The organism is Ideonella azotifigens (assembly GCF_021043325.1).
Classification (GTDB): domain Bacteria; phylum Pseudomonadota; class Gammaproteobacteria; order Burkholderiales; family Burkholderiaceae_C; genus Ideonella; species Ideonella azotifigens.
Window position 1 is genome coordinate 169192 of sequence record NZ_JAJNKD010000010.1, and the last position, 55712, is coordinate 224903.

Here is a 55712-nt window from a genome sequence, read left to right on the forward strand (position 1 = left end):
TTCGGCCTGCGGATGCAACTCCACGGCGCGCGCAATGGGTGCGCACAGCAGCACGATGCCGAGGTTGGTGTTGCAGCCTGCTGCATCCCAGCTGGCGGCCACCGCGGCCTCGATGCGATCACCCACGCGAGCGCCCGGCCGGAACATCGGCCCGACCGACGCCCGCGCGCTGGCGCTGAACAGCGCCGCCTGCATGCCATGGCCTGCAGACAGTCGGCTCACGTTGCCGGGTTTGCGGACCGCAACATCCAACTCACAGGCGCAGAGGTAACTGGCCTGGGTCCGCTCGGTCGCCCGAGCTGCAGTGGGCGTGGGCGGAGGATTCACGCACGCCGCCCCGCGCCCGCCACGCCGCCCGCGCGCGCCGCCGCCAGCTTGCGGTCCAGCAGGTCGTCAACGATGGCTCGAGCGATGTTGAAGCTGGTCACACGCTGCAGCCCCTGCCATGCAGCCACGCCATTGACCTCCAGCACCTGGATGCCGCCGCCGGCGCAAGGGATCATGTCCACCCCGGCGTAGTCCATCTCCAGCGCTGCCGCGGCGCCTTCCGCCAGCGCGGCCAGCGCCGGTGTCAATTCGGCGGGTTCGCAACGCGCGCCTTGCGCGACGTTGTGGATCCATCCCTCGCTGACCCGACGCATCGCAGTCACCGCGCGCGCGCCGACCACGAGGACTCGCCAGTCGAACCCGGGGTCGATCGTGGCCGGCACAAAGCGCTGCAGGTAGGCCAGCGAACCGTAGGCCTCGTCGAGTTCGGGAACCGGATGGTGAACGCCCTCGACATCGCCGACGAGCTGCAAGCCCTTGCCTTGCGAGCCGAACAGCGGCTTGAGCACCAGCGCGTGGCCGGCAGCGCCCTCGCGCATCGCGATGCGCCGGGCCTGGGCCAGCGACTCGGTTGCCCAGGTCGGTGGGGTCGGGATGTCCGCCGCATGCAGCAGCAGGCTGGTCATGGACTTGTCGACGCTGCGCTCGATCGCCCGCGCGTCGTTGTAGACCGGCACGCCGAGTTCGCGCAGCGCATGCAGCACGCCGAGCCGCTTGGTGACCTGCTCGAAGCTGCCGCCGGCGATGCCACGCACCAGCGCCGCATCGGGCAGGTCGCGGCCAAAGCCGGGGATCACCAGACCGTGCCAGGCCTGCGCCGTGTCAATGTGGCAATCGGCCAGGTCGACGCAGCGCCCACTCGCGCCGCGCGCACGCAACGCTGCCTGCAACTGCCGCGTGTGCCAGCCCGTCTCGTCAGTCATGATCGCGATGCGAGCCATGCTTTTTCCTTCATCGGTCCGTCAGCTCAGCCTCGAGAAAACGAAGAGGCGCTCTCAGGCCTCCTGCAGCCAAAGGCCTTGCAGCAGCGCCATGTTCAACGCGCCGGCATGCCAGGTGTTGCCGCTGTCGAGGTTGCTGACCCACACCTCGGCCGGTGCGAACAGCGCGCCGTCGATCTTGTAGAAGTCGTACTCGACCTCCTTGAAAATGTCGGCGAACGAACGCCCGTAGTCGCGCGAGTTGCGTGACGGCAGTTGCAGCGCGAGCTGGCGCGCCGCAGCGTCGTCGCCGCGCACGCTGAGGTGGACGCGGCCCCCGTACAGGATCGCATCGTTGGTGCGTCCCATCGCGACAACGCCGTCGGGGCTGGGCGCCGGCAGCGGCGCGGTGGCGACACCTTCGACGATGTTGCCAAGCGCGTAGCCGAGTTCGTGGGCCTTGTGCAGCGCAACCTCGAGCACGCGCGCAACCACCTGCGTGGTGCCTGCCAGGCTGGTCGTCGGGGTCAGGATCAGGGTCAGCGCGTCGGCCTGCAGCTTGCAGTCGCGCAGCAGCTTGTCGATCACGACCTGGGGAGGCGGCCGATCGACCTCCAGCACGAGCACGCCGGTGTCTGCCTGGTCGCGGTACCCGAGTTCGGCAAACAAGGCCTCCTTGGCGGCGAGTGCGCGTGCAGGGCCGGAGCCGAGCGAGAAGAATTTCTTGCCGCCCGTTTGCTCCTTGCTCGCCGCCAGGCTCCAGCCGGCGTACTGGCTGGCCAGGCAGGCGAGCACCGGCTGCGAACTGCGCACCTCGACCCAGGTCGGCCACCCGTCAGCCGCGCCGCTGCGCAGGCCAACCTGACCGAGCCCGCCCATGCAGATCTCGCCGATCAGCAGCCCGGCCGTGACACTGCCGCGGGTCTTGATCCCTGCATCGACGATGCAGGTGCCACCATCGAGGCGCGCCACGCTCAGCTCGAGCGCGTCAGCACTGGCCAGCAGTCGTTCGACCAGCGGACGTGTCAGGTCGTTGACACTCAGCGACAAGGTCGCCAGCGGTGGACGGGCATCGGTCATGACGATTTCTCCAGGGTGTGCATCACGGCATCGCGCGCTGCAAAAAGCAAGGCTCGGACGTGCTCGGCAGTGTCACCTGCCGCACTCAAGCTGCAGATCGGGTCGCCGGCATCGAAGCATGCGCCTGCGAGCGGCAGGTCGTGCACATCGGGCCGGCCGGCAAGATACTGCGCGCCAGGTTCATCGATCGTCAACGGATGTCGGGCATAGACGATCTCGCTGCCGCCGATGTGCCGAGGTGCAAACGCCGCCGGCGGCGGCAACTCGGCCTGCAGGCAGGCGCGCAGTTGCGCGTCGATCAGGCCAGGCTGCGCGTACAGCGACAGGCTGGCTGGCGGTCGAGGGTTCACCTCCAGCACGCCGATGCTGTCGTCGCCGCCGCGGATGAAATCAAGGCTGCACCAGCCGCGCAGGCCGAACGCCGCCGTGAGCAACTGCACCACCTCATCGATGCGTTGCGCCAGGCCTGCAGGCACGGCCACCGGCCCGACGCAGCCGCAATACACATGCGGGTGCGCGCCGAAGGGTCGCACGATCAGTTCGTTGAGGCCCAGCAAGCTCGCCCGGTCGCCGTTGGCGATGAAGGTCGCCGACATCGGGACACCCGGCATTGCGCGCTGGAAGTAGTGCCAGGCGCTCACCGATGCGCCGTCGCGGGCCGTGTGCGCATGGCGGATGTGCCAGCCGCCACAGGCGCGCGCGTCCTTCAGCAGCCATCCATCGGCATCGGCCGGGGCATCGGCCCGCACCGGCGGGTGCGCAATGCCGTGCGCCTCGAGCACATCGAAGAACAAGGCGGGATCGCGCACGCGGCGCACCGCCTCGGCCGGCGTGCCGATCAGCGGCAGCAACTGCGCCCCGGCATCGAGCAGCTCGGGCTGCCCTTCGAAGCCGCTGCCGGGGACCCAGCCGATGACCTCGTCTCCACCCTTACGCGCCAGCGCCTGCAGCGCATCGAGCACGCGTGTCGCGTCGATCTGCAGCGAACCCGCTGCGCCAATCGGCTGCCAGCGCTGCGAGGCGCGCCGCGTGTCGGCGTCGCCGAACAAGTCGAGTGCGATGACCTGATGACCATCGAGCACAGCCGCCTCGGCCAGCATGCGGGCAGAAAGGGCCGCGACGGCCAGCAGCGCAGCCACAGGTGGCGGTCGCCTCAGGCGGTGGGCTCGGACGCGGCTTGCGCGGCCTGCTCGGCGAGGAACTCGCGCGCGGCAGCAAACGCTTCCGGAAAGCTCAGCACCACCGCCTTCTTGCCCTGGTGCATGCTCATCAGCAGGCGATGCTGGGTCTGGTATTTGACGTTGCCGACCGCCAGCGCGCCAATGCCCACCGCGCCCTCGACACCCGCCAGAGGCTTGGCATCGTCCATCACGCCGACGCCGGCAATGCCCTCCGGCGCCACCGCGTTCACGTCGGCCGCGACCTTCAGGCGTTTCGCGAACACAAGATCCTCGGTCGACACGACCTGCACGCCGGCCGCCGCACAGGCGAGCACCACGTCCGCCTCGGCCAGTTCTGCACGCACGGCCTGGGCACCGGCCCCCGACACGCCGCGCAGCGCCACGCCGAAGCGCTTGCCGGTCTCTTGCGCTGCCGCTTGCGCGACCTCCAGGCCGCTGTGGCTGGCCACGCGCACGCTGGCGCCGGCCTGCGCCGCGAGCACCGCGGCGATGCGACCGACCGGCCCCGTGCCGCCAAGCACCAGGATGTTTTGACCGCTCAGGCCTAACGCGTGGTGACGCTGCATGGCCGCCTCGACGCACGCCAACATCGCAGCAGCAGTGGTGTAGGCACCGCTCGGGTCGGCCATCAGCGACACGACAAAGGGATTGAACATCGCGCTTTTCGCACGTTCGAGCATGTCGGCTGCGAGCAGTGCATCGCGCCCGCCGATGAAGATGCCGGTGCGCGACACCCCTTTCGGGCCGCGCGAGAAGATGGCGTCCTGCGTCAGCGCGGTGACCCCGTCGATGCCAACGTCGGTGTAAGGCGTGATGATCTGGTAGCCGGCATCGGCCGCCATGTTGACGTCGAACGGGCTGGCCTGGTGCCCGGGCGTGAACAGGTGGAGGATGCGGGGACGTTCCATGGCTTGAATCGGTGGGCGTTGATGAGGCGGGTGAAGGGATGGCGTTCGCTCAGCGCGCGCGCCGCGCCACGCGAAGGTCGGTGATCTCGGCGCCACGGTTGCGCGGCGCGACGATGCGCAGCACCAGCCCGGGCTCTATCAGATCGGCCGAGCGCGCGGCACGTTCGAGCGACTCGGCGTGCGCCTGCGATTCGACGATGGCAAACCCGGTCGGGCCCCAGGAACTCTGGCCGATCGCGGCCCGATGCGCACTTGCGCCAACCCAATCCATCAGGCGCCCAACCGCGGCGCTGGTGTAGGCACTACCGTTCTGGGCCGGCGCGAAATGTTCACCGAGCAGTTGCTGCACGCGCGAAACGCCGCGCGCGAAAATGTCGAATTCGGCACTGGCGGCACCGGGCAGCACGCGCATCAGCACCTCGTGGCAGATCTCGGCAGCACGCGCGGCCGGCATGGCGGCGAGCCCGGCCATCGCGCCCTTCTCATCGCCGCCCGACAGGCCGCGCTCGCGCTCATCCTGCACGACGAGGACGCGCCAGGCCCCGGGCAGCGCGATGCGCGAGAGCAAGGGCGCAGGCCGGGCATCCGCGGTCGGCCCGCCATCGACCAGCAGGCCTCCTTGATCGAAGCCGTGGATGCCGATACCGGAACGCTGGCCGCGACCGAGCCAGTGCGCCAGCGTCGGCGTGCTCACGTCAAGCCGATGCCACTGGGCGAACGCACGTGCAATCGCCAACGCGAGTTGGGTGCCGGACCCGAAGCCGCCGTGCGCCGGCAGCACCCGCAGCAGCCTCAGGTGCAGCGGTTCGAGGCGGCCGCTGCGCTCGCGCAGCGTGTGAAGGTAGGCGCTCGCGCGCGCCATCTGCGTGTCGCCTTCGGGCGTGTCGGCGGTGACGCGATCGGCAAGCGCGGCGCCAAGTTCGACCTCGGTCTCGAAGCCGTCGATGACCATCCCGATGCTGCCGAAGCGCCGTCCCAGTGAGCCAGATGGATCCAGAAAACCCAGGTGCAGTCGACCCGGCGCCCGCAGCGTGACTGTGTTGGAGAGATCGAAGTGCATCCGAGGCGGAACGGCGAGAACGGCATGGCCCATGGTCGTGACGCGCCGCCCTGTGAAACGGCATCTGCGCGACAACCCAAGAGCAATCTCCGTTCCTGGCCCCTCCGGGACCACCCACCCGGGCAAGGCAGGCGCCGATCCGCCCCGCTGTATCGCCAGAGGGACAGTGTGTCATGCGGCGCCACGAGCGGTAGCATCGGCGTCCCCTTGCTTCTTTCCACGGGAGACTGACATGACCAGCTGGCGCAAACAGACTGCAGACGAGGTCTACACCTCGGAAGAGATCACGGCACGCTTGTCAGAAGAGTTGCCGAAGTGGTCCTTTGAGGACGGCTGGATTCGCCGCAAGTTCAAGACCAGCGGCTGGAAAGGCACCTTGATGGTGGTGAACACGGTGGGCCACCTCGCGGAAGCAGCCTGGCATCACCCGGACCTCACCGTGTCGTATGCCTTCGTCACGGTCAAGCTGATGAACCACGCCGCCAAGGGCATCACCGACAAGGACTTCGAGCTCGCGAAGAAGATCGAGGAGGTCGTCCTGTGGCAGCCGGGCGCCGTGGAGGGTTCGGCGCTGCAAGGCACGCCCGACGATCCTCGTTTCAAGTACCTGAAGTACGACTGACCGCCCTGAGGCGCGGCGCTGCGGCGATTGGCCGCAGCGCGTCGTGGCTCAGATCTCCTTGAGCAAGGTCTCGGCAATGCGCAGGCTCAGCGCGGCGCCGGTCAGCGTCGGATTCATGCAGGAGGCCGAAGGCATCACGCCGGTGCCGGCGATGAACAGGTTCGGATGGTCGTGCGTGCGGCAGTCGCGGTCCACCACCGAGTCCTTGGGGTCGTCGCCCATCAGCGTGGTGCCCATGATGTGCTGGCGGTCCTGGTGGCTGGTGTCCATCTTCAGCACGTCGGCGTTCAGCAGCTTGGTCATGCGCGTCAGGTCCTTGACCGCGAAGTCTCGCCCGGCATTCCAGTAGTCGTTGACGCTGTAGTAGATCTCCGGCACCGGCAGGCCGATGCCGTCGAAGCGCTTCTTGCTGGGCACGATGCGGTTCTGCGGTTGGGCCTCGGTTTCCAGGTCCACCGCGATGTTGATCGAGCGCGCAGACTGGCGGCGGATCTCGGCGTCCAGCTTGCTGCCGAGCACGCCCTTGGCCAGCAGCGCGGAGGCGATCTGCGAGGTCGGCACGGTGTTGCGGAACTTGGTCTTGTAGCTGGGAATGTCCTTGCGGAATTCGCCGTCGCGGTAGTTCAGGTAGACCAGCAGCTCGGTCGGCCCCTGGCCCGGCCAGACGTCCTCGTTCATCATCGCGTTGACGCTGATGCCGGTGTGGCCCATCAGGTTGCGGCCAACCTGGTCGGACGAGTTGGCAATGCCGTTCGGGAACTTCTCCGAGGTCGACATCAGCAGCAGCTTCGGGCCTTCGATGGCGTAGGCGGCCAGCACGAAGTGGCGGGCCGTGAGGCGATGCGAAGTACCGTCGGGCTGCTTGTAGTTGACGGCGGTGATCTTGTTGTCCGCGCCGTGCTCGATCTTGTAGACCACGGCGTTGTCCAGCAGCTTGGCGCCGTGGCGTTCGGCCACGTCGATGTGCATCGAGCCGTCGTACTTGGCACCGATGGGGCAGACCGGGTTGCAGTTGTTGTTGCCGGCGCAGACCGGGCGGTTGCCGTAAGGCCGCGTGGCCCGGCCGTGCGGCTCGATCACCGGGTTGTAGCCGCCAGGCGCCAGCATCTCGGCCATGCGCGTCATGAAATACGGCTCGTTCAGGCCCTTCATTGGAAAGGGCTTGGAGCGTGGCGGCCAGGCCTGCCCGCCATGGCCGCTTTCGTCCTGCCCGTCGATGCCCGACACACCGAGTTCGGCCTCGGCCTCGCAGTAATACGGCTCCAGCTCGTCGTAGCCGATGGGCCAGTCCCGGCCACGGCCATAGAGCGTCTTCAGCTTGAAGTCGTTGGGGATCATGCGCCACAGCGCCGAGCCGAAATGCCAGGTCGTGCCGCCGACCACGCGCAGGTACTTGGTCGGGTACGACACTGGGCCGGTCTGCTGCAGGTAGTCGCCATAGGTGGACGGGATGTGCGGCGGGTTCGGGAACGGCGAGCCGGCGCCCTGGGCCTTGGTGTTGGCCAGCGAGAGCTTGACCGGCGAATTGCGGAAGGTCTCGACGATCTCGGCCCGGCGCACGCGCGGCCCGGCTTCCAGGATGATCACCGACTTGCCGGCCTTGGCCAGCCGGCTGGCGATCAGCCCGCCCATCACGCCCGACCCGATGACGATCAGGTCTGCATCAAATTCTTGGTTGCTGCTCATGCTGCTTTCTCGGTACTTGGTACCACCACCCCGACCGGCTTCTGGCCCCAGGAGTCGGGGCCGCCGCCGTAGCTGGGAATGACCAGCACGTCTTGCGTGGGCCGGTACATCAAGGCCTGCGCGTAGCTGATCAGCTCGGCGTCCGCGTCATTGCCGACGATGCCCAGGTACCAGGCCGAAACGATTTGCGTGATGGTCTTGCGCAGCGGCTCGCCCAGGTCCGGCCTGGCCAGCAGGCTGTCGACACTGGTTTCCTTGGCTTCGGCGACATAGCGCTGCAAAGCAGCCGAGGAGTCATTGAACTTGGCGTCATGGCGCGCCAGCGCAGCCTGGTAGCGCGTGGCGAGACCCGGCTCCAGCGGCTTGCCGCCGGTCAGGAATTCGGACAGGCGCAGGAAGTCCGCGCCAGCCGCGGCCGCGGCAAAGGCATTGGTCGTGCCCAGCAAGGCGGCGCCGCCCAGCGCGAAGGCAGCGCCTGCGACGGCGGCGCCGCCGATCAGTGCGCGGCGGGAAATGGGGAACGGGACGGGCTCGAAGCCGTCCTGGTTTGAGTGGCTCATGGCTTGTCTCCTAGCGGGCACGACGGCTGCGGCGAACCACCAGCACGATCAACAACAACAGCACGACCACGCCGCCCGGCAGGATCGCCGGCCGGATCATCGCGAGCAGTGGCGGCTTGCCGCCGGCGCGCAAGGTCTGCACGTCACTGGCGCTGACCTTCACCGCGGCGTTGCCGTGGTAGCTCAGCAGGTAGTTGCTCAGGTCGGCAATCTGCTGGTCGCTCAGACGGTCGGCGTAGGAGGCCGTGTCGCCGAATGCCGGCATGAAGTGGGCTTTGCCGTCGACCGTGCGGTCCACGCCCTGCAGGATGGTGGCGATCAGGTTGTCGGGCCGGTCGGCACCGAGGGCGGTGTTGTGGAACAGCGAGGGGTAGACGCCGTTGCCGCCGCCGCCCACCTGGTGGCACTGCGCGCAGCTGCCGCTGAAGACTCGCCAGCCGGCGTCGGCATCATTTGTCAGGCCGCGCATGTCGATCTCGGCCTTGGACGCTTCGCCATGGGCAAAACGCGGCCTGGCCTCGCCGTCGTTCACCGCCGGCGTCTGCTTCAGGTAGACCGCGATGGCCTTGAGGTCCTCGTCGGGCAGGTGCTGCAGGCTGTGCTCGATGGCCTCGGCCATCGGTCCGGCGGCCTGGGCCTTGCCGTCCACGCGGCCACTCTTCAGGTACTGCACCAGCTCGGCCTCGGTCCAGCCGCCAATGCCGCTGGTCGCGTCCGACGTGATGTTGGGTGCGAACCAGGGGCCGACCGAGCCGCCGGCCAGGAAGGACTTGCCCAGTTGCTCGGCCATCAAGGCATTGCGTGGCGTGTGGCAGGCGCTGCAGTGCGCCAGCGCGCCAGCCAGGTAGGCGCCGCGGTTCACCTCGGCGCTTTTGGAGGCGTCGGGCACGAAGCGCTCGTCCTTCAGGAACATGCTGTTCCATGCGGCCATCGAGAGGCGCAGGTTGAACGGGAACGGCAGCTCGGTCTCGGGTGCCTTCTGGTCGACCGCGGTCACGCCGTGCATGAAGTACGCATACAGCGCCTGCGTGTCCGCGTCGCTGAGCTGCGTGTACGAGGTGTACGGCATCGCGGGATAGAGCTGCGCGCCGTCCTTGCGCACGCCCTGGCGCAGCGCGCGCTGGAAGTCGGCCAGCGTGTAGTCGCCAATGCCGCCCGCCCTGGACGGCGTGATGTTCGACGCATAGATCGTCCCCAGCGGCGACGCAATCGGGTAGCCACCCGCGAAGGCCGCGCCACCCTTGGGCGTGGTGTGGCAGGCCGCGCAATCGGCAGCGACTGCCAGCTTGCGGCCCTGCTCGACCAGCGCCTGGTCTGGCGGTGCGGCCTGCGCATGGGCCGCGCCCATGCAGGCCCACATCACCCACCCCGCAGCCCCGGAAAAAAGAGGGGCCGTGAAACCTGACCGGATGAACCGCATCGTGTTGAACCTTGTTGTTGTTTCGCCCGACCCGCCCCTCGGCAGGCCTTCAATGCCACTCAAACCCGGGCCGGCGTGCCCACGTTGAAGACCGCCACCACATCGGCCAGGCGCTGCGCCTGCTCCTGCAGCGAGGAAGACGCGGCCGTGGACTCTTCGACCAGCGCAGCGTTCTGCTGCGTCATCTGGTCCAGGTTGGCCACTGCCTGGTTGACCTGGCCAATGCCGTCGCGCTGCTCGGAAGCGGCCGCGGCGATCTCGGCCATCAGGTCGGTGACGCGGCGCACGCCGGTCACGATCTCGTCCATGACCTGGCCGGCCTGGGCCACGTCGGCCGTGCCGGCCTCCACGGTCTCGGTCGACTTCACGATCAAGCCCTTGATCTGCTTGGCCGCCTCGGCCGAGCGTTGCGCAAGCGAGCGCACCTCGGATGCCACCACCGCGAAGCCGCGGCCTTGTTCACCGGCGCGGGCCGCTTCCACTGCCGCATTCAGCGCCAGGATGTTGGTCTGGAACGCGATGCCGTCGATCACGCCGATGATCTCGGCGATCTTGCGGGACGAGTCGCTGATCTGCTGCATGCGCTGCACCACGCCGCCCACCACTTCGCCACCGCGTGCGGCCGCCTCGGCCGCCGAGCTGGCCAGCTGGTTGGCCTGGCGCGCGGTATCGGCGCTCTGCCCCACGGTGCCGGTCAGCTGCTCCATGCTGGAGGCGGTTTCCTCCAGGTTGGCGGCCGTCTGCTCGGTGCGGGCCGACAGGTCATGGTTGCCGGTGGCGATCTGCGACGAAGCGCTGGAGACGGAATCCACGCCGTTGCGCACCTGGGTCACGACGGACTTCAGCCGCTCGACCATGCGCAGCAGCGCGCCCTGCAGCTGGGCCAGTTCGTCGTGGCCGACCACGCGCAGGCTGCGCGTCAGGTCGCCCTGGGCAACCGCCTCGGCCAGACGCACCGCGTCGGCCAGCGGGCGGGTGATGCGGCGGGTGATGACAAAGGCCAGGCCCGCGCCCAGCAGCACCGCGATGACCGTCATGCCGATGACCATCCAGCGGCTGTTGGCGTAGATCCGGTCGCTCAGGTCGTTGGCTGCCTCGGCGCCATCGGCGTTCTGCTTGGTCAGCTTGTTCAGGCTGGCCAGCAGCGCGTCATAACTGGGCACGCCTCGCTTGAGCAGCTGTTCGCTGGCCAGAGCCTTGTCGCCCTTGGCCATCGCGTCCTGCATGGCACGGTCGCTGTTCAGATAGGCGGCCCAGTCTTCCTGCGTGCGCGTCAGCTGGCTGCGTTCGTCTTCGGACTGCACCAGCCTGGCGTAGTTGGCCAGCTGCAGTTCGACGGCCTCGGCGGAGGACTTCAGCTGCTCGATGACGGCCGGGCGCTGCGCCTCCTCGGCCAGCAGGAAGCGGTACTCGCGGGTGCGCAGCCGGGCCACTTCCAGGCTGGCGGTCTGCGCGGCGCGCATCGAGGGCATCCAGTCGTCGGCCATGTCGCTGGCGGTGTCGTTGACACGGCCGAGCTGGACGATGGCCAGCACGCCCAGCGCGGTGGTGATCAGCAGCACGGCGGCAAAGGCGAGGCCCAGCTTGGCTCCGACGGAAAGGCGATGAAGAACTTGCATGAAGTGGGTCTCAATACAAATGGACAGATCCGGCATGCAAGGTGGCAAGCATGCCTGCTAATCGATATTGTTGTACGTGTACGTTAGTGACAACCCCACAAAAGCACAGGGGTTCTCGCCCATTTGGCCTAGAACCGACCTGCACTACCGTATCGGGCTACCCAAGATGGCTGGAACCGGAACCCGATGAACACCAAGGCACCGCGCAACAAACCAGCGACCGTCCGCCTGCGCCGCAGCCCGAACGAGATGGCGACGCTCAAGCGCGAGCTGCTGGAGCGAGCGCGCCTGATCTACCGCGACGAAGGCCTGGCCGCGCTGTCGATGCGCCGCATGGCGCTGGAGTTCAAGCTCTCGACCATGGCGCTGTACAGCTACTTCCCCAGCAAGCAGGCCTTGCTGGAAGGCCTGTGGCTGGAGATCTTCGAGGCGCTGCTGGCCGAGTTGCAGTCGGTGCAGAAGGGACGGCGCACGCCGCTGAAGCTGCTGGAAGCCCATGTGCGCAGCTTCCTGGCCTTCTGGGAGCTGCGCCCGGACCAGTTCCGCATGATCTACATGTCCCTGGTGCAGACCTCCGGCGCGGACGCGGTGGACATGGAACACCAGCCGGTCTACGCAGGCATGGTGCTGCTGACGCGCGAACGCGTGGCCGCCTGCGCGGCAACACCGCCCGGCGACGCAGCACTGGGCCTCAGCACCGACGCGCTGGTGGCGCAAATGCTGGGTTACCTGCTGCTCACCTTGGGGGTGGCGCGTTATCCGCTGTACGACCGGGATGCCTTGCGCGACCGCACGGTGCTGGACATCCTGTGCACGGTGCAGCAGGGCCTGGCCTCGCCAGCCCCGCGCCCGCGCCGCTGAGCCCAGGTTCATCGGCATCGCTGCCGGCACAAGTCCACAGGCCTGCAAGCCCGCATGACCGCAGGCGCCATGACACGATGCGCCATCTGTCGGCATACTGGTGCCCCGGCCCTTTCCTCGCGAAACGGCTGAAGCCAGCGTTTCGGGTCGCCAGACCCGGGACACCTCTCATAGGCCAACTTTCCAGGGTCGCATCGTGAGCCGCAAAACCCCCATCGAGCGTTACCGCAACATCGGCATCTCCGCGCACATCGATGCCGGCAAGACCACCATCACCGAGCGCATCCTGTTCTACACCGGCATCAACCACAAGCTGGGCGAGGTGCACGACGGCGCGGCCACGATGGACTGGATGGAGCAGGAGCAGGAACGCGGCATCACCATCACGTCGGCCGCGACGACCTGCTTCTGGAAGGGCATGGACCTGGCCCGGCCCGAGCACCGCATCAACATCATCGACACCCCCGGCCACGTGGACTTCACGATCGAGGTGGAGCGCTCGATGCGCGTGCTGGACGGCGCGGTGATGATTTACGACGCGGTGGGTGGCGTGCAGCCGCAGAGCGAAACCGTCTGGCGCCAGGCCAACAAGTACCGGGTGCCGCGCCTGGCCTTCGTCAACAAGATGGACCGCGTGGGCGCCGACTTCTTCCGCGTGCGCCAGATGATGATCGACCGGCTGAAGGCCAACCCGGTGCCGATCGTCATCCCCATTGGCGCCGAAGAGGGTTTCAAGGGCGTGGTGGACCTGATCAAGATGAAGGCCATCCTCTGGGACGACGTGTCCCAGGGCATGAAGTTCAGCTACGAAGCGATTCCGGCCGAGCTGGCCGAGCTGGCCCAGGAATGGCGCGAGAAGATGCTGGAGGTCGCGGCCGAAAGCAGCGAGGCGCTGATGGACAAGTACCTGGGAAGCGGCGACCTGAGCGAAGAAGAGATCACGCAGGCCTTGCGCACGCGCACCATTGCCGGCGAGATCCAGCCCATGCTGTGCGGCACCGCGTTCAAGAACAAGGGCGTGCAACGCATGCTGGACGCGGTGATCGACTTCATGCCCTCCCCACTGGACATCCCGCCGGTGCCTGGCCATGACGAGGACGACAAGGACGTGGTCCGCAAGGCCGACGACGGCGAGAAGTTTGCCGCGCTGGCCTTCAAGCTGATGACGGACCCGTACGTGGGCCAACTGACTTTCGTGCGCGTGTATTCGGGCGTGCTGAAGTCCGGTGATTCGGTGTTCAACCCGATCCGCGGCAAGAAGGAACGCATCGGCCGCATCCTGCAGATGCATGCCAACCAGCGCGAGGAAATCTCGGAAATCCTGGCCGGGGACATCGCCGCCTGCGTGGGCCTGAAGGACGTGACGACCGGCGAGACGCTGTGCGACCCGGACGCCATCATCACGCTGGAGAAGATGGTCTTCCCCGAACCCGTGATCTCGCAGGCGGTGGAGCCCAAGACCAAGGCCGACCAGGAGAAGATGGGCATTGCGCTGGGCCGGCTCGCCAGGGAAGACCCCTCATTCCGCCTGCGCACCGACGAAGAATCCGGCCAGACCATCATTTCCGGCATGGGCGAGCTGCACCTGGAAATCATCGTCGACCGCATGAAGCGCGAGTTCGGCGTGGAAGCCAATGTGGGCAAGCCGCAGGTGGCCTACCGCGAAACCATCCGCAAGTCGGTCTCCGACGTGGAAGGCAAGTTCGTGCGCCAGTCCGGCGGCAAGGGACAGTACGGCCACGTGGTGATGACGGTCGAGCCGCAGGCGCCTGGCAAGGGCTTCGAGTTCGTCGACGCGATCAAGGGTGGCGTGGTGCCGCGCGAGTTCATCCCTGCGGTGGAAAAAGGCCTGATCGACACATTGCCGAACGGCGTGCTGGCCGGTTTCCCGGTGGTGGACGTGAAGGTCACGCTGACCTTCGGCTCGTACCACGAGGTGGACTCGAACGAAAACGCGTTCAAGATGGCCGCGTCCATGGGTTTCAAGGAAGGCATGCGCAAGGCCTCGCCTGTCATCCTGGAGCCGATGATGGCGGTGGAAGTCGAGACGCCTGAGGACTACGCCGGCAACGTGATGGGCGACCTGTCCAGCCGCCGCGGCATGGTGCAGGGCATGGACGACATGATTGGCGGCGGCAAGGTCATCAAGGCCGAGGTGCCGCTGTCGGAAATGTTCGGCTACTCGACCACGCTGCGCTCGATGTCGCAAGGCCGCGCCACGTACACGATGGAGTTCAAGCACTACAGCGAAGCGCCCAAGAACGTGGCCGACGCGATCATCGCCGGCCGCGGCAAGGGCGCCTGAGCGCCTTCGACACCATGCCTGGTGCCAGGCGACAGGTCGAAATCAACGCTCCTTGCGCGGCGCATCCGGCGCCTGTTCGCCGCCACGCCCATTGGGCTCTCCGCGCCCCGGCTTCTCTGCCCGCTCTGCCCGCTCTGGTCGCTCCGGTCGCTCCGGTTTCTCTGCCCGCTCCGGCCGCTCTGCCTTCGGCTGCTCCGTGCGCGGGGCTTGCTGGGGAGCCGCTCGCGGCGCGGCATGCTGTTCAGGCGCCGGCCATTGCGCGGTGCCGGGCACCTGCGCCCGGCGCGCGGGCGGCTCGGCGCGTGCAGGCTTCGCATGCTCGACACCGGGGGCTTCGAAGCCGGATGGCTTTGGCGTTGCCGCCACGGGAGGTGCGCCATGGGAGACGGTCGCCCTCTGGCCGGGCGTGGACACCGCGGTGCGCTCGTGCTGCACCTGGTCGGCCGTAGGCGCGCGATGTTCGGCCTCCTGGAAGCGGCGCTCGCTCACGGTCGGCCGTCGGTTGACACCCGCCTCGCCGCCGTTGAAGCTGATGTGGTTGACCTGCTTGTTGATCACCACGGTGTTGTAGACGTTGCGCACCACCCGCACATTGACGTTGCTGGCGGCCCGGTTGTAGCGGAACACACCGCGGTCCCAGCGACCGCCCTGGTAGCCCGAGCCGGTGTAGCCATGGCCATAGTTCAGGCCGCCATAAAAGCCGACGCGCCGGCCCCAGTAGCCGACATGCCAGAAGTAGCCCGGGCCCTGGAACGCCCAGTAGCCGGGCGTCCACAGTTCACCGGGGTTCGGTGCCAGCACCCAGGTGCCGGGCACCCAGTAGTAGTCGCCGTCTGTCGCGCGCCAGCTCCAGTAGCCTGGCGTCCAGATGTAGCCCTCTCCCGGAACCTGGGGCTGGGCATAGAGCGGCAAAGGCGGCGGCGCGATGTTGATGGCCACCGAAACCTCTGCCCACGACGGCAGCGAAACCAGGATCGCCAGCGCCAGCGCGCTTCTGGCCAAAAGCGATTTCATGGCAGCACCTTCGCTGCCACTGCCATCCCTGCAGCAGGCAGGCTGTTCGCCTTCAGGTCCACCGTGTAGCGCACCATGGTCGGGTCGTCGGGGTCGGTCTTGTGCTGGAAGTGCAGGTGGTCGGCAAACTGCCGCATGCGGCTGTTGTCGGCCGCGTCGCTCGAATGCATGGCACCGATGCCGCGTGCACGTGCCACCTCGATCAGGCGCGCCATCAGCAAGCTGCCCAGCCCCTTCTGCTGCCACTCGTCGCTCACGGTGACCGCAAACTCGCAGTCCTGGCCGTCGGCCCGCGCACTGAAGCGGGCCACTCCCACTTCGCGCTGCTGGTCGCCCTCACCCACCACCGCGACGTAGGCCGCATCGGTGGCGGGATCGATGACCGTCATCTGCTTGAGCAGCGCGTCGCTCGGTGAGCGCAGCGTCTCCATGAACCTGAAGTAGCGCGAAGCGGGCGACAGCGCCTCGATGAACCTGCGCTCCAGTTCGAGGTCATCGGGGTGGATGGGGCGCACCCGCACATGCGTGCCATCGCCGAGGATCTCGTCCACCCCGGAAACCGCGTCTCCATGCAACTGACTGCCTGTGTTCATGGCCATTCTCCGAATGATTCAATGCGGCCCAGCCTGACGCCGCGGTGGAAAACGGTCTGTGCGGTGGCCCACTTCACAGGTGGCAAATGCCCGAGGCCCCAGCAGGCTTGGGGTGCACGTCAAATCGCCTTCAAGTCCGGCAGCAGCCTGTCGTATTCCTTCTTCACCACGGCATAGCACTCGCAAGTCCGCAGTTCCAGGCCGGGCCGGTCGATCACGGTGATGCGGCCGCGGGCGTAGCGGATCAACCCAGCGGCCTGCAGCTTCAAGGCCGCTTCGGTGACCCCTTCGCGGCGCACGCCCAGCATGTTGGCGATCAGCTCCTGCGTCATCACCAGCTCGTTGCCCTGCAGCCGGTCCAGGCTGAGCAGCAGCCAGCGGCACAGCTGCTTGTCCAGCGAATGGTGGCGGTTGCAGACCGCCGTCTGCGCCATCTGCGTGATCAGTGCCTGGGTGTAACGCAGCATCAGGTGCATCACCGGGCCGTTGCGGTTGAAGGCCTCCTTGATGGCCTGGGCGCTGAGCCGGAAGCCCTGGCCGGCGCTCTGCACCACCGCGCGGCTGGGCGTGCTTTCGCCGCCCATGAAAAGCGCAATGCCCACCAGGCCTTCATTGCCGACCACCGCGATCTCGGCCGTGTCGCCGTCCTCCAGCACAAACAGCAGCGAGACGATCGCGGTGGTAGGGAAATAGACGTGGCTGAGCGCAAGGCCGGCCTCATACAGCACCAGCCCCAGCGGCAATTCAACGGCTTCCAGCTGCGGCCGCCAACGCTGCCACTCTGCCTCCGGCAAGGCGGCCAGCAGATGGTTTTCTCTGCCGCCCAATGCGATGACCATGCGGGCCTCCCCAGGCATGAAACAGGCGGCCGGCAACAACCGGTCGCCCTGCCTTTCGCGAGCATAGGCGCCGCGACTCAAACACCATGTTCGGTGCCGCACATACGGCGCTCGCAGATCACACCTGGCGTTCGCCCAGTTCGACCAGCGTGACCAGGAAGCGCCCGCCGGCCAGGTCCCGGGCGGCACATGCATGAACGGCACGCGACCTGCCACCCGGCAAGGCCAGGTTCAGCTCGCAGGCATCCCCTTGCCGACCCTCGCCCACCCCGGCCAGCAAGGCGTGAAGCTTGTCGGCGCTGCGCCGATCAAGAAAGCTGTCCAGGGCCCGGCCCAGCACGGCTTCGCGCTCGCAGCCCAACCAGCGGGCGCCCGTGAGGTTCAGTTCGCAAACCAGCGTGCCGGCACCCAAGGTGAAGTGCCCCACCGGGGCGAAATCGTAGAGCGCAGTCTGGCGAGCCAGCGCCTCCTCCAGCTCGGCACGCGAGTCCAGCAGCTCTTCGCCCTGAAGCTCGAGCTCAACCTGATGCACCTGAAGTTCGTGCAGCAGGGCCAGCGCATCGGGCGCCGTCGCGGGCGAGGAGGCCAGCTCGAAAAGCACCACCAGCGCTTCGGAGGGACTGGTGCCTCTTGCATTCGCGCCACCACGACCGTTCAAGCGCAGCGCTGCACGCGATCTCAGGTCCATCGGGTTTCCCGACGACACAATCTGGCTCGACATGGGGGTTTCCTTTTTCAATCAAGCAACCCTGGGCAGCCCGACTCTATGCCTTGCGCAGACGGGACTCCAGCTCTTTCGCCGCGGTGATGTCAACGAAGGTGATCACCACACCCTGGATGACGTTGGCCAGCGTGCGGTAGGGCATGATCCGGACCGAGTACCAATGCCCATCGGTGGTGGAAATCTGCTTCTCGGAGAACGCGAGCGTGCGCAGCGTTTCCTTCGCGTCGGCATGCAGCTCCGGATAGATCAGCGTGCTGGCGAGTTCGCTGAGCGGGCGGCCGATGTCGCCCTCGCGCAGGTGCACGATGCGCGTGATCTGCTCGGTGAAGCGCCGCACATTCAGCGCGCTGTCGAGAAACAGCGTGGCGATGTCGGTGCTGTTGAGCAGGTTCTGCATGTCGCTGTGGGCCAGCGCCAGGTCGTCCAGCTTGGACTGCAGCTCGGCATTGATGGTCTGCAGCTCCTCGTTCATCGACTGCCCCTCTTCCTTGGAGGTCGTCAACTCCTCGTTGGCGGACTGCAGCTCCTCGTTGGTCGATTGAAGTTCCTCATTGGCGGCCTGCAGCTCTTCCTCAGAGCTGCGCATCTCCTGGCGCAACGCGCGGATCTCCTCGTGCGCCCGCGCCAGTTCCTGGCTGACGGCAGGGTCGACCTCGCCGGCCTTGCGCCTGCGCCGGGCCGCGCCGCCCGCCGGGGCGAGGACTTCGCGAAACACGATCATCGTGGCGCCCGCCAGCGCGTTGGGCTCGTCGATGCGCCGCACGATCACATCCAGCATCTCCTGCGCCGCGCCTTCGAGTTTCAGCCCGTGCAGTTCGATCGGGCCGCCGCCTTGCATGGCCTGGCGCAGCGCCGCCGCCACCTGGGTGCGAATGCCCGGCCGGGCCATCACGTGGATGTTCCAGTTGGCCTTGCCCGCGGCGGGTTCCAGGTACTTGCCGGTCCGGCCGCTGATGTAGACGATGTCGCCGTGCGCATTGACCAGCACGGCAGGCGGCGAGAACTCCTGCAGCAGCACCTGGTCTGCGAGGGTCTGCAGGTTGGCGGGCTGAGCTGTGGTGTGGGGCACGAGCGACTCCTGCGCGGCAGGGCGCAACGGCAAGCGGCGATTGACGGGAAAGTCCACCGAACCGACGTGGGCGGCATTGTCGCCGCGCCGGTACAGCCTGGACTTCGCACTGATGGGCGTGAACAGTGCCGACGCACGCCCCGTCGTCTCGGACCCGCCCAGCAGCAGCACGCCACCGGGGCGCAGGCTGTAGTGGAAGAGCGGAATCAGCCCACGCTGCAGCGTGGCATTGAAATAGATCATCAGGTTGCGGCAGGACAGGATGCTGAGCCGCGTGAACGGTGGGTCCAGGATCACGTCGTGCTGGGCGAACAGCACCATCTCGCGGATCTCCTTCGCAATCACCACGCCATTGCCCTGCGGGCTGAAAAAGCGGGCGAAGCGCTCCGGGCTCATGTCGGCCGCGATCTTCTCGGTGTAGTGCCCCCTGCGCGCCGCGGCAATCGCGTCCGCGCTCAGGTCGGTCGCGAAGATCTGCATCGTGTGCGAGCCAGGGGTGGGCAGCGCGTCGACCGCCTCCCTGAAGCACATGGCCAATGAGTAGGCTTCCTCGCCGGTCGAGCAGCCGACCACCCAGGCGCGCAGCGGCGTGCCCTCGGCGGCGCCGGCCAGCAGCGCGGGCAGCACGCTGTCCTGCAATTCCTGCCAGACCGATGGGTCGCGGAAGAAGGCGGTCACGCCGATCAGCATCTCCTTGAACAACAGGTCCAGTTCCTGCGGGTTCTCGCGCAGGAAGGCCGCGTACTGCGCCATCGTGGCCAGGCGATGCACGCCGATGCGCCGTTCGATCCGTCGGGTCAGCGTGCTGGACTTGTAGGGCGAGAGATCGTGCCGGCTGTGCGCGCGCAGCAGGCCCAGGATCTCGGCCAGCCCGGTGGCCTGGCCTTCGGCAGCGCCGGCTGACGCGCCCGGGGCCGCGCCGCGTGCCGTGACGAGCAGGATGCGCTGTGGCATCTCCGCAGGCCGGGCAACGATGTCCGCCGCGCCTGCGCTGATGGCGCTGTTGGGCATGGCATCGAACTGCGCCGACTCCGGCGACTGCACCAGCGCAAGCCCGCCCTGGGCCTTGATGGCCTGCAGGCCCAGGGTGCCGTCGGAGCCCATGCCCGACAGCACCACGCCAATCGCCTGCTCGCCCCGGTCGCGGGCCAGCGAACAGAACAGCACGTCGATCGGCAGGCGCATGCCCCGTGGTTGCGCGGGCGGGGCCAGGTGCAGCGAACCGCCGGCCACCGTCAGTTCGCTGTTGGGCGGGATCACATAGACGCAGTCGGGCTTGATGCGCATGGCCCGCGTCGCCTCGGCCACCGGCATCAGCGTGGACCGCTGCAGCAGTTCCACCACCAGGGCCTTGTGCGTGGGATCCAGGTGCTGCACGACGACGTAGGCCAGGCCGCTGCCGGCGGGAACCCGGGCAAGAAACTCCTCCAGGGCGCTCAAGCCACCAGCGGACGCACCCAGGCCGACGATGCGTGTCGGGCCAGGGGCATCAGCGCCCGGCGCGGTCGGTGGAGGGAGGGTCATGCAGGAGTATCGGTCTCATCCTGGTAAAAGACGACGCGCTCAGTTCCGGCCGGCAAGCGCCGATAACAGCGGTTCAGCCTGCCCTCGCCCCATGCCCGGCCCCATGCCCGCCCCACGCGCCCACCTCGCCCTGCTCATCGGCCTGTCCACAGGCGTGCTCAGCGCCCCCTCCCGGGGTGCCGAGCTGCCGCCTTGCAGCGAGCCCATTCGCTACGCAGCCGACTGGTTCCCGGCGCCCGAGCTGGACCACGGCAAGCGCTCGGCCGAAGTCACCGCGCTGGGCAATGCCGGCCAGAAGAAGACCGGCAAAGGCGTGCAACTGGGCCATGTGATGGTGCAGACCCAGCTCAGCGTGGAACCTCAGGCGAGCTGCGCCGGCATCGTCGTGCGGTTGGCCTTTGTCAAACCGGTGCTGCGCATCGCCAGCGAATTCCCGGAAGACAGCTGCAGCTACGCCCGGGTGCTGAACCACGAGCACACCCATGTGCGCATCTGGCGCGACATCGCCGCCCAGTTCCGCCAGCTGCGCTACCCCTGGCCCGAGCGTGCGAGTTCGGCCACCGTGCTGAACCACGCCAGGCAGGCCCTGGCCACGCTGACGCGGGCACAGGACGAGTTCGACAGCCCCGAAGAGTACGCACGCAACAACCTGCTGTGCGGCGGCGAGATCCAGCGCCTGGTGAAGCTGCCGTCGATGGCGTCTGCGGGCGGCTGAGCCGCCAGGCCTTCCATCGCAGCCCTTGCGCAAGATCAAGCCTGCGACCGGACCCAGCCCGGATCATGAAGCCCAGCGCCTGCCGTCGCAGGCAAAAGGAATCCGCATGGGCCATCCCTACGCCGTCGCCTGGGTCGATCACCAGACCGCCACCATCCTCAGCTTCGACGCCGAAACTGCGCAAACCCAGCATGTTCGCGCGCACCAGCACCCCACGGCGCAGCACGCATCCGGCGTGCGCGCCGAGCACGAGTTCTTCGCCGCCGTGTGCGCGGCGCTCGCCGGCGACGGCCAGATCCTGGTGGCGGCCGGCCACGTCGCCTCCGCGGACTTCCACCACTACGTCGACAAGCACCAGCCCCAGACCGCCAAGCGCATCGCCGGTTACGAGATCGTCGACCACCCCAGCGAAAAGCAGCTGCTGGCGCAGGCGCGCAGCTTCTTCGACCGCCGCGAACACCTGGCCGCGCCCGCGCTGCACCAGCCGCGCTGAAACGCCAAGGGAGATCACCATGAAAACGATGAAAGCCGCTGTCGTGCACAGCTTCGGCCAGCCGCTGCAGATCGAGGAAGTGCCGGTGCCTGAAGTCACCGCCGGACAGGTGCTGGTAAAGGTGGTCGCCTCCGGCGTCTGCCACACCGACCTGCACGCCGCCGAGGGCGACTGGCCGGTCAAGCCCAGCCTGCCCTTCATTCCCGGCCACGAGGGCGTGGGCTATGTCGCGGCGCTGGGCGCGGGCGTCAAGGGCATCAAGGAAGGCGACCGCGTGGGCGTGCCCTGGCTGCACACCGCCTGCGGCCATTGCGAACACTGCATCACCGGCTGGGAAACCTTGTGCGACGAGCAGCAGATGACCGGCTACACCGTCAACGGCGGCTATGCCGAGTACGTGCTGGCCGACCCGAACTATGTCGGCCACCTGCCGGCCAACATCGGCTTCTCGGAAATCGCCCCGGTGCTGTGTGCAGGCGTCACGGTCTACAAGGGGCTGAAGGTGCTGGACTGCAAGCCGGGCGACTGGGTGGCGATCTCCGGCGTCGGCGGCCTGGGCCACCTGGCCGTGCAGTACGCACGGGCCATGGGCTTCCATGTCATTGCGGTGGATGTGGACGACGCCAAGCTCGCGCTGGCCAAGCACCTGGGTGCCGAGATGACGATCAACGCCCTGACCCAGGACCCGGTGCTGGAGGTGCAGCGGGCCTTGCGCGGCGCGCATGGCGTGCTGGTCACCGCCGTTTCGCGCAGCGCGTTTGCGCAGGCGCTGGGCATGCTGCACAAGCGCGGCACGATGTCGCTGGTCGGCCTGCCGCCGGGTGACTTCGCGCTGCCCATCTTCGACGTGGTGCTGAACGCCAAGACCGTGCGCGGTTCCATCGTCGGCACGCGCAAGGACCTGCAGGAGGCGCTGGCCTTCGCCGGTGACGGCCTCGTGCACACCACCTTCACCGAAGACAGCCTGGATCACATCAACACCGTGCTGGGCCGCATGAAGCGCGGCGAGATCGAAGGGCGCGTGGTGATGCGCATTGGCGACGAGGTGCTCACGTGAGGCCATGAAGCACGGCCGGCAATGAAACAGGCGGGGCTCATGCCGCAGAATCCGGCGCATGACTGCCCCCAACCCCTACGCCGCACCTTCGGCTGCCGTCGAAGACATCGCGCCTGACGCGTCCAACCCGCAGAACCTCGAATATGCGGGGTTCTGGATCCGGGCCTGGGCCTCGGTGATCGACACGGTGCTGATCCTGCTGGTCACCACGCCCTTGCTGATCGCCGCCTACGGTTTCGCGTATTACACCGGTGGCAAGGAAGGCATCATCGCCGGGCCGGCGGACCTGTTGATCTCCTATGTCGGCCCGGCCGCGGCCACCATCGCCTTCTGGATCCTGCGCCAGGCCACGCCGGGCAAGATCGTCGTCGGCGCGCGGGTAGTCAACGCCAGGACAGGCGAGCCGATCGGCACCGGCCAGTCCATCGTGCGCTACCTGGGCTACTACCTTTCGCTGTTGCCGCTTGGGCTGGGTTTCCTGTGGGTTGCCTGGGATCCTCGCAAGCAAGGCTGGCACGACAAGCTGGCCGGCACGGTGGTGGTGCGCACCAAGCGGGTCGAAGCCTCCAGGCAGGTGAAGTTCGGCTGAAGCGCTCGGCGCAACCGCCCAGGCTGCGCTTCATGCCACGCAGGTCCGAGCGCCGCCGAGCCGCCAGGCGCCGGCGGTGCGGTCTTTTCACCGGCCCGCTGCGCGCCGCAGCCAAGTGCGCGGACAATCGCCGGTTTTCCGCGGACGCCGCGCCACCCCTTGCGGCGCCCGCCTCGCCGAGCGCGCGCACGGGCCACCCGCCTCGCACCGCCCCGGTCGTACGCCCCAGGCCTCCGGGCTCGCCTTCTGCGCGGCCGGATGTGTTCGCGTGGCGTTGCCCGTCCCATTTCTTGTCCCCCCGGTGCCTGGCCAACCGCAGCCTTTGCACCGCGAAAGGTCTTCATGTCTTCCTCTGCACCCACGCGGCCGGCCGCCGCGCTGCGCAACTCGCCCCGCCAGGTCGCGATGGCCTCGCTGATCGGCACCGCAATCGAGTTCTACGACTACTACATCTACGCCACCGCGGCGGTGCTGGTCTTCAACAGCCAGTTCTTCCCGAAGGCAGACCCCTCGGCAGCGCTGCTGCTGTCGCTCTCCACGATGGCGCTGGCCTTCGTGGCACGGCCGGTCGGCTCGGCACTGTTCGGCCACTTCGGCGACAAGATCGGCCGCAAGCGCACCCTCGTGGCTTCGCTGCTGACCATGGGCCTGTCCACCGTGGCCATCGGCCTGCTGCCGAGCTACGACAGCATCGGCCTGTGGGCGCCCATCCTGCTGTGCGTGTTCCGCATTGGCCAGGGCATCGGCCTGGGCGGTGAATGGGGCGGCGCGGCACTGGTCGCGACCGAAAACGCACCGGCGGGCAAGCGCGGCCTGTTCGGCAGCTTCCCGCAACTCGGCGCGCCCATCGGGCTGTTCGCGGCCAATGGCGTGTTCTTCCTGGTCAGCCATTTCCTTGGCGCCGAGGCCATGGTCGCCTGGGGTTGGCGCATCCCGTTCCTGCTGTCCATCGTGCTGGTGGGCGTGGGCCTGTACGTGCGGCTCACGCTGCATGAAAGCCAGGTCTTCCGCGAGGCCGAGAAGGCCGGCAAGAAGCTGAATGCCCCGGTCACCGCGGTGCTGCGCAAGCACGGCCTGCAGGTGCTGCAGGGCACGCTGATCATGACGACGACCTACGTGCTGTTCTACCTGATGACGGCCTTCGTGCAGATCTACTCGAAGAGCCCGGTGGGCACCTCGCCGGCAGGCCACGCCACCGGGCTGGGCATTCCGGCCAATACCTTCACCGGCATCCTGTTGATCGGCGCCATCGTGTTCGGCGTGTGCACCAGCATTGGCGGTGTGCTGGCCGACCGCATCGGCCGGCGCAGTTGGCTGATGGGCGTGACGCTGGCCATCATGGCCTTCGGCCTGGTGATGCCCGGCTTCCTGGGCGGCGCGACGGCCGGCACCGTGCTGCTGTTCATCATCGTCGGCCTGGGCCTGATGGGCTTCACCTTCGGGCCGATGGCCGCGCTGCTGCCCGAGCTGTTTCCGACCGAGGTGCGCTACTCCGGCGCCTCGCTGGCCTACAACTTCGGCGCCATCGTCGGCGCCTCGGTACCCACGCTGGTGGCCGTGAGCCTGAACCAGACCTACGGCCTTTGGGGCGTGGGCCTGTACCTGGTGGCCAATGGCGCGATGACGTTGGCCGCGCTGGCGCTGACCCGCGAGACGCGCGGCATTGACCTGACGATGGTGCAGAGCGCCTGAAGGCGCGGCGCGTGAACCGGGGGAGCGCCCCCGATTTCAGTCCGTCAGCGGGAAGGCCAGCCCGATCTGCGAGCCGTAGATCGGGTAGCGCACCCGGCAGCGGAACACCCGCAGGCGCGAGGCGTCCCAGCCGGCCTGTTCGCAGACGGTGGCGACCAGCTCCGGGTAGCGCGCGAACTCGGCCATGCGCAAGGCATGCGGGCCGCGGCCGAGGAACTGCACGCTCTCCAGCATGTCCAGCCGGTCGCCCTGGCGCATGGGGTTGTCCGGGTGGGTGATGCCGCGCACCACCGTGTCGTAGATGCGCAGCTCCGGCTTGGCATCCGGCCACACGTCGTCGTGCAGCAATGCGTCCACCACATAGACCTCGGCCGGCGGCTCGGCCTGGCCGCCCACGCCCGAGGTGGCCGGGCCTTCGCCGCGCACGGCCCGCTGCACGCCGCGGTACATCCTCGCGCTGACCAGGTCCTGGCCGGGAAAGTCGCCCATGCCCAGCGGCAGGTCGCGCACCGTCGTTTCGAGGTACTGCCCGTGCTCCACGCTCTCGGCCTGCGCGGCCGAGACCGTGCTGAAACCCGGCACCATCTCATCGCGCAGCGAGCCGATGGCGCCGCCGGCCAGCGTGGTCACCTGGTAGCTGGACCCGGGCGGCGCCAGGTGCGAGCCGAACAGCCGCAGCAGCCCGCTGGGGCGCAGGCGGCGGCAGCCCAGCATCGCGTCAATGCCAATGCAGTCATAGACCCGCGAATCGGCCGAAGGGTGCACGATGGCGGCGTTGACGATCACGTCGGCCCGCACGCCGCGCAGCGCGCTCATGGACTTGAAGGCCGCCGCCTTGTGGCGCAGCTCGAAGCTGCCGCGGGACTCCTGCACCCAGTCGCACAACACCGCTTCCAGCGTGTTGCGGTCACCCACCTCGGCGGCCAGGAAATGCTCCAGCTCGGCAATCGCGAGGTTGACTTCGGCCAGGCAGGCCTTGTCCACGCCGGACTTGGCCGCGCCCTTGGCGACCTGCTTCAGCGCCTCCAGGCCGGGGCTGTTGCTCAGCGAGGCCAGTGAATCGCCGCTGCGGGCGGAGAGCACCAGCCTGCTGACAGCAGACTGGCTGAGGTTCAGCGCCTCCTGCATGCCGCGCTGGTCGCGGATGCCGCGCCCGCCCAGGTCGGTCAGCAAGCCATCGACCGCCGCGCGCAGCCGGTCGCCGGTTTCTTCTGCCCTGCGGCGCAGTGCCACTTCAACGCCGGCCGCCTGTGTCTCGGTTCTCATGCCGTCAAGCATAGCGCGAAAGAACCACACCCCGAAACGACCTCACGGGTATTTTCAGAATACCTTCACAGAACCCTTGTAGCGCTTTGCCAAATGCCTTAGGCTGCGTTCCATCCTTCCCACCCACCTTTGCCTGAGGCCTCCGAAGTGACCGCACCAACCTGTTTCCTGCCCTTGCGCCCCTTGTTGGCGGCGCTTGCACTGGGCACCTCCGCGCTGCCAGCGCTGGCCGGCCTGACCGGCACTTTGTACCCAGGCCTGGGTTACGACCTGGTCGAGACCTCGCCCGGCCAGTTCATCGCCACCGGCTACATGTACCCGTCGATGTCGTACACGCTGCCCAACGCCTCGGGTGGCGGCACCGCCTCCGGCGCAGCGGCCGGCCTGGGCGCAGCGCAGCTGTCGACCGGCACGGCCTTCCTCGGCTACCGCGGCATGGTGATCACGCCTGCGCAGACCTACGTGCTGGGCACCTTGGGCGTCAATTCGGTTGATGGCTGGATCCCGCCGGGCTCCGGCTCCTCTTCCGCCCAGGCCACCAATGCCAAGAACGAAGTGGCCGGCACCAGCGAGCTGTATTCCCCCGACGGCACCGTGGACCTCGGTGGCCGTGCGGTGTATTACGCGCCCGGCTCGGGCGAGCCCAGGATGCTGGCCGTCCCCAAGGGCTTCACCGATGCCAGCGGCGTGGGCTACATGGGCACGTCCAACATGTCGTCCACCGGCGTCATCATCGGCTACGGCAGTGAAATCGCGGCCAACGGCGCGTCCCGCGTGATCCGCTGGGCCAATCCGACCGCCAAGGGCAAGGTGCTGGACAACGTGACGCTGGGCGGCGCCACCGGCATTGCCAGCTGGGGGGTGGCGGTGAACGCCGCAGGCGACGTGGTCGGCAAGGGCAACCTGTTCAGCGCCAAGGGCCAGAACCTGGGCACAGTCGCCGCCCGCTGGCTGGCCGGCAGCACCGCCGCCACGGTGCTGCAGTCGCTGCCCAAGCCGCCGCGCGCCAGCTACGCCAGCTCGGCCGTGGCCATCAACGACGCCGGCGCTGCCGTTGGTTCGTCGGGCAAGTTCTCCGACAGCGGTGCCACGCAAGGCGACGCCGCTGTGCTGTGGCCCGCCGGCTCCACCACGCCCACCGAGCTCAAGGGCCTGGGGCATGGCAGCGACGGCATGGGCTGGACCTACGCGCTGGCCATCAACAACAAGGGCGTCGTGAGCGGCGTCGGCACGTCTTTCAGCGACTCGGGCACCGACCTGGGCCAGCGCGCCATCCGCTGGGCGGCAGACAGCACCGAGCCCGAAGTGCTGGGCCTGCTGTCCCAGGCGGCCGATGGCGGCTCGTACAGCTACGCCTTCGGCATGAACAACAAGGGCTATGTGGTGGGCAACGCCAACGTGGTGGGCACCGCCTCGGGCGACGCGTCCAACCCGACCGCGTTGGCCGTGCATGCCGTGGTGTGGAAGCCCAACGGCACGCCCGTCGACCTGAACAAGCTGCTGCCACCCAACAGCGGCTGGCAGCTCTTCAGCGCCTACTCGATCAGCGACACCGGCTGGATCACCGGCATCGGCTTTTTCCAGCCGCCGGGCTACGACGTGAGCTACTCGTACCCGCGGCTGTATTCCATGCAGATCACCAAGACGGATTGAGGACTGCCGTGTCCGTCTGGGAAGACGCAGCAAGGCAGCCAATGCCTTCCAGCGTCGCCGCCACTGCCTCGTCCAGCCGTGTGTGCGGCACTTCGCCGAGGAAGGCCGCCAGTCGCTGTCCGTCCATGCGGACCGGCTGGCGCCACAGGTAGCGCATCTCCTGCATCTCGCGGAAAACCGGCACGAAAGGCGAGGCCAGCTTCAGCAGCCACCATGGCAGCGCGGTGAGCTTGGGCGCCGCGCCGCCGCTGCGGCTGGCCACCACGCGCTGAACCGCCTGGCCGAGCTGCCGGCCGTCGGCGTCCCAGTGGCCTTCGAAGTGGAAGCGCGCGAAGGCCGGCAGCTCGGCGCGGCGTGACAGCAGCGCCACCATCGTGCGCGCCAGGTCCGGCAAATAGGCCCATTGGTGGCCCACGCCCGGCGCCGAAGGCAGCGCCACGCTGCGCACTGGCTTGCCGGGCTTGACCATGCCCTGCGCGAACCAGCTGTTGCCGGTGCGCGGACCGAAGAAGTCGCCCGCGCGCAGGATCAGCACCCGCGCACCATCGCCGCTGGCCTGCTGCAGTCGGCGCTCCATCTCCACGCGAATCGCGCCCTTGCGCGTCACCGGCCGCTGCGGCGCGTCTTCGCCGATCAGCGGCTGGGCCAGCGCGTCCGGCCCGAAGTTGTAGACCGTGCCCGGCAGTGCGATGGTCGCGCCCACCGCCCTGGCTGCGGCGATGGTGTTGTCCACCATCGGCAGCACCAGCTCGGCCCAGCGCTGGTAGCCGGGTGGGTTGACCGCATGCACGATCACGCCGCAGCCCTGCGCCGCGGCCAGTACGTCCGCCGCATTCATTGCGTCGCCGCGCAGCCACGTCATGCCATCGCGCTGCACTTGCGGCTGTTCCAGGCCGCGCTGCAGCGCCCGCACCGCCCAGCCGGCATCGCGCAGTTGGCGGGCCACTTCGCCGCCCACGCCGCCGCTGGCGCCCAGCACCAGCGCCGTCTTCGAACTCGTCTGCTGTTGTTGCTGCTTGTCCATCTCATGCTCCTTGGGAATCGGGTTGATGGGATGGATTCTGGTCAGCGGGTCACTGATTGGGAATTACCGAAGACAAGCCAGCAGCTATACATTTCCGTATGGCTCAAACGATTGGCTGGGAACTCTATCGCTCGCTGCTGGGCGTGCTGCAGCAAGGCTCGCTGTCCGGCGCAGCCCGCGAACTGGGGCTCACGCAGCCGACGGTCGGCCGGCACATCGCCACGCTGGAGCAACAGCTCGGTGTGGTGCTGTTCACCCGCTCACAGCTGGGCCTGCTGCCGACCAACGCGGCCCTTGCGCTGCGCGGCCATGCCGAGGCCATGGCCAGCAGCGCCGCAGCACTGGCCAGGCTCGCCAGCGGCCAGGGGGACGCTGCGAAGGGCTTGAGCGGCACGGTGCGCATCACCGCCAGCGAGGTGGTCGGCGTGGAAGTGCTGCCGCCCATCGTCAAGGCCCTGCGCGACCAGCAGCCCGGCATCACCATCGAGCTGAAGCTCAGCAACCGCGTGCAGGACCTGCTGCAGCGCGAGGCCGACATCGCCGTGCGCATGGTGCGCCCCACGCAAAACCAGCTCGTCGCCCGCCAGGTCGGGCAGATCGAACTCGGTCTTTTCGCCCACCCCGACTACCTCGCCGCCCACGGCACGCCAAGCTCACTGCAAGACATGGCCGGCCACGCGTTCATCGGCTTCGACGAGCTGACGCCTTACCTGCGCAGCGTCGCCCAGCGCCTCGGCGTCAAGCGGGAGATGTTCACGCTGCGCAGCGACAGCGACCTGGCGCAGCTCGCGCTGATCCGCGCCGCCGCCGGCATCGGCTTCTGCCAGGTTGCGCTGGCCCAGCGCAGCGAGCCGCCCCTGCAACGGCTGCTGGCGAGTGAGCTCTCAATGCAACTGGACACCTGGGTCACGATGCACGAGGACCTGCGGCACAGCGCGGCATGCAGGGTGGTGTTTGATGCGCTGGCGGATGGGTTGCAGCGGCATGTGGCCTCCTCGACAGGGGCCTGACGCCTCGCCTGGCTCGCAACAGCGGGATCAGCGGATGGCTCAGCGATTCAGTGACCGCACCATTGCTCTTCGCACGGAACACCATCTCCGTTTCCGTCCATCTTCACGCCGGGGCAGTGGGCAAGAAAGTATTTCGCCTCGGCGCAGGACGTCATCCGAGAACAAGAAGTCCTGCCATCGCATTTGAACGATGGGCTGGGCGAGAAATAGACATTCCCAGGCGCTCGCTCGGCAATGCCGGGCGCAGCCGGCGCAGCTCGCGTGCGCGTTCCCGCTTGAGGCATCGCAGCACTTGCCGGGCTTTCCTTTTCCTGCGCCAACTTCTTCTGCCTTTCGGCATTGAGCTCCTCCACCGTTGGCGGCTTTCTGGCTTCGGTGGATGGGCAGGGGCTCTGCTGGTAGTTCACCGAACCGTTGACGGTGCACTTGTAGAGCTGAGTGGCCGCCATTGCGGGCGAAGCCACCAGCGCCAGCAGCAGTGCACCAGCCAGCCACTTGATCATTGGCGAGGAAGGCGCACGCACTACTTGCCTTCCGGCGGTTGCCACAGTTCGACCTTGTTGCCTTCCGGGTCCATCACCCAGCCGAACTTGCCGTATTCCGATTCCTCGGTTTTCTCCAGCACTTCGCAGCCTTCGGCCCGGAGTGCGGCCAGCAGCCCGGGCAGATCGGCCACGCGGTAATTGACCATGAACGCGGAAGCGCTGGGCGCGAAGCTCTTGCCGTCGCCGATGAACCAGGCGGTGCTGCCTGGTGTTGATTTCCCCGCGCTGTCCACCCACCGAAACTTGGCACCGCCCCACACCTGCACGTCGATGCCGAGATGGGTCTTGTACCAGGCTCGCAGCGTTGCCGGATCCTTTGCTTTCAGGAAGACGCCGCCGATGCCAGTCACCCTGCTCATGGGCTTTTGCACCGTTGAACTGCCTGAAGCACTGTTCGAATCTGCCGCAGCGGCCTGCGCGGCGGCCCACGCCGGCAGGATGGAAAGCATGGCGGCACACGCGCATGCAATGGCTGTTCGTCTGTCACGCATGCGAAGAATTCTCCCTTGGTGAACGCACCAAAATTTCAGCCTGCCGCCGAACCTGGCGGCGACTGCGCCCATTCCCGCCTCAGCAGGCCGTATACCCAGGAATCCGACACGTCGCCGTCCACCACGCAATCTTCCCGCAGCATGCCTTCGCGCACAAACCCCAGCTTCTCCAGCACCCGGGCAGAGGCGAGGTTGCGCGTGTCGGTCTGGGAATGCACGCGGTTCAGGTCCAGCGCGCCGAAGGCCCACCGCAGCAAAGCGCCCGCGGCCTCCGTCGCAAAACCCTGGCCCCAGGCCGCTTCAGCGAAACAGTAGCCCAACGTGGCGCTGCGGTAGAGCGGATTCCATTCGACCAGGCAGCACCAGCCGATGAACACCCCATCGCCTGCGCGTGTGACGGCCAGCCGCGCACCGCTGCCCTCCTCCGCCATCTGCTGGCAGCTCGCGAGGAAGCGCCCGGCTCGCGCACGGTCTTTCCAAGGCGGTGAATCCCAGTAGCGCAGCACCTGCGGGTTGCTCTGCAAGGCATAGATGGCATCAGCATCGCGCTCGCCAAAAGGGCGCAACAAAAGGCGCTCGGTGCGCAGCGTGGGGGTCGGCAGAGACATGTTCGCAGGTTGTCCTGTTCAAGCACGATGGGCAAGCGCTTTTCAAGCCGGGCGCCGAGCCCCCGCGCCGGCCGACTCGACCGCGGACTTGATGTCGTTCAGGTCCTGCAGCAAGGCCTTCTTCATCACACCTTTGAAGAACGCCATCGGGATCAGCTTCAGCCTGGCGACGAAGCCTTGCGGAATGGACTCGTGAGCACTGTGCAAGGTCACCACGCCACCGCGCTCCGAAATGCGCAGGGTGGCCAAAAACACAAACCCATGGCTTTCCGCCCTGGTCTTGTAGAACTCGTCCTCCACCGCGTCCGTGATCCACTTTTCGACCGTGGCGGGTTCGTCGAACAGCATCCTGGTTTCACGCCACTTCAGCCCAACGAGTCCGCTCGCAGGTTTTTCAACCACCTCGATCTTCTTCACCCCGCTGATGATTTCGGCGGCGTTCTCGATGTTGGACATGGCGGCCCAGACCGCTGCCGCCGTTCCGTCGATGGTCACCAGTGCTTCAACTGGCATCTGGATCCTGAGACCAGTGGTCATTGACGCGCGGGGAAGTCCCTGTAGAAGGGTTAGCGCCGCGCTCATGAATGCTCGAAAGCGGATCGCTGGACGATCTGCGTCAGGCAGACTGCTCAGCAAGCGCGACGATGATGCCCTCGGGGCCCCGAATGTAGGCGAGGCGGTACGTGTCTTCGTACTGCATTTCCCCGATTAGCTCGGCCCCGTGCTCGCGCATTCGAGCAAGAACAGCGTCGATGTTTTCGACAGCAAACATGATGCGGCGAAGGCCATATGAATTTACTGGTGCGTTCACGGGGCCGTACCGGATCGCTTCAGGTGCATGGAACTTGTCCAGCTCGATTCCTTGCCCATCGGGAGTCCGCAGCATTGCGAGGGTGGCTCGGACATCGTTGAGCCCGATCAGCTTTCCGACCAGAGGGCCCTCCACCGTCGTCTCGCCCTCCAGCCTGAGGCCCAGCTCGATGAAGAACGCCTTGACGGCTTCAAGATCGTCGACAACGATGAGAACGTTGTCCATTCGTTTGAGCGACATTTCTCGCTTCCTCTCGGGTGAATCCCAGACCTGCCGCTCGCGGCACCTGATCGGGACAGGAAGGAAGCTCGCGGCCCCTTCATGCGACGCTGGCCGGCACCAGGCATGGCAGCCCCAAACGTTTGACATGAGCGGCCGCTGGAAGCAAGCGAAGCTTGCTGGAAGACGTCCGCTTGATGGAAGGGATCACACTGCTCGACCTATTGAATGCGTTCGCCCACCCGTTCCAGCCGCGGCAACCAATCGCCTTTGATGTTCGCCGAGACGAGGATGTGGTGGGCTCGACCGATAAGAAGGCGACGGGGAACAACGCCTATGTAGCGGGAATCGGCACTGTTGTCTCGGTTGTCGCCAAGGAAGAAGTAGCTGTCCGCCGGAACGGAGATCGGTCCAAAGCTTCGCTTTGCCTCAATGGCCGGCAGGAACTGGACGGTCCGTTCGCTTCCTTCGATCCGTTCCGTCGTTCGCAGGCCTTCGGCGGTGCGGCCGTGGTCCATAGGTTCGGTGACACCTCGGGGAGTGCTGTACTCTGCGGCCGATCCGTTGACAAAGAGTATTTCGTCTCGCATTTCCACGACATCGCCGGGCACTCCGACGAGTCGCTTGATCAAGCGGACACCGTCCACAGGAGACGTGAAGGTGACTACATCGCCACGCTGAGGGCTTCCAAGTTTCATGACCGCGATGTCGGTCAGAGGAATCTTGAAGTCATACGCGAGTCGATTGACAAGGACGACGTCTCCTTCCAAAAGAGTTGGGCGCATGGAGCCAGAAGGTATGGGATTCCAATCGGCCATGGCTGATCGGAAGAATCCAAAGCAAAGCAAGAAGATCAGAAAGCCTCGGTTCTGGTTTATCCAGCGTCTCATAGGTACCTTTCGGTGGTGATGTCTGATCTAACGCCCAGGTTAACCGGCAAAAATGCAAAGCCTTTTTGTCCGTGTTGAACCTGCAGTTGGACGAGGAGAGGCGCCCTGCCCCGGAGGAAACTCATATGTTTGCCGCGCATTCTGCCGGACTCGCCGGCCGAACTACGCTCGCCACCTGACACAAGCCTGGCCTTTACCGTGCTGCCACGACCTTTGATGCAGGAGAAAGCGCGACGCTGCATTTCAAGAGAGATGTGAATGGTGCCTGAGCGCGGGGGCGATGTTGCTGCTGGCGCGCATGCGCTCTGGCGGTCACGCGGCACACCGAATGCCCTTCGCTTGTTACCGCCGTCTCTCTTCTGGAGCTCGCCATGCCCACCTCGTCCCTGCCCTCTTCCGCGTCCCGCCAGGCGCCCCGCCCGATCTCGCGGGAGTACCTTCGTCCGGTCGCCACGCCCGCAGTGCTTGCCTCCGCCGACGCCGGCAAGCTGGTGCTGCGGCTGACGGTGGCGGTGTTGATGCTGTTCCATGGCCTCAGCAAGGTCGTCGAAGGGCCGGGCCAGGTGATGGCGATGTTGACGCAGCACGGCTTGCCGCCGGTGCTGGCCTATGGCGCCTACCTCGGGGAAGTGCTGGGGCCGGTGCTGGTGATCATCGGCATGTACACGCGGGTGGGTGCGCTGCTGATGGTGGCGAACATACTGGTGGCGTTTGCGCTGGTGCACATGACGCAGCTGTTCACGCTGGCGCCTACCGGCGGCTGGGCGGTGGAGTTGCAGGTTTTCTACCTGTTCGGTTCGGTGGCCATCTTGCTGCTGGGCGCGGGCCGCTTCAGCTTGGCCGGGCAGCACGCGCGCTGGAACTGAGCGCCAAACACACACAAGGGGACAAGCTGGCGGACAGCGCGCTCGCTGGCTTGGGCCTCCGGTTTGCCAGAAGGTGATGACGACCAACCACCAGGAGATGCCATGTCTCACACCCTCGCCCATTTCGACACTCCCGCCGCTCGCCGGCCTTCCCTGATGCGCCGTGGCCTGCGCCCGGCGCTGGCCATGGGCACGCTGCTGCTGGCCAGTGGCCTGGCGATGGCAGCGGACTCGCTCTCGCATGCCGACAGCAGCTTCATGAAGGATGCCGCCAAGGCCGGCAATGGCGAGATCGAAGCCAGCCAGCTGGCGCAGACCAAGGCCAAGCGCGACGACGTGAAGGCCTTCGCTGCGCAGATGATCAAGGACCACACCGCGACGGCCGACGAGCTGAAGGCGCTGGCGGCGAGCAAGAACGTGACGCTCTCGGACAAGGCGTCGCTGGGCAAGCGCACCAAGCTCGAATTGATCAAGGTCGGCGACGACGACAAGTTCGACCAGCGTTACGTGGAAAGCTTTGGCGTGAAGGCGCACGAAGACACGGTGAAACTGTTCCAGAAGGCTTCGACCGATGCCAAGGACGCAGACGTGAAGGCCTTCGCGGTGAAGACGCTGCCGGCGCTGCAGCATCACCTGGAGATGGCCCGCACGCTGCAGGCTGCGGTGGCTCCCAGCGCGGCACCAGCAGCTTCCCGCTGAGCTGAGCCCATCTGACGCACGAGGCGGCAGCTGGCTTGCCGCCACATCTCACCGCCCTCTGAAAGGAACATGCAATGCCCAACCGTTATGGCGCGAAGGCCCAGGAAAAGGTACACACGGCCCTGCACGAGCTGAAGGAAGGCAAGCTGAAAAGCGGCTCCACCGGCAAGCCGGTGAAAAGCCGCAAGCAGGCGATTGCGATCGGCTTGTCGGAGGCGCGAAAGGAAGGCGGCAAGGTGCCGTCCAAGCGCGCGTCCAAGAAGACCGCTTCTCACTGACGCCGAACGCCCGCCCCGTCAAGAAAGAAGCCGCTCCCGGGCGGCTTCATTGCGTTGGGCTCACAGCCCCGTGGGAAAGGCTTCGTGCATGTCGCCGTGCAGGGCCAACAGCGACTCCTTGGTCAGCGGCTGGCCATCGCCGGCACGCCAGGCTGGCTCGGGCAACAGCGGGGCCAGCGCGCGGGTGCTGTCCAGGTGCAGCAAGGCATCGAACTGTTCGGCGGCGCGGGAAAAGAAATGGTGGTTCTCGCGCTCGGCTTCAGGGCGGTAGACCACGCCGATGGCGCGCTGCAGCCGCGGTTCGCGCAGCACCTCGCTGGCCTCGCTGCCCGGCCGCAGCGGCAGCCAGAAGCGCGGCAGGCCGGTGTCGTGCAACAGTTGCTCCACGCTGCCGGCCAGCGCGGGGCGCACGCGTTGTTGCAACGCCGGCGCGTCCCAGTCGCTGGCGGCGGTGACGCTGCCGCTGTGGGTGGTCATGCCGACCAGCAGGCAATCGTCGGGTTGCCGCTGGCGCACCAACTGGCCCAGGCTCTGCTCGCCGCGCAGTCGGCCCATCTCGGTGGCGCGGGCGTCGCCTGTGTGCGAGTTGTGCGCCCAGACGACGATCTTCGGCCGCGCGACCCGCTTGGCCAGGTGGATGTGCAGCTCGGCCAGCATATCGGCCATCTGCTGCTCGCGCAGGTTCCAGCAGGACATCTCGCCCAGGCACATGGCGCGGCAGTGCTGCTCGCCGTTCTTCACCAGCCGCGCGTTCTGCGCAAGGTCGAAGCGTGCCTCTTCTTGATCCACCGCGCCGCCTGGGTCAGCCGCCTGCCGGCCACGCTGCAGCAGCTGCGCCATCGCCGCGCGCACGGCAGCCTCGCACGAGGGCGCAGCGCGCAGGCCGCTCATCAGGCCGTGAATCTCGCTGTCCGGTCCAAAGGCGTCGAAGCGGACGCACTGCGCGCGCAACGCCTTGGCGCTGGCCGGGTCGGCCTCGCGCAGGTGGTCCAGCGCCGCGCCCATGGCACCCTGCAGGCTGTACAGGTCCAACCCGTAAAAACCGGTGCGCACCGCCATCGGCCGCACGCTGTTGAACTCGCGCAGCCAGTCGATGAAGCCGGCGACCACGGTATTGCGCCACATCCAGGTGGGGAAACGCTGGAAGCCGGCCAGCGCGGCGGCGGGCTCCATAGGCGGCAACAGCGTGGGCCGGCCGGCGCTGCCGCGCACATGGCGGTTGACGCGCGCCGCGTCCGGCCAGTCGCCTTCGATGGCCACCGCATGGAAGCCTTTCTCGGCGATCAGCCGCTGCGTGATGCGGGCCCGCTGCAGGTAGAACTCGTGCGAGCCGTGCGAGGCCTCGCCCAGCAGCACCAATGACTTGTGGCCGACCATCTCCAGCAGCAGGTCATGGTCAGTGGCATCGCCGCGCAGCGGGCGCGCGGCGCGCCGCAGGCGGTCCACGCATTGGTCGTCAGGGGTTCGCATCGGGACGGTCTCCAGCGCCCGCGTCGTGGAGCGCATGCCTCGCATCGGGCAAATGGCGTGCCTCGGTGTGCCTCACACGGTGCCGCAGGGCATGCTGCTTGCCATGTGACAGATACACACCCCACCGGAGACCGCGATGAGCAACACCATCACCACCAAGCACCCCGACAAGCCACCCACGCCGCGCACCGACGGCAAGGCCCAGGCACCGCAGCAAGGTCCGGAAACCGAATCGGACGCAGGCGAGGAAGACCCCGGCGCAGCGTTGGACATGCCCAGCACCCGCGAAGCGATGGCGCCGGACGCGCCGCGGCAGGACAAGGGCGGCGACGCGCTGGGCGGCGGGCGCAAGTAGGGCGCGCAATCACCTGCGCTGGCGGGCACCAGCCCTGATGCGGGCTCAGCTGCCCAGGGCTTCGGACATGGCGCGTGCCTCGGCCTCGATGCGCGCGAGCAGCGCCAGCGCGGCCGGTTCGTCCAGCCGCAGCTTCAGCCAGGCGGCAGCGTCCAGCGGCGGGACGGCTTCGTCCGGCTCGTCGGCCAGGTCCAGGGCGTGGGCCATCGCGTCGCCCACGTGGATCAGCACGGTCAGGTCGGCCACGCCGTCCACGCCGTCCATTAGTGCGCCACCGGGCTGATGGTGGTTGGCCATGGCTTCGCTGATCAGCGCAGGGAAACGCCAGTGGCGAGCCAGGCGGGCACCGATCTCGGCATGGTCCAGGCCCAGCACGGCCTGCTCTGCCAGGTGGCTGGGCAGGTCGCCGGCTTGCGCATGGGCGCGCACCGCGGCGGCCTCGGTCGCGAACTGCGAAACCAGCACCAGCTGGCCGATGTCATGCATCAGACCGGCGAGGAAGGCCTGCTCGGCATCCACGCCCAGGCGCGGCGCCAGGGCGCGTGCGGCAACGGCGGCGGCCACCGCGTGGCGGGTGTAGCCGCGCAGTGACCAGCCAGCCGGTGCGGCAGCGGGTTTCAGCGCGTCGCCAATGGACACCGCAGCCAGCATCGAGCCCATGGCCCGCAGGCCCAGCAGGTTGACCGCGTCCCCGATGCGGGCGACGCGACCGGCCAGGCCGTAAAAAGCCGAGTTGGCCATGCGCAGCGTGCGGCCGGCCAGCACCGAGTCCTGCTCGATCAGGCGCACGCATTGGGTGATGGAGAGGTTCTCCTTGTCCAGCGCCTGCCAGACTGCGCGCAGCGCTTCGGGCAGCGGCGGCAGCTTGGCAATGCGGCCGTCCAGCCGCGCGGCGAAGGACTGGGGATCGGGTGTCACGACGGCTCAGGCCTTGTGTGGGCCGGCGGCAGCGCATCCGTCAGCCCGCGGTGGCGGCGCAGCAGCGCATACAGCGGATGCAAGCGCTGCTCGCCCAGCGCGCGGCGGAACAGCCTGGCCAGCCGCTGCTCGGTGGCAGCAGCGTCGGCAGTATTTGCAGCGGGCGGCTTGTTTTGCGGTTCGTTCATGACGCAGCGGGCGGCGGGGCCATGGGCAGGAAGACCAGGCTGTGGCCACGCGGCGAGCCGTCGGCCACGCGCAGAGGCTGCACCAGCACCTGGCCCGGGCGGCCTTCGAAACACTGTTCGGACCGGGCCGAGGCCGGCAGCGACAGCACGGCCGGCATCCCGGGCAGCGTGAGCTCGGCCAGCCAGCCTTCGGGCGGCAGGCCGAGTTGGGCTGCCGCTTGCGGCAGTTGCAGATGGGCTTGTTCGTTGGCATAGACCAGCAGGCCATCCGGGTCCAGGCCCAGCACCGCCAGCGGCAGCTGGTCGACCAGGTCGCGCACGCCCGTGCCGCGGGCCTCCAGCAGCTGGGCCTGGGCTTCCTCGCGGGCCTGGGCGCTGGCCAGCTGCTGGCGCAGCGTGGCCAGCTCGGTCTGCAGGCTGCCCACCTCGTCCTGCAGGCGGCGGTGGTCATCGCCCATCAGCTGCTGGCGGAAGGCCTGTGCCACCTGGGCACAAAGCCGGGTTTCGTCCCAGGGCTTGGCAGCCACCTGGTGCAGCGCCCCGCTGCTGACTTCACCCGCCACCGCGGCCCATTCCTCGGGGCCGGCCAGCGCAATGCGCGCCACGTCGGGATGCTGCTGTTGCGCATGCGCCAGCAGCGGCGGGCCGGACAGGCCGGGGTCGCACAGCATCACGTCGACCGAGCTGTCGGCCAGGCGGGCGCGGCCTTCTTCGGCGCTGGCGGCGGTGAGCACGCGGTAGCCTTCGCGGCGGAACAGCCGGCGCAGCGCGGAGAGCGCCGCCACGTCGTCGTCCACCAGCAGCAGGGTGCGGGTCTTGTGGCCGCCGCGCACGCGGTCTTCCGGCAGGCGCCGGCCTTCGCGCAGCAGCGCGGCCATTTCGTCGTTGGTGATGGGGCGGCTGAACAGGTAGCCCTGCATCTGGTCGCAGCCCTTGGCGACCAGCAGCGCCAGCTGGTCTTCGGTCTCCACGCCTTCGGCCAGCACCTGCATCTTCAGGCCCTGGGCCATCGTGATGATGGCGCGCGCCATCGAGACGCTCTCGGGCCCGTTGGTCATGTCCTGCACAAACGAGCGGTCGATCTTGACCACGTCGATCGGCAGGCGGCGCAGGCAACTGAGGCTGGAGAAGCCGGTGCCGAAGTCGTCCAGCGAGATTTCGATGCCCAGCGCGCGCAGCTCGCGCAGCATGGCCGCGGCGCGCTCGGGGTTCTCCATCAGCGTGCTTTCGGTCAGCTCCATGCCCAGGCAGGCGGGGTCGGCACCGGTTTCGAGCAGCGTGCGCTGGACCTGGCGCGCCACATCGCCCTGCTGGAACTGCAGCGGCGAGAAGTTGACCGCCAGCCGCACCGGCGGCAGGCCCTCGCGGCGCCAGATGACGGACTGTTCGCAGACGCGGCGCAGCACCCAGTCGCCAATCGCGCCGATCAGCCCGGAGCGTTCGGCCACCTGGATGAATTCGACCGGCGACACGTCGCCCCACTCGGCCGAGCGCCAGCGCAGCAGCGCCTCGGCGCCGATCACCGCGCCGGTCGCCAGGCTGACCTGCGGCTGGTAGCGCAAGCTCAGCTCGTTGCGCACCAGCGCATGCCGCAAAGCACCGGCCAGCTGCATTTCGCGCAGCGCGAGTGCGTTGGATTCAGGCCGCGCGAAAGCCACGCCGCCGGCGGCTTCGGCGCCCAGCCGCGCGGTCTGCGCGGCTTCGAGCAAGGCGTCGGCAGCTTCGCCGTCGGCCGGGAACATCGCGATGCCGATGTGGCACAGCGGGAAGACTTCGGTGGGGCCGACACGCGCGGCCTCCTGCAGGCCGGCCTGCAGCGCCTGGGCGCGCAGGTGCAGGGCCTCTTGCGCGGCCGGGCCGTCGAACACGCGCATGACCGCGAACTCGCTGCCGCCCACATGCGCCACGACCTCCTGCTCGGTGGCCATGCGCGAAAGCCGCGCGGCGATGGTCATGGCCAGGCTGTCGCCCGCGCCAAAACCCATGGTGGCGCGCAGCTCGGTGATGCGCGGCACGTCGATGGACATCAGGCAGAAGCCACGCTCGTCCCAGCGCGCGGTGTGGGCGCGGGCATCGAGCTGGTCCAGCAGGCTGGAGCGGTTCGGCAGTCCCGTCACTTCGTCGAAATTGGCCAGCTCCTGGATGCGGTGCTCGGCCTCGTGCTGGCGGGTGATGTCCTGGATCAGCGCCAGCCCGCGCGGCGGCTGGCCGGGCGCGCCAGCCTGCAGGATGCCGCGGTGCAGCACCACCAGGCGCTCGCCATCGGCACACAGCAGCCGGTGCTGCAGCTCGAAGGGTTCGCCCACCACGGCATTGCGCCAGATCGCAGCCAGCAGGCCGCGCTCATCGGGCGGCACCCAGCTGATCATGTCCACCGTGTCGTCCACGCCGACGGGCCTGCGGTACTCGCCGGTCAGCTCGCGCAGGCCTTGCGACACCAACACCCGGCCCGAGGGCCATTCGACCTCGAAGGAGCCGGAGCGGCACAGCGACTCGCTGCGCGCCAGCAGGCTGGCGGTCCATTCGCTGCGGCGCAGGGCGTCCTTCAGCTCGGTCACGTCGGTGAGGGTCACCAGGTCGGCATGGTGGCCGTCGAACATCACCCGCTGGCCGAACAGGCGGGCATCGAACTCGCTGCCGTCTGTGCGGCGGCAGCGCACGTCGTAGGCGCTGCCCGGCTCGCCAGCCAGCCGGCGGCGGATCTGCTCGGCCACGTGCGCCCGGTCGGTCGGCGCAATGAAGTCCAGCAGGCTGCGGCCAATGACGGGCCGCCCGGGCGCGTCGCCCAGCAGGCGCAGCGCGGCCGGGTTGGCAAAGCGCAGCCCATGCGCATCGACCACGACCAGCCCCACCTGGGCCTGGTCGAGCAAGGCGGCGGCGCGGCTGGCGTCCAGCCTGGCCTGAGCTGCGTTCGCGAAAGGGTCTTGCACCATGGATGTGTGGATCGAGGCGGCAAGCCGAGGCCTGCCATGAGGCCACTATCGGCACCGCCCCGCCCCAGCTTGAGAACAAGCCGCCTTCCATGGGGCTTTTCACCGACCCGGGGCCATCGCCAGGCCCGGAGAATGCAAGCTGCCGAAGCTCCCTGCCGCGCCGCATGCGCTTTCGGCCGGGCCTGGCCGTTCCAGGCGCCAGCCGCCCGTGCGAGGCGGTGCGAGGTGACCATGACCCCAAGTTCCGCTCCCGCCGCCGGCCCGGCTGGCCGCCCGCTGCACATCGGCATGGCCGGTGCCGGCCTGTCCTGCGCGGTGATCGCCCGCGAACTGGCCGAACAAGGCCACCGCTGCACGCTGTTCGAGAAGCGGCCGCACGTGGCCGGCAACTGCCACACCGAGCGCGACGAAAAGTCCCAGGTGATGGTGCACATCTACGGCCCGCACATCTTCCACACCGACGACGACGAGGTCTGGGCGCTGGTGAACCGCTACATGCGCTTCATGCCCTTCGTGAACCGCGTGAAGGCCACCGCACGCGGCCAGGTCTTCTCGTTGCCGATCAACCTGCACACCATCAACCAATTCTTCGGCAAGACTTTCTCGCCGGCCGAGGCCGAGGCCTTCATCACGCAGGAACAGGCCGACACCAGCATCGCCGACCCGCAGAGCTTCGAGGAGCAGGCGCTGCGCTTCATCGGCCGCGAGCTGTACGAAACCTTCTTTCGCGGCTACACCTTGAAGCAGTGGGAAGTCGACCCGAAGCGCCTGCCGGCGGCCATCCTGAAGCGGCTGCCGGTGCGCTTCAACTACAACGACAACTACTTCTTCCACAAGCACCAGGGCATGCCGGAAAACGGCTACACCGAGATGGTGGAGAAGATGCTGGACCACCCCAACATCGAGGTGAAGCTGGGCACACCGCTGGCCCCCGATGCGCTGGCCGAGTTCGACCACGTGTTCTGGTCCGGCCCGGTGGACGGCTTCTACGGCTACGACCTGGGCCGCCTGCCCTACCGCACGCTGGATTTCCAGCGCTCCGAGGCCGAGGGCGACGTGCAGGGCTGCGCGGTGATGAACTACTGCGACGAGGCCGTGCCCTTCACCCGCATCACCGAGCACAAGCATTTCTCGCCCTGGGAAACCCATGCGGCTTCCGTCTGCTACACGGAATTCAGCCGCAGCTGCGGCGAGGCCGACATTCCGTACTACCCCGTGCACCTGACCGAAGGCGACGACCTGCTGAAGGCCTACCAGGCGCGCGCCGCGGCGGAGCCAGGCGTGACCTTCGTCGGCCGCCTGGGCACCTACCGCTACATGGACATGGACGTGACCATCCGCGCCGCGCTGGACACGGCGCGCGCCTTCCTGGCCAAGCACTGAGCAGGTACCGGGAACGGCTGCGCGGGGTTTACGCGGTTTCCACAGGCCTGGCCAGCGACCAAGGGACTACCCTAGGAGTCATCGCATAGCATTGAACTGTGCCGATCCCAAAGGAACCCCCTGTGACGTCTTCCCTCTTCTCACGCCGGCACACGCTGGCCCTGGCGCTTGCCGCCGCCCTGCCCGGCCTGGCCCAGGCGCAAGCCGCGCCCTGGCCCAGCAAGCCGATCCATTTCGTCGTGCCTTTCGGGCCCGGCGGCTCGAACGACATCGTGGCCCGCGCGGTGGCCGAGGCCACCGCCAAGGTGCTGGGCGCCACCATCATCATCGAGAACAAGCCCGGTGCCGGCTCGATGCTGGGCGCCGACATCGTCGCCAAGTCCGCCCCCGATGGCTACACCTTCCTGACGCCTGCGGCCGGTGTGATCACCAACGCGATGATCAAGACGAAGATGCCCTACCAGGAAGACGCGCTGGTGCCGGTGGTGATGATGGCCGTGAGCCCGTCGGTCATCGTGGTGCCGGCCGATTCGAAGATCAGGGACCTGAAGGGCCTGGTTGCCGCTTCGAAAAAGGGCGATGGCCTGAACTTCTCGACCGCCGGCACCGGCAGCACGCCGCACTTCGTCGCCGAGATGCTCAAGCTCAAGGCCGGGGCGAAGATGCAGATCATCCCGTTCAAGAGCGGTTCGGAAGGCATGTCGGCCGTGGTGGGCAACCAGGTGGACGCGACCTCCGAAGGCAGCCCCATCGTGCTGCCGATGATCAAGGGCGGCAAGCTGATCCCCATCGCCTCGACCTGGAGTCGCCGCATTGCCGCGCTGCCGGACCTGCCCACGGCGCAGGAGCAGGGCTTCAACGACATCGTGATCGGCCACTGGACCGGCGTGTTCGCGCCCAAGGGCACGCCGGACGCGATCCTGGACAAGCTCAATGCCGCGGTGAACACGGCGCTGAAGTCCAGCGAACTGCGGGCCCGGTTGATCCCCATGGCGATCGACCCGACCGGTGGCAGCCGCGAGGACTTCCGCAAGTTCCTGGCCGCCGAGAAGGCCAGGCTGGGGCCCATTGCCAAGGCCGCGCAAATGCGGGAAGACTGAACGCGAGGACAGTTCTACTCGGCGGGCTGGGTGAGCGACTGCAGCGCGGCTTCGTAGTCGAAGCGCTGCAGGTCCTGGTTCAGGCGCTGCAGCTGCGCCTCGCCCAGGGCCCGCCGCAGCACGGCTTCGTGGGCCTGCGCAAAGGCGCCCGCGGCCAGGTGCCCGGTCGCGAGGTGTTCACGCAGTTGCATCAGCACCTGCTCGGGGCTGATCCAAGGCTGGGCTGAGGCGCGTTCGTCGCCAGCCGGCGCGGCGCCTGGCTCGCTGTCGGCCTCGGCCAACGCAGCCAGCAGCGGCACCAGGCTCGCCTGCAGGGCCTCGACCAGACGGGCCAGCGCGGCCGGTTCGACGGGCGCTGCTTCGGTTTCGCCGCGCAGCGCCAGCTCCAGCCCGCGGGCGGCTTCGGTCAGCGCTTCGGCGCCGATCGCACCGGCCGCGCCCTTGAGCGAATGCGCAGCCAGCCGCAGGCCGGCGGCGTCGCGTTCAGCCAGCAGGCTGGTCAGCCTGGCGGCATCGTCGGCATGGCTGCGGGCAAAGGCCTTCAGCACCCGCTGGTACAGCGCCGGGTCGCCACCGCAGACCTGCAGGCCGCGGGCCAGGTCCAGCCCTTCGACCTGCGGCAGGCTGGCTTCGCTGCCGGCCACCGCTGCAGGCAGCGGCAACGCCGGCAGCCACTGCAGCAGGCAGCGGTACAAGGTGTCGGGGTCGACCGGCTTGCGGATGAAGCCGTTCATGCCGGCGGCTTCGCAGGCCTGGCGGTCGTCGTCGAAGGCATTGGCCGTCAGCGCGACGATGGGCAGCCCGGCCAGCGCCGGCTCGGCACGCATCGCGCGGGTGGTGTCCAGCCCGTCCAGCACCGGCATCTGCATGTCCATCAGCACCAGCGCATGGCCCTGGCCTTCGCGCTGGGCCTGGCGGGCCATGTGCAGCGCCTGCTGGCCGTCGCCTGCGGTGTCCACGGTCAGGCCCACGGCCTGCAGCAGGTCGACCATGACCTCGCGGTTGACCGCGTTGTCCTCGGCCAGCAGCACCCGCGCCTTGCTGCGCCGGTTGCGCAGCTGCTGCGCCGCCTCGCCGCGTTGGCCCGGCATGGCCACCCGCGCATACGGCAGGCCGCGCTGGCACCAGGCGCTGAACCAGAAGGTGCTGCCTTGCCCCGGCTTGCTGGAGACGCCGGCTTCGCCGCCCATCAGCCCGGCCAGCCGGCGCACGATGGCCAGGCCCAGCCCGGTGCCGCCAAAGCGCCGGGTGGTGGACAGGTCGGCCTGCTCGAAGGCCTCGAAGACACGGCCGGCCTGGTCGGCCGACAGGCCGATGCCAGTGTCGCGCACCTCCAGCCGCAGCTGCACGCCGGCCGCGTTTTGCTGCAGCACCCGGGCAGACAGCCGCACCTCGCCGCGCTCGGTGAACTTGACTGCGTTGCCGGCGTAGTTGAGCAAGGCCTGGCGCAGCCGGGTGGCGTCCCCGCGCAGCCACAGCGGTGGCTCGACCGGCTCGACCCACACCGCCAGGCCGCGCGCCTGGGCCGGCTGCAGCACCAGCGTGCGCACTTCGTCGAGCAGCACGCCGAGCGAGAAGTCCACCGCCTCCAGCTCCACGCGGCCGGCCTCGATCTTGGACAGGTCCAGCACGTCGTTGAGGATGGACAGCAGGTGGTAGGCCGCGGCGTCGATCTTGTCCAGGCGCTCGGCCTGCAGCGGCGTGGTGTCGGCGTCGCGCAGCAGGTGGGTCAGGCCGATGACCGCGTTCATCGGCGTGCGGATCTCGTGGCTCATGTTGGCCAGGAAACTGGTCTTGGCGGTGTTGGCGGCTTCGGCGCGCAGCCTGGCATCGGCCAGCTCGGTGGTGCGGCGCTGCACCAGCTCTTCGAGGTGGTTGCGGTGCTGGTCCAGCTCGTCGAGCAGGCGGCGCTGCTCGGTCACATCCTGCACAAAGCCTTGCAGCACGGCCTGCTGGCCGGGACCGGAGGCAGCCGCCAGCTCGGCCGGCAGGCCGACCACGCGCAGGCTGCGCTGGCGGCCACCGGGCAGCATCAGGGGCTGCTCCAGGTCAAAAGGCTGGCCGCCGGCCAGGCCAGCGTCGATCGCCGCGCTGAGACGCTGCCGCTCCTCGGGCCGGCACAGCGCCAGCAGCTTGGCCAGCGTGACCGGCCGGCCGTTGGCCTGGCCCAGCATGCGCGAAACCTCGTCGGTCCAGGCTTCGCTGAGACCCGCCCCCGGCAGGCCAATCAGCCGGAAGCCGCCGATGCGGGCCATGGTGCTGACCTGGTGCAGCATCTCGTCCTGGTCGCGCAGCTGCTGCTCGGCGCGCATGCGCTCGGTGATGTCGCGCAGGATGCCGAACAGGCCGATGACCTCGCCGCGCGCATCGCGCAGCGGCCCCTTGGTGCTGAGGAAGGTGCGCTCGCCCAGCACCGTGGAGATGCGCTCTTCGGCAGTGAAGACCTGCTGCTCGCGCATCACCCGGTTGCAGGATTCTTCACGCTCGCGGGCCATCTCGGGCGGGAAGATCTCGTGGTCCAGCCGGCCCAGCACCTGCTGCTCCGTCAGCCCGGTGACGGCGCAGGCCTCGCGGTTGAACAGCAGGTAGCGGCCCTGCATGTCCTTGGCGTAGATCACGTCGGTCGAGCTGTCCGACAAGGCCTGCACCAGGCGCAGCGCCTGCAGTTGCTGGGCCTGGTCGTGGCGCTCGCGCTGGGTGGCGGCGAGTTGGCGGCGCTGGCGTGCCTGCCACAGCACACCGGCCACGATGACCAGCGTCAGCAGCCCGGCCAGGCCGATCCAGGTCAGGTCCTGAGCCGCACCGGCGCGCACCTCGGCTTCGTCGATCTTGGCCAGCAGCAGCCAGTCGCTGCCCTCGACCGGCCGGGCCACCGCCAATGCGGGCTCGCCGGCATAGTCCTCACCTTCCAGCAGCTGGCCCACGCGGCCGGGGTGCAGCAAGGCCTGGGCTTCGAGCGCGTCGGCCTGGCCCAGCGGGCGGCTGCGCCGGCCGGCGGCCTCGGGGTCGCGCCGCAGCGGGTTCAGGAACAGGGCGCGCTCGCCCTGGCGCGCCACCAGCAAGGTCTCGCCGCTGCGCGTGGGCACCGGCCACTGGCCGAGCGCGCGGACCGAATGCCAGTTGCTGTCCACCCGCAGCACGATGACCGCGGCTTTCCCGCCCGGTGCGCGCGGCAGTGCCGTGAGGAAGTCCAGCCGCAGCACGCCGTCCGGGTCCCGGTAAGGACCGATGCGGCGCAGCCCGCCCTCGCGCGCCAGCTCGCGGGCCAGCGCCTGCAGCTGGGGCGCCAGGCTGACGGCGGCCTGCTCGTCGCGCCGGCCTGGGTCGCCGCCAGGCTGCAGGTTGTCGATCTGCAGCTGCAGCTGGCCCTGCTCGTCGAGCAGCAGCACGTTGCGAAAGCCCTTGTTCTCGGCGAAGGCGATCAGCCGGCTGCGCAGCAGGTCCAGGTCCTTGCTGTCATGGGCGGTGCGCCAGTGCTGGTAGAGCTGGGTCCATGGCATGGCACCGTTGATGAAGCGCAGGTCGCCCATGCGCTCGGTCAGCCAGTCCGACAGCTGGGTGGACTGGGCCAGCGCAATGGCCTGCAGCCGCGCCAGCTCGGTCTGCCGGTGCTGCTGCAGGCTGGCCATCGCAGCGCCCATGGTGACGGTGCCGGTGCCCAGCGCGGCCACCAGCAGCGGCCAGCCCACCGACCAGCCGCGGCGCCGCCGCGGCGGCAGCAGCGAGCCAGGCCGCGCGGTCGAGTAGCGGATGGTCAGGTACAGCAGCACCGAGGTGATGGCGACAAACAGCCAGCCCTTGAGCGTGCCGAGCAGCAGCAGCTGGTCGACATCGGTGACCAGCCAGGCCAGCACGCGGTCAGACAGCAGGATCCACAGCGCGGCAAAGATGGCATAGGCCAGCACGATCAACCCGGCATCGATCTCGCGCGTGGCCATCGCATCGACGGGGTCGACCGGATCAACCGGGCCGGAGATCCCGCCCGGGTCGGCCGGCTGCGGCGGGAGGCTGGCGTCGGCAGCGGCCGGCGCGGCCGGGTCCGGGGCCGTGTCGCGCTGCTCGGCCGCTTCGCTCACGGGTGCAGCTGCCCGCGGTTCAATGCACGCGCGGCGCGACGGCCGGCGGCTTGTCACGGTGCCGGTTGGCAATGTCGACGAAGCGTTCGAACTCGTCTTCGAAGACGTCGACCACCGCCGGGTCGAAATGGCTGCCGCGGCCATCGTTGATCATGCGCCTGGCTTCGTCGAAGCTCATCGCCCGCTTGTAGACGCGCGGCGAGATCAGCGCGTCGAAGACGTCGGCCACGGCCATCAGGCGGGCGGCGATGGGAATGGACTCGCCCGCCAGGCCGTCGGGGTAGCCACTGCCGTCCCAGCGCTCGTGGTGCGAGCGGGCGATCTGCTTGGCCAGCGAGAGGAATTCGACCGGCCGGTCGATGTCGCGCTCGGCCTGTTCGATGGCTGCGGCGCCGAGCGCGGCATGGGTCTTCATCGGCTCCCACTCGTCGGCCGTCAAGCGGCCGGGCTTGAGCAGGATGTGGTCGGGGATGCCGACCTTGCCGATGTCGTGCAGCGGTGCCGAGCGGGTCAGCAGCTCGATGGTGTGTTCGTTCAGCGTGGCGGCGAAGCGCGGGTGGTGGCGCAAGGCGCGCGCCAGCAGCTGCATGTAGGCCTGGGTGCGCAGGATGTGGTTGCCGGTTTCCGGGTCGCGGGTCTCGGCCAGGTGGGCCAGCGCGCGGATCGTCACCTGCTGGATCGCGTCGTTCTCGGCCATGCGGCGGGCCACTTCGGCTTCCAGCGCGGCGTTCTGGTCGCGCAGCCATTCGCGCAGCCGGCGCGCGTCGATCTGGCTGCGCACCCGGGCCAGCACGACGGCAGGCTGGATGGGCTTGGCCAGGTAGTCCACCGCCCCGAGGCTCAGGCCATGCTCTTCGTCGCGGGGGTCGTCCAGCGCGGTCAGGAACATCACCGGGATGTCGTGGCTGCGCGGCTCGGCGCGCAGCCGGCGCAGCACTTCGTAGCCGTCCATGCCAGGCATCATCACGTCGAGCAGGATCAGCTCGGGCGTGGGCGCCTGGGTCGCCAGCCGCAGCGCAGCCGGGCCGCTGTTGGCGACCTGCACGATGCAACCCGCACCTTGCAGCACCTCGCCGAGCACCGTGAGGTTTTCCGGCACGTCATCAACAATGAGGACGCGTGCCTGCTCAAGGTTGGACGTCGAGCCAAGTGTTTTCACAAGCCGTCATCCCGTGGCCGAGGCCGCCTCCCAAGCGGCATGCACCATGCGCACCGCCATCGGCCCCGATGGCCCTAGGCTACTCCAGTCAACCCCCTCTACGTCACCCGCAAACCCTTACAGGTTGTGCGCCCCCAAGGACCGTGCTGCGCCCGGCCCGGCGTTTCCTCATGCGCGCCCCAGGGTCGACTGCCGCTCAGGGCTGATATTTCCAGGCACCCTTGTCGATCTTGACCAACACCCGGGCCCGCTGGTCCAGGCCCAGGTGGTCGGCGGGGGACATGTTGAAGATGCCGTGCGCGCCGGCCAGCTCCTTGACCTGCTCCAGCGCGTCGCGCAGCGCGGCGCGGAAGGCCGGCGTGCCGGGCTGCCCCTTCTTCAGGGCAACCGGCACCGCCGCGCTCATCAGCAGGCCGGCGTCCCAGGCGTGCGCGCCAAAGGTCGAGACCGAGCCCTTGCCGAAGGCGGCTTCGTATTTGGCAACATACTCCAGCGCACTCTTGCGGGCGGGGTGATTGGCTGGCAGTTGGTCGGCCACCAGCACCGGGCCGGACGGCAGGAAAGTGCCTTCGACGTTCTTGCCGCCCACGCGCAGGAAGTCGTTATTGGCCACGCCATGGGTCTGGTAGACCTTGCCGGTGTAGCCGCGCTCGACCAGCCCCGCCTGCGGCAGCGCGGCCGGCGTGCCGGAACCGGCGATCAGCACTGCGTCTGCGTGCGCGCCGACCAGCTTCAGCACCTGCGCGGTGACCGACGTGTCGGTGCGGTTATAGCGCTCGTTGGCCACCACCTGCAGGCCCTTCAGGCCGGCGGCCTTGCCGAACTCCTGGTACCAGCCCTCGCCGTAGGCATCGGCAAAGCCGATGAAGGCCACCGTCTTGATGCCATGGTCGGCCATGTGGCTGGCAATGGCCAGCGACATCATGATGTCGTTCTGCGGCGTCTTGAAGACCCAGCGCTTCTTGGCGTCCTGCGGCTCGACGATGCGGGCCGAGGCGGCCATCGAGATCATCGGCACCTGGGCTTCGGCGACCACGTCGATCATCGCCAGCGAGTTCGGCGTGGTGGTCGAGCCGAGCACGATGTCGACCTTGTCCTCGGTGATCAGGCGGCGGGTGTTGGCCACGGCCTTGGTGGTGTCCGAAGCATCGTCCAGCACGATGTAGTTGACCTTCTGGCCGGCGATGGTCGTCGGCATCAGGGTCACGGTGTTCTTCTCGGGAATGCCCAGCGAAGCGGCCGGGCCGGTGGCCGAGACGGTCACGCCGACATTGATGTCGGCCAGCGCCGGGCCGGCCAGCGCCAGCAGTGCGGCGGCTGCCAGGGCTTGCGGCAGCTTGTTCAGGGAAGAAAGGTTCACTTTGCTTGTCTCCGTTGTGGTGATTTTTCAGATCGCGGGAACGGTGGCTGGCGGAGCAGCCGCGCCTGCAGCGCGCACGGCAGCCAGCCCACCGAAGAACAGGTCGGCCACCATCGGCGCCATCTGTTCGTGGGTCAGCGGCTCGCCCGGCCGGAACCAGGTGAACAGCCAGTTGATCATGCCGAACAGCAGCATCGTCAACGGCCGGTGCAGCCCGGCCTCGGCCAGCGCCGGCCGCACCTCGGCGACCGTCTCGGCAAAGGCCGCGACCACGCTGCGCTGCACGCCCAGCACCTGCTCGCGCCGGGCCGTCTCCAGCAGGTGCACGTCCTCGGTCAAAACGCGGTGCTCGTTCTGCGCGCTGGCGTATTCGCGCACGAAGCGCACGATCAGCTCGCGCAGCCGGGGCTCGGGCGCCAGACCTTCGTCCAGCACCTGCTGGACCACTGCCGCCAGCCGCCGCACATGGCCCTCGGCCACATGGGCCAGCAGCTCGTTCTTGTCACGCACGTAGTGATACAGCGCGGCCTTGGACATGCCGCAGGCCGCGGCGACCTGGTTCATCGAGGTGGCCACGTAGCCCTGCGCGGCAAACAAGGCCGCCGCTCGCTGCAGGATCAGCTCGCGCTGGCCGTCATAGCCGGAGGAGCGAGGCCGGGCCATGCGCCGGTCAGCCAGCCGCCGGGTCACCCGGCGGCAGCTCGACCACGGGCTTGCCCTTCATCGTGTACGAGCGGCCACGGAAGACCGCGATGCGCTCGTCGCGCTGGTTGCGCACCTCGACGTCATACAGCCCGGTGCGGCCGGACTTGCTCAGCTCCACCGCGCGGGCTGTCAGCAGGTCACCCTCGCGGCCGGGTGCGATCAGGTCGACGTTGAAGCCGGAGGCCACGGTCACTTCGTTGTGGGCGTTGCAAGCGAAGGCGAAGGCCGAATCGGCCAGCGTGGTGACCAGCCCGCCGTGGCAGATGGCGTGGCCGTTGAGCATGTCGGCACGCACGGTCATCTGCATCACTGCCCGGCCGGGCGCGATGGACAGCAGTTGCATGCCCAGTGCCTTGGAGGCCCGGTCGCCGGCCCACATGGCGTCCCGCACCGCTTCGGCAACGCGCTGGGCGCGGGCCTGGTCGTCGTCCGTCGACTGCATCGGGTTTCAGCGGTCCCTGAAAGCCGGCACGCGCTTCTGGCGGAAGGCCTCCACACCCTCGGCGAAGTCAGGCGCGTGGCCCAGATCGCGCTGCACACGCGCCTCCAGCGACAGCGCCTGTTCCAGGTCCATCTGGCTGGCCTGGTCCAGCGCACGACGCGTGGCGACCAGGGCCTTGACCGGCATCGCGGCCAAGCGCTGGGCCATGGCCATGGCCGTGTCGGCCAGGTACTTGTCGTCCACGCATTCCCAGATCAGGCCCAGGCGCACCGCGTCTTCGGCGCTCAGCTTGTCGCCTGTCATCGCCAGCCCCAGCGCCATCGGCCGGCCCAGCAGGCGCGGCAGCAGCCAGGTGCCACCGCAGTCCGGCAGCAGGCCGATCTTCGAGAAGGCCTGGATGAAGCTGGCCGAACGGCCGGCGATCACCATGTCGCACAGCAGCGCCAGGTTGGCACCCGCGCCCGCCGCCACGCCGTTGACCATGGCCAGCACAGGCACCGGCATCTCCCGCAGGCGCAGCGCCAGCGGCTTGTAGTTGGCCTCGATGACAGCGCCGACGTCCACCCGCCCGTCGGCGTCAGGCACCATGCCGCTGTCGTTCAGATCCTGCCCGGCGCAAAAGCCGCGGCCAGCGCCAGTGAGCAGCAGCGCCCGGACGCTGCGGTCTTCGGCAGCAGCGTCCAGCGCATTGCGCAGCTCGACATGCATCGCCGAAGTGAAGCTGTTCAGCGCAGCGGGGCGGTTCAGCGTCAGGGTGCGCACAGCGCCTTGCTGCGCCACCAGAACCAGGGCTTCGGACATCGGGGGGCTCCAGTGAGAGGGAACCACCCGGTTCGCAATTCACCAACCGGGCGGTCGGTGAATGATAGGCAGGGGCGGAGCGCCGCACAAGGCGCTCAAGCCCGAGCCAGACCCGAGGTTTCCCGGGCTGGGGCGTCGTTTACGGCTTTCCTTCGTTCTGGATCATCGGATCAATGGGCAGCCTGTCAGTAGTGCCAACTTTGCGCACATAGACGTGGTAAGGGTGATCCCCCTTCTTGGTTGCTTTGTTAAACAGTGCCAGTTCGGTCGCGCTGAGCAGCCAAGGCTGGTATGGGAACTGGCCACTGGGCGTATCGAACAGAAGGGGATCGTCGGGACAGAACTCGTAGCCCTCGGTGGTCAGCGTGTAGACCATCAAAGTGTTGTCCTTCTTAATCGCGGCATCGTGCGGCTCGACATTGCCTTGTTCACTGCCACTGCCATCGGTGGCTGTGGTCACGCTAACGGTCAATAAATAGAGATGGCTGGGTTCCATGGATGCAGTCATGCGAGGTGTGGAATTGGGCAAGATTGGAAGCTCAGGTTGGTTGCCTGTAGCTGATGAAGCGCTACAACTTGTGTTGCAAGCGTTGGCGCAATTCAGAATACAACGGATGGCGAAATGAGCTGTCTCCCAACGCGTTCGCCAAAACTTCTGCCTGCTCAACCTGGCCCAGTCGCAACAACGCATGCGCCAGCAAAGCATCGGCATGGTGATCGCCGCTGCCCGCTCCGACTTTCAATTGATCGCTCGCTTGCTGCCACAAGGCTTGAGCCGCCACCGGGTCGTTGACCAGGCGATCCCCTAACCTCAGCTCAACTTCGGCGACGACGCGCGTTTGATCTCGGCTAAGTCGATTACCCGCATCCTCAAAGCGCTGGACGGTCGCCAAATATTCGCGGGCCTCCTTCTCCAGGCTGCCTGTTTCACCTGCCCCCTTAGGGCCAAGATGACTGAGAAGCCAGCTGCCGCGCAGGGCGATGGCCCATTTAGATTGGGCGATCGCATGTTGATTCTGCGATGTCAAAAGACGCGTCATGCGCGCAAGCAAGATCGGGTCGGAAAACCCAATCAATGAGCCTGACTGCACCCGGCGTAGATCATTGAGCTTGACGCGCGCCAAGCACCACTCCTGAACCCACCGCAGATTGTTCGGCTCAAGTTCAATCAACGTTTCCAGTTGGGAAGCGGCACTTTCGTGACCGTGCAGTGCCTCATCAATCCTGCCTAGGTTGACAAACAGGTCTCCACGCGCCGTCTCAGCCAAGGCGAGCTGGTACTGCAGCCGCCGGTCCTTTTCCGCCCCCGGTTGCTGGCGCAGCGCCTCGATTTTTGACTGCAGGGATTGCAGAGCACTTGCATAGTCGCCGAGCGCATCTTGCGCATCAGCCTCCCAGCCATAGGCAGTGGCCAGATCGAAGTTGTGGGAAGCCTGCTCACCAGCAATACCTTGCCAAACCTTCCGCGCAGCGACAAAGGTCTGCAAAGCTTCGCGTACCCGGCCGCTATCCAATGCCAGCACGCCAAGATTGTTGTGGGCGTAAGCCTCTTCCAAGCGCCAGTCCAGCTTGCCTGGTTCCAGCTGCGTCAGCTGCCGAGCCAATTGCAGATAACTCCCGAACTGCGCCTCCGCCTCGGGCAACTGACCGCGCCGCCTTGCCACCCATCCCACCCAATACACGCTCTGCGCATGGTCGAAGATGCGCTGGGTGTCTTTTGGATGGCGGGCCAGCAGTTCCGCGGTGCTGTCCGCAGCCTCGCGAAACATGCGCTCAGCCTCGGCCAGCTTGCCTTGGGTGTCCGCCACCTCGCCCATCAGATGCAGGGCACGGGCACGACGCCCCAACGCATCGGGGTCCAGCCGGCTGAGTTGCTGGTCGGCGTAGTAAGCCAGGGCTTTTTCGCCGACGGCGTCGAGCACGTCGAGGCGGCCGACGGGTTCCAGTTTCTTGCGCAGGTCGCCGAGCATGAACTCGATCAGGCCCTCGGCTTGTTCGCGTTGGTGGCGGGCTTCGTGGGTTTGCCACAAGGCCAGGCCGAAGCCGGTCGCCAGGCCCAGCGTGGCCAGCGCGCTGGCGCCCACGCCCCAGGGGTGGCGGCGCACGAACTTGGCGCTGCGGTAGAAGCGGCTGTCCGGCCGGGCGCTGATGGGCTCGTTGAGCAGCCAGCGGCGCAGGTCGTCGGCCAATGCTTCGGCATGGGCATAGCGCTCGGCCGGCAGCTTCTTCAGCGCCTTGGCGACGATGGTGTCCAGGTCGCCGCGCAGTTCGCGAACCTGCCGGGCGGCCTGGGCTGGATTCGGCTCGCCGGCCTCACCCGCCTTCGCAGTTCGAGCGGCCTGGTCATGCAGCGCTTCAGAAACCCGCTTGGGCTCGACCTCGATCAGCGCGCGCAGGCGCTCCAGCGGCGTGTCGCCGTGCTGGCCGGTGTGGTGCTCGGTGGGGTGGGCGCCGCTGAGCAACTGGTAGAGCAGCACGCCGAGGGCATAGACATCGGTGGCTGTGGTCACTTCGCCGCCCTGCACCTGCTCGGGCGCGGCATACAGGGGGGTGTAGGCATTGCCGGCTCTCTGTGTGAGCTCGGTGGCCGGCGTGGGCATGGGCTGTGTGGCATCACCGGCCAGCAGCTTGGCGATGCCGAAGTCCAGCAGCTTGACCTCGCCTGCGGCAGTGACCAGGATGTTGCTGGGCTTGAGGTCGCGGTGCAGGATCAGGCGGTGCTGGGCATGGGCCACGGCGGCCAGCACGTCCAGGAACAGCGTGATGCGCTGGCGCAGGTCCAGCGCATGCTCGCGGCAATGCTGGTCGATGGGCCGGCCGTCAACGTACTCCAGCACCAGGTAGGGCTGCTGGCCATCGGGGCTGACGCCGGCATCGATCAGCCGGGCAATGTGCGGATGCGCGAGTCGGGCCAGGATCTGCCCTTCGCGTGCAAAGCGGCCCGCGTCGCCCTGGCCCAGCAAACCGCTGGTGAGGAACTTGATGGCCACCTGGCCCTGGTAGCGGCCATCGGTGCGGCTGGCCAGCCACACACTGCCCATGCCGCCCTGGCCCAGCACCCGCTCCAGCGTGTAGACACCCACCTGCTGGCCGGCCTGCTGGCTGCCAGGCAAGGGGCCCAGCGGCGCAGGTGTGGCGAGGAAGTCGGCCGCGTGCTGTGCCTGTTCCCGGCGCAGCAGCTCGCGCAGATCCTGCATCAGCTCGGGGTCGTGCGCCGCGAGGGTGTCCAGGCGGCCCTGGCGCTGCTCGGCAGGCAGGTCCAGCAGTTCGTCCAGCAGCGGGCTGAGCAACGGCCAGCGGGACTTGTCGATCTCGCGCGGCGGCACGGCAGAAGCGTCGGCCGAGCCCATCACTTCATCGCCATCGAAAGGAACAGCCTGGCCTTGGCCCAGTCACGCTGCACGGTGCGCTCGGTCACGCCCAGGGTTTCAGCGATCTCGGGCTCGGTGAGGCCGGCGAAGTAGCGCATCTCGACCACCTGGGCCAGCCGGGCGTCCATCGCGGCAAGCTCTGCCAGGGCCTCGTGCACACGCAGCACTTCGTCGTCGCGCTGGGGTGCCAGGTCGGCAATGCCGGTGTTGAAGGTGACCTGCTGCAGCGCACC

52 protein-coding genes (2 of these 52 only partly in view) are annotated in these 55712 nt (G+C 68.0%); 16 read left to right on the top strand and 36 right to left on the bottom strand.

The genetic code is table 11. The annotated features are described in order from the left end of the window. The 6 genes from LRH25_RS20540 to LRH25_RS20565 form a co-directional block, all read right to left on the bottom strand. On the bottom strand, nucleotides 1–252 hold the 5' end (the start) of the coding sequence (locus LRH25_RS20540) for a triphosphoribosyl-dephospho-CoA synthase (protein ID WP_231012088.1). The gene continues 591 nt to the left of window position 1, outside the view; only the first 252 of its 843 coding nucleotides appear in the window; it begins with the start codon at nucleotides 250–252; its stop codon lies beyond the left edge, outside the window. Between the two features lie 71 nt (nucleotides 253–323). After that, nucleotides 324–1268, bottom strand: a complete 945-nt coding sequence (locus LRH25_RS20545; protein ID WP_231012090.1) for an ATP-grasp domain-containing protein — start codon at nucleotides 1266–1268, stop codon at nucleotides 324–326. 54 nt (nucleotides 1269–1322) lie between these two features. Further along, the gene (gene mch / locus LRH25_RS20550; RefSeq protein WP_141290977.1) at nucleotides 1323–2327 is read right to left on the bottom strand and encodes a methenyltetrahydromethanopterin cyclohydrolase; all 1005 of its coding nucleotides are present in this window, start codon (nucleotides 2325–2327) and stop codon (nucleotides 1323–1325) included. Continuing rightward, nucleotides 2324–3466 (bottom strand): ATP-grasp domain-containing protein, encoded by a 1143-nt coding sequence (locus LRH25_RS20555; protein ID WP_231012092.1) that lies wholly within the window; start codon nucleotides 3464–3466, stop codon nucleotides 2324–2326. Before LRH25_RS20555 ends, mch begins: the two co-directional genes overlap by 4 nt. A gap of 14 nt (nucleotides 3467–3480) precedes the next feature. Next, a complete protein-coding gene (locus tag LRH25_RS20560) occupies nucleotides 3481–4416 on the bottom strand; it encodes an NAD(P)-dependent methylenetetrahydromethanopterin dehydrogenase (protein ID WP_231012093.1) in 936 nt (311 codons plus the stop codon). 49 nt (nucleotides 4417–4465) lie between these two features. Then, on the bottom strand, nucleotides 4466–5476 hold the full coding sequence (locus tag LRH25_RS20565) for a beta-ribofuranosylaminobenzene 5'-phosphate synthase family protein (RefSeq protein WP_231012095.1): 1011 nt from the start codon (nucleotides 5474–5476) through the stop codon (nucleotides 4466–4468). Nucleotides 5477–5708: 232 nt separating this feature from the next. Between LRH25_RS20565 and LRH25_RS20570 the strand changes: the two genes are divergently transcribed. After that, a complete protein-coding gene (locus tag LRH25_RS20570; RefSeq protein ID WP_141287722.1) occupies nucleotides 5709–6098 on the top strand; it encodes a 4a-hydroxytetrahydrobiopterin dehydratase in 390 nt (129 codons plus the stop codon). Nucleotides 6099–6146: 48 nt separating this feature from the next. Here the strand turns inward: LRH25_RS20570 and LRH25_RS20575 are convergent, their stop codons facing one another. The 4 genes from LRH25_RS20575 to LRH25_RS20590 form a co-directional block, all read right to left on the bottom strand. After that, nucleotides 6147–7784 carry a GMC family oxidoreductase gene (locus tag LRH25_RS20575; protein WP_141287723.1) on the bottom strand — a complete coding sequence of 546 codons (1638 nt, stop codon included), beginning with the start codon at nucleotides 7782–7784 and terminating at the stop codon, nucleotides 6147–6149. Continuing rightward, entirely contained in the window at nucleotides 7781–8344 is a 564-nt protein-coding gene (locus LRH25_RS20580; protein ID WP_141287724.1) for a sugar dehydrogenase complex small subunit, read from the bottom strand. The genes LRH25_RS20575 and LRH25_RS20580 overlap by 4 nt, the downstream gene beginning before the upstream one ends. 10 nt (nucleotides 8345–8354) lie before the next feature. Then, nucleotides 8355–9692 (bottom strand): cytochrome c, encoded by a 1338-nt coding sequence (locus tag LRH25_RS20585; protein WP_231012097.1) that lies wholly within the window; start codon nucleotides 9690–9692, stop codon nucleotides 8355–8357. 131 nt (nucleotides 9693–9823) lie between these two features. Further along, a complete protein-coding gene (locus tag LRH25_RS20590; protein WP_170200861.1) occupies nucleotides 9824–11383 on the bottom strand; it encodes a methyl-accepting chemotaxis protein in 1560 nt (519 codons plus the stop codon). Between the two features lie 186 nt (nucleotides 11384–11569). On the opposite strand from LRH25_RS20590, the gene LRH25_RS20595 reads away from it, so the two are divergent. Together LRH25_RS20595 and fusA are read left to right on the top strand one after the other, a co-directional pair. After that, the gene (locus tag LRH25_RS20595; protein ID WP_141287727.1) at nucleotides 11570–12244 is read left to right on the top strand and encodes a TetR/AcrR family transcriptional regulator; all 675 of its coding nucleotides are present in this window, start codon (nucleotides 11570–11572) and stop codon (nucleotides 12242–12244) included. 196 nt (nucleotides 12245–12440) lie between these two features. After that, nucleotides 12441–14549: an elongation factor G gene (gene fusA / locus LRH25_RS20600; RefSeq protein ID WP_141287728.1), complete on the top strand. Its 2109-nt coding sequence runs from the start codon at nucleotides 12441–12443 to the stop codon at nucleotides 14547–14549. Between the two features lie 42 nt (nucleotides 14550–14591). Here the strand turns inward: fusA and LRH25_RS20605 are convergent, their stop codons facing one another. The 5 genes from LRH25_RS20605 to LRH25_RS20625 form a co-directional block, all read right to left on the bottom strand. Further along, complete coding sequence (locus tag LRH25_RS20605; RefSeq protein ID WP_231012099.1) at nucleotides 14592–15563, bottom strand: YXWGXW repeat-containing protein; 972 nt, start codon at nucleotides 15561–15563, stop codon at nucleotides 14592–14594. Then, a complete protein-coding gene (locus tag LRH25_RS20610; RefSeq protein WP_141289734.1) occupies nucleotides 15560–16156 on the bottom strand; it encodes a GNAT family N-acetyltransferase in 597 nt (198 codons plus the stop codon). The genes LRH25_RS20605 and LRH25_RS20610 overlap by 4 nt, the downstream gene beginning before the upstream one ends. Nucleotides 16157–16275: 119 nt before the next feature. Next, nucleotides 16276–16995 (bottom strand): Crp/Fnr family transcriptional regulator, encoded by a 720-nt coding sequence (locus LRH25_RS20615; RefSeq protein ID WP_141289733.1) that lies wholly within the window; start codon nucleotides 16993–16995, stop codon nucleotides 16276–16278. A 118-nt stretch (nucleotides 16996–17113) separates the two neighbouring features. Continuing rightward, nucleotides 17114–17716, bottom strand: a complete 603-nt coding sequence (locus LRH25_RS20620; RefSeq protein WP_141289732.1) for a nitrogen regulation protein NR(II) — start codon at nucleotides 17714–17716, stop codon at nucleotides 17114–17116. Between the two features lie 43 nt (nucleotides 17717–17759). Beyond that, on the bottom strand, nucleotides 17760–20312 hold the full coding sequence (locus LRH25_RS20625; RefSeq protein ID WP_231012101.1) for a chemotaxis protein CheB: 2553 nt from the start codon (nucleotides 20310–20312) through the stop codon (nucleotides 17760–17762). 103 nt (nucleotides 20313–20415) lie between these two features. Between LRH25_RS20625 and LRH25_RS20630 the strand changes: the two genes are divergently transcribed. From LRH25_RS20630 to LRH25_RS20650, 5 genes are all read left to right on the top strand, one after another. Further along, complete coding sequence (locus tag LRH25_RS20630; protein ID WP_141290350.1) at nucleotides 20416–21027, top strand: hypothetical protein; 612 nt, start codon at nucleotides 20416–20418, stop codon at nucleotides 21025–21027. A gap of 106 nt (nucleotides 21028–21133) precedes the next feature. Beyond that, the gene (locus LRH25_RS20635) at nucleotides 21134–21520 is read left to right on the top strand and encodes a hypothetical protein (protein WP_141290348.1); all 387 of its coding nucleotides are present in this window, start codon (nucleotides 21134–21136) and stop codon (nucleotides 21518–21520) included. 19 nt (nucleotides 21521–21539) lie between these two features. Next, nucleotides 21540–22577, top strand: coding sequence for a zinc-dependent alcohol dehydrogenase (locus tag LRH25_RS20640; protein ID WP_141290346.1), 1038 nt, complete (start codon nucleotides 21540–21542; stop codon nucleotides 22575–22577). Between the two features lie 58 nt (nucleotides 22578–22635). Next, nucleotides 22636–23166 carry an RDD family protein gene (locus tag LRH25_RS20645; RefSeq protein ID WP_231012102.1) on the top strand — a complete coding sequence of 177 codons (531 nt, stop codon included), beginning with the start codon at nucleotides 22636–22638 and terminating at the stop codon, nucleotides 23164–23166. A 342-nt stretch (nucleotides 23167–23508) separates the two neighbouring features. Beyond that, nucleotides 23509–24858, top strand: coding sequence for an MFS transporter (locus LRH25_RS20650; RefSeq protein WP_141289402.1), 1350 nt, complete (start codon nucleotides 23509–23511; stop codon nucleotides 24856–24858). Nucleotides 24859–24894: 36 nt separating this feature from the next. Here LRH25_RS20650 and LRH25_RS20655 read toward each other — a convergent pair whose 3' ends face one another. Then, a complete protein-coding gene (locus LRH25_RS20655) occupies nucleotides 24895–26124 on the bottom strand; it encodes a hypothetical protein (protein ID WP_231012103.1) in 1230 nt (409 codons plus the stop codon). A gap of 147 nt (nucleotides 26125–26271) precedes the next feature. Here LRH25_RS20655 and LRH25_RS33185 point away from each other — a divergent pair, with 147 nt between their 5' ends. Continuing rightward, nucleotides 26272–27777 (top strand): DUF3466 family protein, encoded by a 1506-nt coding sequence (locus LRH25_RS33185; protein ID WP_141290963.1) that lies wholly within the window; start codon nucleotides 26272–26274, stop codon nucleotides 27775–27777. Here LRH25_RS33185 and LRH25_RS20665 read toward each other — a convergent pair. Next, nucleotides 27761–28801 (bottom strand): NAD-dependent epimerase/dehydratase family protein, encoded by a 1041-nt coding sequence (locus tag LRH25_RS20665; RefSeq protein WP_231012104.1) that lies wholly within the window; start codon nucleotides 28799–28801, stop codon nucleotides 27761–27763. The genes LRH25_RS33185 and LRH25_RS20665 overlap by 17 nt on opposite strands. A 98-nt stretch (nucleotides 28802–28899) precedes the next feature. On the opposite strand from LRH25_RS20665, the gene LRH25_RS20670 reads away from it, so the two are divergent. Further along, a complete protein-coding gene (locus LRH25_RS20670; protein ID WP_141288573.1) occupies nucleotides 28900–29811 on the top strand; it encodes a LysR family transcriptional regulator in 912 nt (303 codons plus the stop codon). 47 nt (nucleotides 29812–29858) lie between these two features. On the opposite strand, the gene LRH25_RS20675 is transcribed toward LRH25_RS20670, so the two are convergent. From LRH25_RS20675 to lepB, 6 genes are all read right to left on the bottom strand, one after another. Then, nucleotides 29859–30314, bottom strand: a complete 456-nt coding sequence (locus LRH25_RS20675; RefSeq protein WP_170200933.1) for an excalibur calcium-binding domain-containing protein — start codon at nucleotides 30312–30314, stop codon at nucleotides 29859–29861. Nucleotides 30315–30334: 20 nt separating this feature from the next. Then, on the bottom strand, nucleotides 30335–30919 hold the full coding sequence (locus LRH25_RS20680) for a VOC family protein (RefSeq protein ID WP_231012105.1): 585 nt from the start codon (nucleotides 30917–30919) through the stop codon (nucleotides 30335–30337). Continuing rightward, nucleotides 30883–31455: a GNAT family N-acetyltransferase gene (locus tag LRH25_RS20685; protein WP_141288574.1), complete on the bottom strand. Its 573-nt coding sequence runs from the start codon at nucleotides 31453–31455 to the stop codon at nucleotides 30883–30885. Before LRH25_RS20685 ends, LRH25_RS20680 begins: the two co-directional genes overlap by 37 nt. A 42-nt stretch (nucleotides 31456–31497) precedes the next feature. Continuing rightward, nucleotides 31498–31992, bottom strand: coding sequence for an SRPBCC family protein (locus LRH25_RS20690; protein ID WP_231012106.1), 495 nt, complete (start codon nucleotides 31990–31992; stop codon nucleotides 31498–31500). Between the two features lie 79 nt (nucleotides 31993–32071). Next, complete coding sequence (locus LRH25_RS20695) at nucleotides 32072–32506, bottom strand: VOC family protein (RefSeq protein WP_141288576.1); 435 nt, start codon at nucleotides 32504–32506, stop codon at nucleotides 32072–32074. A gap of 200 nt (nucleotides 32507–32706) precedes the next feature. Further along, nucleotides 32707–33375 carry a signal peptidase I gene (lepB, locus tag LRH25_RS20700; protein ID WP_141288577.1) on the bottom strand — a complete coding sequence of 223 codons (669 nt, stop codon included), beginning with the start codon at nucleotides 33373–33375 and terminating at the stop codon, nucleotides 32707–32709. A gap of 461 nt (nucleotides 33376–33836) precedes the next feature. Between lepB and LRH25_RS20705 the strand changes: the two genes are divergently transcribed. The 3 genes from LRH25_RS20705 (at nucleotide 33837) to LRH25_RS20715 (ending at nucleotide 35218) form a co-directional block, all read left to right on the top strand. Continuing rightward, a complete protein-coding gene (locus tag LRH25_RS20705) occupies nucleotides 33837–34241 on the top strand; it encodes a DoxX family protein (RefSeq protein WP_211361435.1) in 405 nt (134 codons plus the stop codon). A 102-nt stretch (nucleotides 34242–34343) separates the two neighbouring features. Then, the gene (locus LRH25_RS20710; protein ID WP_141288579.1) at nucleotides 34344–34940 is read left to right on the top strand and encodes a DUF4142 domain-containing protein; all 597 of its coding nucleotides are present in this window, start codon (nucleotides 34344–34346) and stop codon (nucleotides 34938–34940) included. 74 nt (nucleotides 34941–35014) lie between these two features. Continuing rightward, nucleotides 35015–35218 (top strand): DUF6496 domain-containing protein, encoded by a 204-nt coding sequence (locus LRH25_RS20715; RefSeq protein ID WP_141288580.1) that lies wholly within the window; start codon nucleotides 35015–35017, stop codon nucleotides 35216–35218. Nucleotides 35219–35278: 60 nt separating this feature from the next. Here LRH25_RS20715 and LRH25_RS20720 read toward each other — a convergent pair whose 3' ends face one another. Beyond that, nucleotides 35279–36688, bottom strand: a complete 1410-nt coding sequence (locus LRH25_RS20720) for an erythromycin esterase family protein (RefSeq protein ID WP_231012108.1) — start codon at nucleotides 36686–36688, stop codon at nucleotides 35279–35281. 136 nt (nucleotides 36689–36824) lie between these two features. On the opposite strand from LRH25_RS20720, the gene LRH25_RS20725 reads away from it, so the two are divergent. After that, nucleotides 36825–37043 (top strand): hypothetical protein, encoded by a 219-nt coding sequence (locus LRH25_RS20725; protein WP_231012109.1) that lies wholly within the window; start codon nucleotides 36825–36827, stop codon nucleotides 37041–37043. 45 nt (nucleotides 37044–37088) lie between these two features. Here LRH25_RS20725 and LRH25_RS20730 read toward each other — a convergent pair whose 3' ends face one another. Genes LRH25_RS20730 through LRH25_RS20740 form a run of 3 tightly spaced genes read right to left on the bottom strand, consistent with a single transcriptional unit; the run spans nucleotide 37089 to nucleotide 41082 of the window. Continuing rightward, nucleotides 37089–37961, bottom strand: coding sequence for an HDOD domain-containing protein (locus LRH25_RS20730; protein WP_231012110.1), 873 nt, complete (start codon nucleotides 37959–37961; stop codon nucleotides 37089–37091). Next, nucleotides 37958–38149: a hypothetical protein gene (locus LRH25_RS20735; protein WP_231012111.1), complete on the bottom strand. Its 192-nt coding sequence runs from the start codon at nucleotides 38147–38149 to the stop codon at nucleotides 37958–37960. The genes LRH25_RS20730 and LRH25_RS20735 overlap by 4 nt, the downstream gene beginning before the upstream one ends. Continuing rightward, nucleotides 38146–41082, bottom strand: a complete 2937-nt coding sequence (locus tag LRH25_RS20740; protein ID WP_231012112.1) for an EAL domain-containing protein — start codon at nucleotides 41080–41082, stop codon at nucleotides 38146–38148. The genes LRH25_RS20735 and LRH25_RS20740 overlap by 4 nt, the downstream gene beginning before the upstream one ends. A gap of 231 nt (nucleotides 41083–41313) precedes the next feature. On the opposite strand from LRH25_RS20740, the gene LRH25_RS20745 reads away from it, so the two are divergent. Then, on the top strand, nucleotides 41314–42465 hold the full coding sequence (locus LRH25_RS20745) for a UDP-galactopyranose/dTDP-fucopyranose mutase family protein (protein WP_211361592.1): 1152 nt from the start codon (nucleotides 41314–41316) through the stop codon (nucleotides 42463–42465). A 122-nt stretch (nucleotides 42466–42587) separates the two neighbouring features. Continuing rightward, the gene (locus LRH25_RS20750) at nucleotides 42588–43565 is read left to right on the top strand and encodes a tripartite tricarboxylate transporter substrate binding protein (RefSeq protein WP_141290829.1); all 978 of its coding nucleotides are present in this window, start codon (nucleotides 42588–42590) and stop codon (nucleotides 43563–43565) included. Nucleotides 43566–43579: 14 nt separating this feature from the next. On the opposite strand, the gene LRH25_RS20755 is transcribed toward LRH25_RS20750, so the two are convergent. From LRH25_RS20755 to LRH25_RS20795, 9 genes are all read right to left on the bottom strand, one after another. Then, nucleotides 43580–47641, bottom strand: coding sequence for an ATP-binding protein (locus tag LRH25_RS20755; protein WP_231012114.1), 4062 nt, complete (start codon nucleotides 47639–47641; stop codon nucleotides 43580–43582). A 19-nt stretch (nucleotides 47642–47660) separates the two neighbouring features. Then, nucleotides 47661–48800 carry an HD domain-containing phosphohydrolase gene (locus tag LRH25_RS20760; protein WP_310742439.1) on the bottom strand — a complete coding sequence of 380 codons (1140 nt, stop codon included), beginning with the start codon at nucleotides 48798–48800 and terminating at the stop codon, nucleotides 47661–47663. Between the two features lie 196 nt (nucleotides 48801–48996). Beyond that, a complete protein-coding gene (locus LRH25_RS20765) occupies nucleotides 48997–50160 on the bottom strand; it encodes an ABC transporter substrate-binding protein (protein WP_375140578.1) in 1164 nt (387 codons plus the stop codon). Nucleotides 50161–50187: 27 nt separating this feature from the next. After that, nucleotides 50188–50823: a TetR/AcrR family transcriptional regulator gene (locus LRH25_RS20770; RefSeq protein WP_141287837.1), complete on the bottom strand. Its 636-nt coding sequence runs from the start codon at nucleotides 50821–50823 to the stop codon at nucleotides 50188–50190. Nucleotides 50824–50830: 7 nt separating this feature from the next. After that, nucleotides 50831–51307 carry a hydroxyphenylacetyl-CoA thioesterase PaaI gene (paaI, locus tag LRH25_RS20775; RefSeq protein ID WP_141287838.1) on the bottom strand — a complete coding sequence of 159 codons (477 nt, stop codon included), beginning with the start codon at nucleotides 51305–51307 and terminating at the stop codon, nucleotides 50831–50833. Nucleotides 51308–51313: 6 nt separating this feature from the next. Beyond that, entirely contained in the window at nucleotides 51314–52108 is a 795-nt protein-coding gene (locus LRH25_RS20780) for an enoyl-CoA hydratase-related protein (protein ID WP_141287839.1), read from the bottom strand. 139 nt (nucleotides 52109–52247) lie between these two features. Beyond that, nucleotides 52248–52604 (bottom strand): hypothetical protein, encoded by a 357-nt coding sequence (locus LRH25_RS20785; protein WP_141287840.1) that lies wholly within the window; start codon nucleotides 52602–52604, stop codon nucleotides 52248–52250. Between the two features lie 73 nt (nucleotides 52605–52677). Beyond that, complete coding sequence (locus tag LRH25_RS20790; RefSeq protein WP_231012118.1) at nucleotides 52678–55305, bottom strand: serine/threonine-protein kinase; 2628 nt, start codon at nucleotides 55303–55305, stop codon at nucleotides 52678–52680. A 152-nt stretch (nucleotides 55306–55457) separates the two neighbouring features. Beyond that, nucleotides 55458–55712, bottom strand: the 3' portion of a protein-coding gene (locus LRH25_RS20795; protein ID WP_141287842.1) for an ECF-type sigma factor. 336 nt of this gene lie beyond the right edge of the window; 255 of the gene's 591 nt are visible here — the last part of the coding sequence; its start codon lies off the right edge, out of view; the stop codon is at nucleotides 55458–55460.

Bases quoted from the DNA above. Each gene is read 5' to 3' on its own strand.
- LRH25_RS20545 (WP_231012090.1), bottom strand. From the start codon at position 1,268: ATGGCTCGCATCGCGATCATGACTGACGAGACGGGCTGGCACACGCGG.
- mch (WP_141290977.1), bottom strand. From the start codon at position 2,327: ATGACCGATGCCCGTCCACCGCTGGCGACCTTGTCGCTGAGTGTCAAC.
- LRH25_RS20560 (WP_231012093.1), bottom strand. From the start codon at position 4,416: ATGGAACGTCCCCGCATCCTCCACCTGTTCACGCCCGGGCACCAGGCC.
- LRH25_RS20565 (WP_231012095.1), bottom strand. From the start codon at position 5,476: ATGCACTTCGATCTCTCCAACACAGTCACGCTGCGGGCGCCGGGTCGA.
- LRH25_RS20570 (WP_141287722.1), top strand. From the start codon at position 5,709: ATGACCAGCTGGCGCAAACAGACTGCAGACGAGGTCTACACCTCGGAA.
- LRH25_RS20575 (WP_141287723.1), bottom strand. From the start codon at position 7,784: ATGAGCAGCAACCAAGAATTTGATGCAGACCTGATCGTCATCGGGTCG.
- LRH25_RS20580 (WP_141287724.1), bottom strand. From the start codon at position 8,344: ATGAGCCACTCAAACCAGGACGGCTTCGAGCCCGTCCCGTTCCCCATT.
- LRH25_RS20585 (WP_231012097.1), bottom strand. From the start codon at position 9,692: ATGGGCGCGGCCCATGCGCAGGCCGCACCGCCAGACCAGGCGCTGGTC.
- LRH25_RS20590 (WP_170200861.1), bottom strand. From the start codon at position 11,383: ATGCAAGTTCTTCATCGCCTTTCCGTCGGAGCCAAGCTGGGCCTCGCC.
- LRH25_RS20595 (WP_141287727.1), top strand. From the start codon at position 11,570: ATGAACACCAAGGCACCGCGCAACAAACCAGCGACCGTCCGCCTGCGC.
- LRH25_RS20605 (WP_231012099.1), bottom strand. From the start codon at position 15,563: ATGAAATCGCTTTTGGCCAGAAGCGCGCTGGCGCTGGCGATCCTGGTT.
- LRH25_RS20610 (WP_141289734.1), bottom strand. From the start codon at position 16,156: ATGAACACAGGCAGTCAGTTGCATGGAGACGCGGTTTCCGGGGTGGAC.
- LRH25_RS20615 (WP_141289733.1), bottom strand. From the start codon at position 16,995: ATGGTCATCGCATTGGGCGGCAGAGAAAACCATCTGCTGGCCGCCTTG.
- LRH25_RS20620 (WP_141289732.1), bottom strand. From the start codon at position 17,716: ATGTCGAGCCAGATTGTGTCGTCGGGAAACCCGATGGACCTGAGATCG.
- LRH25_RS20625 (WP_231012101.1), bottom strand. From the start codon at position 20,312: ATGACCCTCCCTCCACCGACCGCGCCGGGCGCTGATGCCCCTGGCCCG.
- LRH25_RS20630 (WP_141290350.1), top strand. From the start codon at position 20,416: ATGCCCGCCCCACGCGCCCACCTCGCCCTGCTCATCGGCCTGTCCACA.
- LRH25_RS20635 (WP_141290348.1), top strand. From the start codon at position 21,134: ATGGGCCATCCCTACGCCGTCGCCTGGGTCGATCACCAGACCGCCACC.
- LRH25_RS20640 (WP_141290346.1), top strand. From the start codon at position 21,540: ATGAAAACGATGAAAGCCGCTGTCGTGCACAGCTTCGGCCAGCCGCTG.
- LRH25_RS20645 (WP_231012102.1), top strand. From the start codon at position 22,636: ATGACTGCCCCCAACCCCTACGCCGCACCTTCGGCTGCCGTCGAAGAC.
- LRH25_RS20650 (WP_141289402.1), top strand. From the start codon at position 23,509: ATGTCTTCCTCTGCACCCACGCGGCCGGCCGCCGCGCTGCGCAACTCG.
- LRH25_RS20655 (WP_231012103.1), bottom strand. From the start codon at position 26,124: ATGAGAACCGAGACACAGGCGGCCGGCGTTGAAGTGGCACTGCGCCGC.
- LRH25_RS20665 (WP_231012104.1), bottom strand. From the start codon at position 28,801: ATGGACAAGCAGCAACAACAGCAGACGAGTTCGAAGACGGCGCTGGTG.
- LRH25_RS20670 (WP_141288573.1), top strand. From the start codon at position 28,900: ATGGCTCAAACGATTGGCTGGGAACTCTATCGCTCGCTGCTGGGCGTG.
- LRH25_RS20675 (WP_170200933.1), bottom strand. From the start codon at position 30,314: ATGATCAAGTGGCTGGCTGGTGCACTGCTGCTGGCGCTGGTGGCTTCG.
- LRH25_RS20680 (WP_231012105.1), bottom strand. From the start codon at position 30,919: ATGGGCGCAGTCGCCGCCAGGTTCGGCGGCAGGCTGAAATTTTGGTGC.
- LRH25_RS20685 (WP_141288574.1), bottom strand. From the start codon at position 31,455: ATGTCTCTGCCGACCCCCACGCTGCGCACCGAGCGCCTTTTGTTGCGC.
- LRH25_RS20690 (WP_231012106.1), bottom strand. From the start codon at position 31,992: ATGACCACTGGTCTCAGGATCCAGATGCCAGTTGAAGCACTGGTGACC.
- LRH25_RS20695 (WP_141288576.1), bottom strand. From the start codon at position 32,506: ATGTCGCTCAAACGAATGGACAACGTTCTCATCGTTGTCGACGATCTT.
- lepB (WP_141288577.1), bottom strand. From the start codon at position 33,375: ATGAGACGCTGGATAAACCAGAACCGAGGCTTTCTGATCTTCTTGCTT.
- LRH25_RS20710 (WP_141288579.1), top strand. From the start codon at position 34,344: ATGTCTCACACCCTCGCCCATTTCGACACTCCCGCCGCTCGCCGGCCT.
- LRH25_RS20715 (WP_141288580.1), top strand. From the start codon at position 35,015: ATGCCCAACCGTTATGGCGCGAAGGCCCAGGAAAAGGTACACACGGCC.
- LRH25_RS20720 (WP_231012108.1), bottom strand. From the start codon at position 36,688: ATGCGAACCCCTGACGACCAATGCGTGGACCGCCTGCGGCGCGCCGCG.
- LRH25_RS20725 (WP_231012109.1), top strand. From the start codon at position 36,825: ATGAGCAACACCATCACCACCAAGCACCCCGACAAGCCACCCACGCCG.
- LRH25_RS20735 (WP_231012111.1), bottom strand. From the start codon at position 38,149: ATGAACGAACCGCAAAACAAGCCGCCCGCTGCAAATACTGCCGACGCT.
- LRH25_RS20740 (WP_231012112.1), bottom strand. From the start codon at position 41,082: ATGGTGCAAGACCCTTTCGCGAACGCAGCTCAGGCCAGGCTGGACGCC.
- LRH25_RS20745 (WP_211361592.1), top strand. From the start codon at position 41,314: ATGACCCCAAGTTCCGCTCCCGCCGCCGGCCCGGCTGGCCGCCCGCTG.
- LRH25_RS20770 (WP_141287837.1), bottom strand. From the start codon at position 50,823: ATGGCCCGGCCTCGCTCCTCCGGCTATGACGGCCAGCGCGAGCTGATC.
- paaI (WP_141287838.1), bottom strand. From the start codon at position 51,307: ATGCAGTCGACGGACGACGACCAGGCCCGCGCCCAGCGCGTTGCCGAA.
- LRH25_RS20780 (WP_141287839.1), bottom strand. From the start codon at position 52,108: ATGTCCGAAGCCCTGGTTCTGGTGGCGCAGCAAGGCGCTGTGCGCACC.
- LRH25_RS20785 (WP_141287840.1), bottom strand. From the start codon at position 52,604: ATGGAACCCAGCCATCTCTATTTATTGACCGTTAGCGTGACCACAGCC.
- LRH25_RS20790 (WP_231012118.1), bottom strand. From the start codon at position 55,305: ATGCAGGATCTGCGCGAGCTGCTGCGCCGGGAACAGGCACAGCACGCG.